This window comes from Mesorhizobium sp. M0626 (assembly GCF_040320665.1).
GTDB lineage: Bacteria > Pseudomonadota > Alphaproteobacteria > Rhizobiales > Rhizobiaceae > Mesorhizobium.
Map to the genome: position 1 here is coordinate 1 of NZ_JAMYQD010000031.1, position 55,505 is coordinate 55,505.

The following is a 55,505-nucleotide window of genomic DNA, read 5'->3' on the forward strand; positions in this document are numbered from 1 at the left end:
CTCTGTCGTCGTGGCGCTCCCATGAAGAACCTGGCCCATAGCGCATCCTTTGATTCGGACGAAAAGTATGCGCCATCAAAGTCTGGGATCAAACAGCTAGTGGATCCGGAGGCGACCTGCACCGGAAATGGAACCGAGCCGGGAGCTGATATCGATGCGTATCTCACTCGGCACGGTGCTCGGGTGTCGGTTGACCTGCTGGCGAGCGCCGGAAAATCGGCAGCCGCGGTGCTCGCGCTGCACGCAGTCGACACGTCTGCCGATATGATAGTCATGGGCGCTTGTGGCAATCGCCGGCTGCGTGAGCGGCTCTTCGGCGGTGTCGCGAGATGGATAGTTGGTAAGCCGCCATTGCCGCTCTTTTTGGCTCGCTGACTGGTTCTGAGGCAGCACCGTTGCTTTTCGTTCTACTAACCTGGCCTGATGCGAAGTCGGAAAAGGTGGCGGGAACGCGCAGGTTTCGGGAAGCTCACGAGCAACTTGCAGGAGAACATTCCCGGACGCCTCTACGCGCTCGGTGTCTGCTCGCCCAGACAAGCCGTAGCGCGCAACAAAAGGTCGGGCAGAAGCCCAGGCGTCCTCATGCGCTCAAAACACCGATACTCAAGCCGCGTCAGGTCGAGAAAGAGAGCGGTTTCAGCGCGGCAGGCCGCGTTCGTACCGTAGACTCAACGTGTTGGCGTTCACGATTTCCTTCACCACTGGCCGGGAACGGAACACGGCAACGACCGTGCAGCGGCCAACGCACCGACCTTCGAGTCCGACGGTCGGGCTCTTGCCGGCCGTCGGCGCGCGAACGGTGGCATCAATCACGTGTCATCGCCCTGGGATGGTAGCCGGGTCAGCGGCGAGGACGGCCGCATCTTCAGCGTTTTAGTCTGCCCGGCCCACCGCGTGGCGACGGAGCGGCCTTGAGGCTGGTCAAATTCCGACAACGCTCACATTCGCACCAGGCGGTCCCTGTGGGACCTGTGCACGGGGATACAGAACAACAAAAGCAGGAATCCGGGAGAGTTCACCGGCCCGGCACTTGCCCGCAGATCCCGGCTCTCTTCGGCACCATCATCATCCTCGATCTGGCGTTATTCGCGACACGCAGCCGGACATGACCGGGTTCGTCGTGAAACTCTGGCGTTGCGAGCCAGGAATTCAAGCGCAAAGCGGAAGAGGTAGGGCAGAGGCGATGCTCGGAGGGAGCGGCCCCTGCAATTGCAATGGCGTTCCGCTGAGCGACCGGAACGGCAAGAAGCTCAAGCAAGGCTTGAGGCGGACGATGATGACGTGGCTGGCGCTAGCCAACGCAGTTATGATGTCCATCTGTTCGTCCCCTATATGTCGAGACGTCCGGGCCACGCTTCTGTGCCGACGCGAAGCGGGTGATGCGTGTCCAAGACATGACAATGGCAGAAAACACTGTCGCGACTAATACACCCGGCTATCTGAGCGCCCCGGAAACTTTTTAAGTACAATCAGCATTTACTGCACGCCGAGCGCGTTGGCACGACCTTTGCGAATTAACTTTCAGCAACACTGAGTGAAGGCTGAATGCACGCAGATGCGCAAGACGAGCGATGCTCTCCCTTCGTTGAACCCTCGTGCCACGGTCTCAAAGGGAAACAAGCTTGCCCATAAGGTCACGCAACCTTTGTCAACAGCTTTGGAGGGGAAGATGATGTTGCGGATGGGGTCACCGGCTCCTTCGATCAAAGTGGAGGACTGGCTGCGTGGCGAGCCCCTTGCGGACTTCCAGCCCGGCAAAGTCTATATCGTCGAATTTTGGGCAACTTGGTGCGAACTATGTGCGGCGGAGATGCTCGAGCTGATGCGGGTACAGGAGAAATACAAGGACAGCGGACTTGAGGTCGTCGGGATCGCGGCTGATGAAGACGCTCCAACGGCCGTCGAGGCCCGGACCAAGTTGGATGCGTGGTTGGTCGAAAAGTGCCCGGATCTGAATTATCGGATTGGGTTCGACCTCACAGGCGAAATGAAGAAGCTTTGGAGGGAACCCAGCTTTTGCGTCGGGCTTCCGACCTCGTTCGTAGTCGAGCGAGACGGCTGCCTCGCCTTTATCGGTCATCCGAGCCAACTAGGTGAGGTTTTGCCGAAAGTGCTCAAGGGCAGCTGGCGTACCAGCAACAAAGCGAAAGCGGCCGATCAGGAGCGGATCGCAACAAGCGAACCCCTGGCGCGCGGACAAGCGTTGAAGAAGCCGATCGATGACAGGTTCTGGGCGGCGGTAAAGTTGGAAGATTGGAAGACAGCGCTCTGGGCTTTCGAAGAGGGCATTGCCTTGATGCCGGACGACCTCAATTTCCGCCTGGCTCATGCGCATCTGTTGCTTCACAAAATACAAGACATGTGGACCGGCTTGCCCGTGATGCGGCAATTGGTTCGCGACGCGATCGACAAAAATGCCGAGGATTGGATGGTTTCGGCGCTAGACCAACTTTTCCATCCGGCCAATGACCATTCGCGCCTTCCCCCTGCTGAGCGCTTCGCGATGGGCAAGGAGCTGTCCGAACACATCCTGGCGCTGAATCCCCCGCAAGGCGACAGTCCTAAGTTCCGGTCCTATCCCGCGGTCGCCCGGTACTATCACGAGAACGGCAACAATGATCGCGCGATCGAGTTGGTCGAACTGGCACTGACGTCGCTGGACCGTCCGGACCCTATCCCAGCCGAATTGAAAGAGCAGCATCTGCGGGATTTGCTGCAGGCCCTCGCCAAGTACAGGGGTGCGAAGGCTTGTTGCGGCGCTTTCTTTGCCGCTGAGCAAAACAGTTTCCCGAAGGTGCCAAAGCGCAGTCGGCCAAGGAAGAAAGATAAAAAAGGGTGATTGGTCGAAATGGCTTACTGGCCAATTCGTCCATTTCCCTGGCGTGACCGCAGCAAGGAGGGTCCATGCAGCACTTGGTCGATCGTTTGCAGCAGGATCGAGGCTCGAATTTTCATGGCCTCCGGCATTGCGGCGGAGGCGATGTTCGACGCGAATTCGCGTGGAAGACTTCGGAGCCGAGGACGTGTTGAAGGTCGGCCGAGGACATCAATCGTGTGGAATCAGCGGCGCCGAGCCAGGCGTCGGCTGCGCAAGTGTGCCCGTAGTAGGCGTCCCAGAAAACAGACGTCGTGCTTCGAGGAAGAGGACTGAAATGAGGAGAAGGCGAAATGTCTGATGCCACGGTCAGCCCGGCTGTCAACGAGGACGAGGCGGCCCTTGCCACGCCGTTCGTCAAATGCCTGGTGCGGCTGATCCGTGCTCAAGACTCCTACGGCTCATGGGAACGCAAATCGGACGCCGAACAGCTGGCGAACTTCATCGCCACCAGCAGCATCGCCGTGCGATGCTTTTCATGGGCGATCCCGAGCTCGACGTGCTGGGAGGCTCGACCAGTTCTACACTCCGTCGGGCTCGCGGTCGAGAAGCGCTCCGGTCTATGACATCGCCAATGACAAACATGAAAGCTAGGGGGCTGCGGACGATTGCGCTTACGGCCGGGCGGTTGGGTCGCTCTGTCGAGACATCCACCCGGTTCCGCTTCGAGACGCTCAGGCAGCTAGCAGAGGCCGGTACGAAACTGATCGACGATCCGACTGCGGCCATCGAAGCCTATCCCGAAGTGGGACGGGCGTGAAGAAAAGGATTTCGGGGAAGGATCTATGTCAAAGCTAGATCAGATGGGGACGAAAGTCCGAAAGTTTCAGCTGCGGGCGGTAATTGGCAAGATGAAATTGCACGACCTTGCAGAGGATCTCCCAGGAAAATCGACCGAGATAGGGGAAGTTGCCGAACAAGCGTCGGCCGTTTTTGCCGAGTTGGATGGTGCCAGGAGAGAGCTCGCTGCCATGAAGAAGTTACTATGAGGAGCACATTCACCACCCGCGATGGCTCCGGATGGATGCCGAAATATCTCGCCGCTATAGACGGCACGATCTGCATCGGCTGCGGCCGCTGTTTCAAAGTCTGCTCGCGCGAAGTCATGCATCTTTATGGCGTCGACGACGCGGGTGAAGTCATCCGCGCCTGCGACGGCGAAGACGACGATTTCGATGGCGAGCTCAATCGCATAATCATGGCCGTCGATCATCCTGGCCGCTGCATTGGCTGCGGAGCCTGCGCCCGCGTCTGCCCGAAGAACTGCCAGACCCATGTTGCGGCCGACAATGTCGCTGCATGATGGTGGATAATCCAGGAGAACGGCATTGCCCTTTAGAACCTTCTGTCGCGTCCTGGGGATGATCCTTTGCAGCACCGTTCTGACCGTCTACTTCGCTTCTCATTCCATCGGCACAGTAGTCCTCACGTCGCTGGCGTGTTCGCTGCTCCTTCAGCTGGCGTATTTCGCAAGCGTGCTCTTTCTGATCTGGCGGTCTGGCCGCGTTAGCCGAGCTGGCCAAAGGGCTGAGCATTTCGACAGTTGCAAGGAAGTAGGGTACGAGCCGCCAGACCTTGATGAGGTGACGCATGAATCTGCAGATTTGCTCCAGCGCGATGAAATGCTGGCCATATCGCTGCTGCTGCCTTGAGGCGACATGACAAGGTCAGTGCTCAAGTTAGCACAACTTTGGGGCAACCATAGACATTGAGCAGACAATAGAAGGAATACTATGGTTGAGCTGGTGAGCCGCAATGCGCTCATTTTAGACAATGAGGAGACACAGTTCTTGAACGCCAACCGCATTGGTCTCTCTCAAGCCGGCGTTCGGTTGCGATTCCCAATGCCGAACGAGGCTGGAATAGCGTGGGACTGACGCCGGACAACGCAGGTGATGCCAAATCAAAGACGCCTCTAGAATGATTGTGAATGGCTAATTCAGCTCCATCGCGTGTGCCGGAGAAAAATGCTGGAAAAGTTCGAGCGTTATCCTCTTACATTTGGACCGACACCCATCGAGAAGCTCGACCGCCTCTCCAAGCATCTTGCGGGCAAGGTGGAAATCTCCGCCAAACCCGAGGACTGCAACTCCGGTCTCGCGTTCGGCGGAAACAAGCTCCGCAAGCTCGAATACATCATCGCCGACGCAATAGCATCAAATGCTGATACGCTCGTCACCGTCGGCGGCGTGCAGTCCAACCACACGCGGATGTCGCGGCAGTCGCCGCCAAGATTGGCATGAAATGTCTCTTGGTTCAGGAGAGGTGAGTACCACATGGTGGCCGGTCTCATCGATAAACACGAGCTTCGCTGGATCGAGATCGAGCTGGCCCTCGAACCAGTCCCGGCGCCGCTTCAGGAAGTCGGGGCGCTGGCGTGCGCAGACTTTTGAATGTCCAGCGTGGCCGCGAAAGCCAAGCGCTCAAGGCGCTGCGGCTGATCCGCACCGACTGCTCGGCGACGAGCCGCTCCCACCTCTTTCAGCGTCAGTCCTTGCGCTCCCCGATGAAGGCTTATGCGCATCGAGGCCGGAGGCGGGGCGGCGGCCCTGCGGGCGTGGCGCCAGTTCGCCGATCTTCGCCCGCAGTCCAGCGGATCGCGCTGGACACTCCCACGCCAACCCGCGCCGCCGCTTGCCGCGCCGACATGCCCTCGTCCGAAGTCTTCAAGACCCCGACCGAAGTCCACGCTAAATGCTCTTCCCATCGTCAACCTCCATCGAGGGCGATGTTGAATCTGCCCAAAAACGCAGCCGTCACATCACAATCGATTCGTCGATCACAGGACGTCTCCAGACTAGCTGATCGTGCCTATTCGCCAACCGTCGGAAAATGCTTGATCGACCAATGGAGTGAATCGACCGCACGTTGGAGTATCTCTTCGACCTGAGTGTGCCAGGGCGAGGTGGCGATGATATGCCCGATCCAGTCCCGGTAATCGCCTTTCCTAACGATCGAGGTCTTAGGTGGAATATAGAATTTTACCTCGGCAACGCCCGGTACAGCAGTTCCTTGACTGCCGTCGGCGATCATATCAAGGATGCCATCGCGATCAGCAACTAGGAACCGCGCGGCCGCAACGTGCGAATGCCTTCTGCGCAAATCACATTCTTTGCCAGTAGCAATGTTGATATGCTCGGTGACGAGATCGATACCGTAAGCCAGCTGAAGCAGTTGGGGAGTGGGCGCGCCATGAAGTCGCGGATTAACTTCAATGACGACTGGGCCACGCTTCGTCCACCGGAATTCGATGCCGGCCGGCCCCCAGCCAAGCCCAAGAGCTCGCAAACAACTCAGCGAAGCATCGGCGATACGTTCATGCTCGTCATCAGTCAGCGGGGCCGGAATGGTGCACGAACGGCAGACGAAATGCGGGGGAGGGCCGTAGTCAGCGGTCCCAATTCCAATGATCTGATCTCCCATTGTGTCTGCCCAATAGTAAGTACCTTTTGCGAATTCCTCGACCAGCACCCTAGGCGAAGACCGCCATTTGTGCTGCCCACCCAACAAATAGGCCGCATGTTTACCCAACTCGTCGAGGTCGCGGCACAATCGAACACCCATGCTGCCGCTGCCTACCGCCGGCTTAACAATCACTGGTAATCCGATCTCTGCGGCAGAGCATTCTACGTCCGCCATGTTCGCTGCCAAGCGATAAGCCGGTACCGGAATGCCGGCATCCGAGAGAAGCTGACGTTGAATGAATTTGTCGTGACATTGTTCGACCGATTCGGGGTTCGGTCCCGGTAGATCAAAATGCCGGCAGAGCTTACCAACTGTTGCATAGACGGACTCATCCTCGCCCGAAAAGCCAGCAATGCCAGCAATCTCGTACATCTCTCCTAAATGGGAAAATTCACGGATCAGAGCGTCGAGATTGTCCGTATCGACAGCGATTGCCTCCATCGCTTCCGCCGCGAGATAGTCGTACTGAGCAGGATTGGTCGACAAGGTGATTGGATAAAGGCCAAGACGCTTAGCCGCTTCGACGTATAGCAGGCCATTGCCCCTTGAATGACCCTCAAGGAGGATGAATGCTCTTTTGGCCATTGGTTGTGCTCCCGATTTTCGGTGCTGTGCCAAGGTCATGGCACAACTGCATCGGTGCCTGATCTGACACTGGGGGTGAACGTACCCTAGTTAGCGATCTGCAGCCGCAAAGGTTCGGTAAATTCATTTGAAAGTTCTGTTGCAGCCAATGAATTTAACGCAAGGGAGAAGGTTGGCTTGGGGGCATACGAACTGCTCTGCAAGTCAGAGATTTTAACGGATTCGTACTTCGCCCTGCCGAGAGGAGATCGTCCACGTCGGTGCTTCGCTGAACCGAGACTACGCAAGCTGGGACAGCTTGGCCTTCTTGGCGTTGTCGATGCTTTCACTGACGAGGCATGCGAACAGCGACTCACCAATAGGAAGTCCTACATATTTCAAGATCGTGTCCCGCGGCGTGGTGTAGCTGGCGGCATTAGTCGCCGTGCTCTCCGGCATGGGCCGGGCTGATCAGCGCGCCACGGCTGGCAGGCTGATCATCAGGGGATCATCGCTCATTCGGGATGCGCAGCTCGACCGTGCCGGCCCGCGTCTGCCAGTCCCGGTCGCGGTAGCCATTGCGCTGGGCGATCCGCACGGGTTCTTCTCGCCATAGCTGGCGCCGGTGGCCGCGCCCACCTCCATTTCCGTCAGTCGCTCGGCGGCAAAGCCGATCATCTCCCGCAGCAGATCGGCATCCGGGGTCTTCTCCACGAGCGTGCGCAGGTTCATCATGTCTTCGGTCATCGGTGGTCCTTCCGAAATGGGTTGGCGTCAACAACCAAACCCTACCGGAAAGCGCCGATGACCACCCACACGCCGCTCGCTCGCTACAGCGCTACTAACGGCGCGCTCGTGAGCGGCTTCGCTACCGCCGAGCTACACCACCTGACGGGACACGACCTATTTCAAAATGAACCTGAACGAAACTCTATCCGGCCGCAGAAGACCAAGCTAGGCAGGCAGAGCGCTTCATCCAGACGGAGTTCGCGACTGGGCCTATGCCGTCCCTATTCGACTTCAGATCACCCCCCCGCAGAGTCGGTCTGTGCGATGCTGGACCGGGAGCGAGCTGGGGGCGAGCCAGGTCCCACAGCGCCGCCCGGTCGAAAGCTAGTGGTCAAGCTCGCAGCGGAAACGATAAGGTACGACGCCGGCCGAGAACATTGTTAGGCGCCAGTGCCATCGCCGTCGATACGGGATGGGAGGCTGTTGTGGCACCGGACGCCGGCCGACTTCCGACATTTGTGTCGGGTTTGTCGGGTCCGCCGCATCGTTTGGGCAGCCTTTTCGTGTCATGCATCGACAAAATTGCTGCTTCAGCTCGTGCCAGCTGAATTGGCACAAATGTTGAATGTTCTTCGTTGCCGAACCGCTCCTCCACCCGCCATCGATAAGGGCTCGACGACCGCAAAAGCTGCTCACGACAAATGCCGCGGGTCCTAACGGCCAGATTGCGGAAAGCTTTGCTACTGTGACTAAATATGTGAAAAGGACAGCCACTATGCCAAATAATAGAATAAAGAAAGGTTATTCTATATTGGAAGATGACGCTGAATGTTCGAGAATACTAAATAAGCAAAAAGTAAAGATCGAGAATACCGGAGTCGAACGAGGGCGAGGCGTCTTTTCTTCCCGTGATTTCCTCCCGGGAGAGATAGTGATGACTGGGCTAATTGACAGACTTGAGGAAGAGAGAACAATATATAGCATTCAGACTGACTGGAACGTCCATGCTACATTCGAGGAGCCCGCTGTACTTTCGAATCATTCTTGCAATCCAAATCTAGCGATCGTGCCTAACCGATTCGGCGCCTATGATTTCATTGCTATTCACGAAATCGCTGAAGACGTCGAAGTGACCTGGGATTACGCTACCACTGAATTCGATTCGATCGCGGTTCAAGTTTGTCTTTGTTCCTCGAAAAATTGCCGAGGTGCAGCTGGGGGGTTCTCCACGTTGCCTCCTGATCATCCGATGCTCTCGGCAGGGTTTTACGCTCCGTATCTGCAGCGGCCCTCCGGACGCTTTCCGAGGGGGATAGGAATGTTTGGAAGGTTGGTTGGCTCCTAGAGCACGACCTGTGATCAACTGGTCGGTTGTGATGTGACAGCAGCGTTTTTTACTGATTCGACTGCCGTCTGAGGGAGCAGACGCCGGTAGTCGGCGCTTGTCGGACAACTCTAGGGACGAGCTCGTGTAAACGTATTCACCGACCGGCATGCAGTGCAACGTAACTACGCTGGAGATCTCAGAGTAACCTCATCAGCATACGAGCCGGCGCAGGACCGGTCTGAAGTGCAGCTGTGCAGCAGACAAAACGCAGCGCCTAGATCCGCCACAACCAGATTTTCGCTCGGACTGCGTGGTCTTCTTGTGGAATGAAAAACGACCGACCAAAGGCATTAATCGCTCTCTATTGAACGCGGCGCTTACACACGGACCCCAAATGAACACCGACGCTTTCACGGCTCATGAGTCTAACGTTCGTCGCTACGGGCGGTCGTTTCCTGCAGTCTTTAAGAGGGCTCTCGGGGCGACAATCTGGGACGAAGGCGGTAAGCCTCATATCGATTTTCTCGTAGGCTCCGGCGCCCTCAACTACGGACACAACAACCCCAATATCGTTAAACCTGCAGTTGAATATCTCGGTGGCGAGAACATCCTCCTATCTCTTGACATGTATACGGTGGCAAAGCGCGAATTTATTGAAACGTTTGTGGATTCCATCCTGAAGCCTCGGGGGCTTTCCTACAAGATACAGTTTCCTGGGCCGACTGGGACAAATGCTAACGAAGCGGCGCTGGCGCTGGCCCGAAAATATACTGGCCGCTCGAGCGTCATGGCGTTCACAAATGCCTTTCATGGCATGTCGCTTGGGTCTCTGGCGGTTTCAGGTTCGGCATCGACTAGGGAATTGGGCGGTGTTGCTCGCCACGATGTGATCCGTGTCCCCTACGACCAATACCCGAACCAAGATTTCGATTCCGCGACCTACATAGACTTCGTATTGGGCGACCCAGGCAGCGGCATTGAAAAGCCCGCCGCAATCATCCTGGAGACCATCCAGGCAGAAGGCGGCATGAACACTGCATCCGCAGCTTGGCTCATGGAAATTCAGGGCATTTGCCGCAGGCACGGCGTTGTTTTGATCGTCGACGACATCCAAGCGGGCGCAGGACGAACGGGCGAGTTCTTCTCATTTGAGTTCGCGGGCATTGATCCCGATATCATATGCCTTTCAAAGTCTCTCAGCGGATCAGGAAGCCCGTTCTCCATTGTTCTGATTCGGCCCGCCCTGGATGTTTGGAATCCCGGAGAACATAGCGGGACCTTCAGAGGCAACAATCTCGCCTTCGTGACTGCAGGGGCTATGTGCAAAATGTGGTCAGACGGGCAGTTTACTGCTGGTGTCGAGCGAACCGCCGCCAAACTGCAAAGACACCTCGATTACCTCGTTGCGAAATTTCCCAAGTGCATCGAACAAAAGCGCGGCCGGGGTCTGATGGCCGGCCTCAAGTGTCGCTCGCAGGCCGTTGTCGGCCGTGTGCACGATGTCGCGTTCGAAAATGGCCTGCTCATCGAATCTTCAGGACCAAATCGCGACGTCATCAAAGTCCTCCCACCGATAACCATCACCGATGACGAACTCGATCAGGGCATCGCAATCCTTGAGCACGCACTAAAGGAGCAAGCTAATGGAAACTAATCAAGTATCCAAAGCCCCAGCCACCTCGCCAGTTACGATCCGAGAACGAACCGGTTCGATCAGCACTGCGGACATCATCTTAGTTCTGAAGGGTCAGATCACCGCTCTTCACATTAGGCAAGCTTTCAGCACCGAAATGGCCGAGGTGATCACCGCGAACTTCAGCTGCAGTCCCGGTCTGAAGGAGCGCAAGGATGGCGTCCCCGGACAATATGTCGGGGCATCCCACTATAGGAAGGATGCAGCCACATATTTCGCAGAGGCGGAAACTGCGCGACCCTACGTCCACGCTCTTTTTGAGAATCTGGTTAATCCGGTCCGAGCGCTGTTCGACGCGTTGAAGCGCGACCTTAGCAAACAGGGCATTGAATTGCGGTTGGCTCGCTCCGAGCACGGCCAGGCTAATATTTGTCGCGCTCTCAGTTGGTCTGGCAATGGCACGTTCTCCTTGGATCCCCACGACGACGTCGCTCAGGTGTTATGTGCTGGGAAGGATTACGAACTTTCTGCGGTGGCGCACAACACCGTCGCAGCACTCAACTTCTATCCCAGCATGCCCGAGGAAGGTGGCAATCTGCGGCTGTGGAGCCACAAGCCGACAGTCACTGACCGAAAGTCTCAAGGTGTGGAGACTACGGGCTATCCTTATTCGGCAGCCTATCTCGAGGGCGTTCCTTGCCGCGACTTCCAGCTCAGGGCGGGTGATATCGGCCTGATCGATGGCGGTTTCGTCCACGGGGTCACCGGTCAATTAGGCAACTGCAAGCGCCGCCTGGTGCTGAACAGCTTCTTTGGATTCGCACGCCCGGATCTTGTTCTCTGGTGGACCTGAAGTCGGATGTCACGGCGACGGACAGGCCTCCCCCAACAGTGGGTCGTCACATCCGGCTCTTCACAGTGCAAATTGGACACCGGAATATGTATACCAGAAAAGGAAAAGAGATGGATTCCGAAAGAAAACCCACTGAACAAATTAGCAAGAAAGTTACTCTGACAGAACTAGAGTCATACTTCAGCGAAGACTACATCCATTTTGGCGACGTGGTTAATGAACCGCAGGCAAGTGAACTGCAGGCGGATTTGATTTGGAACCTACTTCGTCTTTCGCCAGGGGGGTCAGTTCTTGAGCTTGGGTGCGGCTATGGGCGAATCGCCAACCGACTGGCCAAAAAAGGAGCCGAGGTAGCCGGAATTGATCTCTCGCCGATCTTGCTCACGAAAGCCGAAGCGGATGCGGCTGAACTTGGGGTGAATGTCGAGTATGTTCTGGGGGACATGCGCTCACTTCCCTGGCGAGATCGATTCGACGCGGCATTTCTCTGGTACACGACCTTTGGCTATTTCGATGACGCGGATAATGAGACAGTTCTTAGTGAAGCTGCTTCTTCACTTGGAAAGGGCGGACGCCTGCTAATCGATAACCCCAATCGCATCGATTCCCTCCGTCACAAGTACCCGATGTGTTTAGTTGCGCAGCGTAACGCAGATCTGCGTATCGATATATATAGCAACGATGTGGTAAGCGATCGCGAAAACCTTGAGAGGATTGTCGTCCGTGACGGGCGCGTTAGACGAACGCACCTTTCTTACCGGCAGTATGGGTTTTCTGAATATGTACGCATGTTGCGAAGCGCAGGGTTCGGAACTGTTGAAGCCTATGGGGAGGAAGGTGCAGCGTTTACATGTGATAGCTCGCGACTCATCGTCGTGGCACACAAATGATACCAACCGCGCCACAAATTCAGCGCTCCCACTGCAACCTCTTTGTCAAAACATAGAAATGAGGAGTAAACCGGCTAGGTTAACTCCGTTCCGATCACCAGTCAGCAGACAAGTCCTTAGAAATGATGACAAAGGAAACACACGCAGGGTGATCCGCTGAGTGGCAAGAATCGCCCGTATTGAGACTGTTGAGGTGGTTTGGCAAAATGTCACGTTCTTGAGGTCTGCAACGCCGGTACGTCGCGGTTTCCCAAGCGTTTTTTACGAAGATAGGAGAAAGTTGCTCATGTCCACATCTAGTCAACAAGGGCGTCTTCCTGCATTTCGTCAAGACGAATATCGCGAACGCACGGGCAAACTGCGACAGCAGATGGCAGCGTGCGGTATGGATGCGCTGCTTGTTATGAACGAAGACAATATGAACTATCTCACCGGTTATGACGGATACTCGGAGTATGTTCCCCAACTCGCGCTCGTGCGTCAAGACGATGAAGATCCCTGGCTGATCTTGCGCGAAATCGACACTTTGTGTGCAACACCAACCTCGTACCTGCCGCAATCGCGTATTCTCAGTTACCCCGAAAAATACATTGGATCAATCCAACGGACTGCATGGGAGCCGATTGGCGATCTCATCCGCGGACTGACCAAGTCAAACCGGATCGGGGTCGAACTGACGGCCAAAACGTTCGGAATAAAGGACCATGCAGCACTCTCCAATAGCATGGACCTATCGAAGGCCATCGATGCTGATGGGATGATTGGCAAACTAAAGATGGTAAAATCACAAACTGAACTTGCCTACATGGAGCAAGCGGGAAAGATCGTGGATAGGGCCATGCAGATGGGTCGGCTTGACATGGCTGTTGGCGCGCGAGAATGCGACGTAGGGGCTGCTGTCGTGCATGCTTTGTGCAAAGGCACACCGGAATACCCTGGGGGGGTTTTTATGTTACCACAAATGCCGACTGGCTCTCCGGCCAATGCACCACATCTTTTGTGGTCCGATGCAAGCTACAAAATGGGCAGTCAGACTAATTTCGAGCTTGGGGCGTTCCGACACCGTTACGCCTGCGCACTGTCACGGACAGTATTCTTGGGGGAGCCGACCGCTCGGGCGCAGCACCTGCATCGAGCCGCCTTGGACGGCTACCTTGCCCAGGTTGAGACGATCCGGCCAGGAGTTAAGTGCTCAGACGTCTGGCATGCATTCGAGCGCGCCTTTAAACCTTACGGTGTGCGCAAAGAGTCCAGGAGCGGCTACTCCATGGGCCTCGGTTGGATGGACGGTGGGGGCAGCTTCCAAGCAGACGACGACACCATAATTGAAGCTAACATGGCATTCCATGTTCTCATTGGCATTTTTGAGAAGGATGACGGCTACATCTTTAGTGAGACCGTTAAAGTGACTGAGAATGGCGTGAAGTCGTTGAGCAATATGTCTCGTGAAATATTGATTAACTACTGATCGTTATACGAGTCACTGTATGAAAGGACGCCACAAGAGGTCCGCTCGGCCGAAGCGCGTGATAGACTAGAGAATTTCCTTAGCTGACTTGATCCATCAAAGGCCTTTGGTTCTCATTTATGGCGCAGGATCAGGTGCAAATATGGCATCGAGATGGCTGGTTGAGGTATGTACGCGGCTTCGCAGCTGCTTTCGTGTCAGTTTAGCGAACCAGCGGTCGCCCTGATTGATTTCAAGATGCCGATGTGGGCGTAAAGTGGACATGGTATAACATGGCCGGCGCGCCAGCCATGACCTGACCAGCACGGGCTCGTGGGTGGCATAATTGTCCGGGATGATGTGGACATTGAGATCGGGCGGCACGTTTGCGTAGATTTGCTTGAGGGTCCAGAAACTCGGTTGTCCTGTGCCGCTTTTAGGACTGGCCATTTAAAGCCGAACGCCGCGAACAGCGGGATGGTGAAGCTGACGGTGTGCGCCAGAATGCCTGGCTGCTCATGCACGCGCCAATAGCGGCGCGGCACAGGTGTTATACCAACGGGTCTTGGCTGCTGACTCTTTTGTGATTCTGGCCGCTTTGCGCGCCGTGATTCCCTATTGCCGAAGGAGATTCGGCGATGGGATCAGCGGTGAAGTTGCGGACGGAGTTTTCGGCGGGGGAGCTTCGCCGTCTTGCCCGGAACTCAAAGAATGTGCGCCTGTCGCGACCTGTCGGCGAATATGGTCTGATCTGGTCATGGCGATCACAGCTGACCAGCTTCCCGACGATCAGGACGCGCTAAAAAGGCGATGGTCCTGGCGAGTGACGTCCAGAACGCCCGGCTGATCCAAATCATCAAGGAATTGCACACCACCGCTTCGGCCGTCGTGCTGAGACGCTCCCTGAGGATCAGTTCAGTTGCTGCTGGGGCTAGAAGAGGCCAAACAGATCGAAGCCGCGGGTGATGAAGAGCAGGTGCAATCTGCTCCCGCCGAGCGCCAAGTAAAGGCCACGAAGCGCGGGGCGAACGGCGGCACGCTACCACGCATCTGCGGCGCACTGAGATGGTCATCGACGTTGGGACCATGCATTCTCTATTCGGCGTGTTGAGGTCAGGCGCTTTTCGAGCTTTCCGCTTCGCCAGCATTGCGCGTCTTTCGCGGGGTCCTGCTTCTCTCCGGGATCGGCGCTCTGGCCCTACCCTGCGGGGGATTCAGAAGAATGAGATGGACCAATCTGCGGCGCGTCCTGATGTAGCAATCGGTAACAGCACGGACAACGAACTCACCTCATCCTAGTCCCGCGAAGGACAGCTTTCCACCGGCAGTTGGAACTGTTGCTGTCCCGTTTGTCGGGGGGCCAAAATCCTTCATTCCTGTCTCCCCTTATTCGGCCGATTGGGTGACCATCTCCCTCTTCCCGACCTGCTTTTGCGTCGCGCATTGGATCGTCAAGGGTGGACCGAAGGGCCATCGCGCAGCGACTTGGCCTTGGCAGACACGAGCAGGGCGGCATGCTGACAATGGTCGGATGCGGTCAACTGGCGGCCGGGATGATTTCCTTCCTGGTCCAGCGGAACTCTGTGCCGTGGCTCCAGACCGTGGCGGCGACCCGCCGGGGGTCTCCTATGTCTACGCGCCGGACCGAAAGGCCGAGCGTCCGACTCCTCTCTCGCAGGCTTCAGCGGAATCCTGCAGGTCGACGGCTATGGCGGCTATCGCGCGCCGGACAAGAGCGGCGTCACGCTCGCCTTCTGCTGGGCACACGTGCGCCGACGCTTCTATGAACTGGCGGCAGCCGGTCCCGCGCCGATTGCCAGCCAGGCGCTGAGAAGGATCGCGCAAATCTACAGAATAGAGGACGATATCCGCGGCCGCTCGGCCGATGAGCCGCCGTGAGATGCGTCAGGAAAATAGCCGCGCCATTGTCCCGGATCTTGAACCGTGGCTGAGCTGCGGCGACCATCTGAAAATGCGATGGCAGCGTCCGAAAGAATCTATTGGTGAATTAAAGTCCAGGTGGCGCATATTTGAAGCCACAAAGCCGGGGGCCGAAACTGTCGTCACCTCGCCCCGATTTAACTCTCAGTGGCGACATACGAACGGGACCCTAAACCGGATGTCATACCTTTCAATCGATCTGGATAAGCCCGGCGCGAGTAGCGGGCATCTTATCGTTCGAGAAGGTTCAGACTGCGGCGAGCTTTTATTACCGGTCTTCAGCCTAAATAGGGGGGAGGGACCGCGCCTGCTTATCACCGGTGGATGTCATGGCAACGAATTGGAAGGGCCAATTGTTGCACGGCGGGTCGCTAGCTGGCTGCCAGAAGCGCAAACCTGTGGAAGAGTCATCATCTTGCCAGAACTCAATCCGCTTGCCCTGCAGGCGTGGAGCCGCAACACTCCAAGCGATGGCTTGAACATGAATCGAGTTTTTCCGGGTTGCGCCGAGGGTTCGGTGACCGAACGCATTGCAGATGCTGTATCCCGGCTATTGCTGCCAATGGCCGACACCGTGTTTGATCTGCACAGCTTCGGGCCTATGTGGGATTTTCCACCGTCGATCATAACCCATCCTATAGCCGACGCCGGGTCGATGGCCAGGACGGTCAGAATGGCAGAAGCATTCAAATTGCCCATGACGTTGGTCTGGGAACACCAAGATACGCCAGGAATGTTCGACACGTGGGCTCATAGCCAAGGGAAGCTTTTCATCTGCGCTGAATTCGGCGGCGGCACGGTTGGCTCCGAAGCTCTCACTATCTATGAGACTGGAATGCGCAACGCACTCATAGCGCTCGGACTTGTCGAGGGAACAGCCGAGTCTCCAACTTTCCGTCAAAAAAAGTCCAGCCAGACACTTGAGACGCGCGCCTGTGATGAGCTGAAATCGCCTCAGCGGGGCATTTTCGAGCCTCGTTGCTCGGTGCTGGATGACGTGCAGCAGGGAGATCTGATAGGCGTTCTGCATTCAAGGGATTCGTTGCCAGACGGCTCCAGTGATATTCGCGCTCCTATCGCATCTATCGTCTGCGCAATACGATCCGGAGGGTATGTCGACTTCAATGAAGAAGTAGCACTGTTGGCGCGGCAGCACACCCTGAGTGTCGGATGAGCCCCAGCTCGTCGGACGTGAAAAAGAGGGGATATGATGGTGCCCCATTAACATCTTTTCACGGAGTGTCTTCTATGAGCATCGCCCGCCTGCAGAAGGAAACATTGACCAACCTGCCCTTTCATGAGGAGCGCGTCGACGTCGCTTGCGCCTTCCGCTGGACGGCCGCCTTAACATGCACGAGGCGGTGGTCAATCATTTCTCGCTGGCGTCAATGATGACGGCACGCAGTTCCTGATGAACCCCAACCAGGTGCATTTCTCGCGCATCAAGGCAAGCGAACTGCTGCTGATCGACGCCAACGATCCCGAGACGATTTCACGACCGAATGCGCCCGACCCTACCGCGTGGGGGCTGCATGGAGCCATCCACCGCAATGTCCGCCACGCGCGCTGCGTCATGCATGTCCATTCGATCCATGCCAATGCTGGCCCCGCTGGCCGACTCGACCCTGCCGCCGATGACCAGAATTCGGCGATATTCTTCAACCGCCATGTCGTCGATGCCGATTATGGCGGGCTGGCCTTTGAGGAAGAGGGCGAGCGCTGCTCGCACCTTCTCGTCGATCCAAGGTCAAGGTGATGATGATGGGAAATCACGGCGTGCTGGTCATCGGCGATACGGTCGCGGATGCCTTCAACCGCATGTCTACTTCGAGCGGCCGCCGAGACCTACATTAAGGCTCTGTGGACCGGCAGGCCGCTGCGCACTATTTCCGATGCGATCGCGGAAAAGACGACCCGCGAAATGGGACGAGTACCCCGGCTGGGCCGAACGGCATCTCAGCGGGCTGAAAGGCGATCCTGGAGGAGCAGGAACCGGTTTACCGGAACTGAACCGTCGCCTCGCGGAATTCGGGGTCCGGAACTGCTTCTCTTGTTAGGGTCCGAGTTCGGCTCGCAACTCCTCGGCGCTGCTGGTGACGACGGTGCCAGCTGGTCCGTCCATCGGCTTTTCCGGCCAGAAGATCGTCTTCATGCATGCCCGAGCCCGCTATAGCCTAGTTCTGTGCATCACTGTCAGGGTCCCGATGGTGCACTCTGTAGCCACCGGCACGCATTGACCGCATCCTGAGACGATGGCCGGCTATCTCGGATTTAGATGACGCCGATATACAAACTGCATTTGACCAAAGGCGCCTGGGGATTGATTTTGCTAAAATGCCGAGTTGACTAGAATATTTATGAAAAACAATCCGCTGCGGTGATGCTTCGGGGACGCGTAGGATACGCTGGGTGTGGTGGGAATGGGAGACAAATTATGAGCATCTCAATAAACCGTCGACGTTTCATTCACGGGGCATCCGCTATGGCAGTAGGTGCTATATCTTGCCAACCGAGCAGGGCTGCAGCCCAACCAGCGGGTGAAGTGGTAGCCATGCTCAACGGTGGCGATTACGCGAAGGCCTGTATGGAAGCCTATGTACGGCCGTTCGAATCAGAGACTGGAATTAAAGTAACACCAGTCACCGATGAATTCTCGATGGCTCAGTTTGAATTAATGATTTCCACGAACAGTGTTTCCGTTGACGTGGTGCCCGTCGATGCAATAAGTGCTATTCAAGCTTCCCAAAAGGGGCACCTCGAACCGATTGATTATTCGATATACAGACAAGAAGAGTTGGGCGCGATGCTAGATTTCGCCAAGACTCGGTATAGCGTCGGGTCGATCGTTTACGCGTTATGTATGGTCTACAACACTGAGAAGTTCCCAGCTGACAAACCGCGGCCTGCTACTTGGGCGGAGTTCTGGGATGTCGCGAAGTATCCCGGAGTTCGCACGTTCCCGACCGGCGAGTACGGAGCATCCGGCCCTTGGGAAGAAGCTTTGCTGGCAGACGGCGTGTCTGCCGGCGCCCTATATCCTTTGGACATCGACAGGGCTTTCGCCAGCCTAGACAAGATCAAACCGCATATCCGCAAATGGTTTGTTACGGGTTCCGAGAACCAGCAGATGCTGCACGATAAGGTTGTTGACCTGGCGGAGACCTACGATGGCCGGGCGGTTGCATTGATTGACCAAGGCGGGAAGCTTGAACTCAATCGAAACCAGCAAAAGATGACTTGGGAAAGCTGGGCCATCCCCAAAGGAAGCCCGAACGCTCAGAACGCACAGAGGTTCATTGAATTTATCACTCGCGCTGACAGGCAGGCAGCGTTCGTGCAGCTTATGCCTTATGGACCAACGAACCGAAATGCGTTCAAACTCTTACCAGAAGCTATCGGCCATAAATTCGCCAGTCACCCGGATTACTCGGCATCCAGCATAATAATGGATGCCCAATGGTACAGTGAGGTGGGACCGAATGGAAAATCAAACAACGACCTGATTATCGAGCGGTGGAATGAGTGGATTCTTCAGTGATTTCGAATCGGGTATGTAATTAGAGCGGCGAGGAACCAGTCCGTCGATTTGTCGGCCTCTGAGACCTCGATGGTCGTTGCGCCAGACGCGATCGAGAAACTGTTCGCTTGAAACTAAATCACAGCGATATCAAAGGATCATTAGTGACCTTGCATCAAAACCTTACCGGGTCAATTGTGGAAAATGAAGCGTTAGAGAAACACACGGTTCAGGCACAAATAGAATTTCGCAGTGTTACCAAAATGTACGGAGCTGTTGCCGCGGTAAAGGATTTGTCAATGGCCGTACGCCGCGGCGAGTTCTTGACAATTCTCGGTCCAAGCGGCTCGGGCAAGACTACCGTGCTGATGCTTCTGGCGGGGTTCGCAGCGCCTACAAACGGAGACATCCTGATTGCCGGGAAGTCAGTAGCCGCGGTCCCGTCTTACAGGCGCGATCAGGGCATCGTCTTCCAGAGCTATGCGCTATTTCCGCACCTAACTGTGCGCCGAAACCTTGAATTTCCTTTGGAAATGCGGGGTATGAGGGCCCGGGAGCGAGCATTGTTGGTCGATCGAATGCTTGAACGTGTCCACCTCAAAGATCTCGGCGGCCGAATGCCGTCTCAGCTGAGCGGCGGGCAACAACAGCGCGTGGCGCTTTCTCGAGCCCTCATCGCCGACCCGCCACTTCTCCTACTAGACGAGCCGCTGGGTGCCCTTGACCGAAACCTTCGCGAGCAGATGCAAGGTGAAATCAAGAGCCTGCACCGAGAGTTTGGCAAAACAACCATCTGCGTCACCCACGACCAGGAAGAAGCGCTCACGCTATCGGATCGAATCATCGTTATGCGCGCGGGCGAAATAGAGCAGACCGATACGCCGGAGGCATTATATGACCGGCCAGCGACACGTTTTGTCGCAAATTTTGTAGGGGAAGCCAACATCCTGGAGACCCCCGGGTTCGAGGTCGAGTCCAATTTGGCACCGCCTTTGGGCACCGTCGCAATGCTCCGGCCCGAGCGGATCGGCGCAGCCCATAAGGGTGCTCCTAAGCGAGTCAACGCGGACCAAAGACAATTTCTCCTAGGTATTGTCCAAGAGACGATCTATGCAGGCCCATTGCGGAAATACCAAGTGCGCGCCGGGAACAGTTTGCTTATCGTTCGTGAGCACGTCTCAGCGGACCAACAGATCTTCCGGCCTGGCGACGAGGTGCGTCTCGACTGGCTGCGGTCAGACATTCGCTTTGTAAGGGCGTGAAATTCTGATGAAGACGCTTCGGGAACTTTGCCGAATGCCCATCGCTCTAAATGGGCCGGCTCTCGCCATGCTTCTCGTTGTATTCGGGATACCGATCGTTCAGCTTTTCCTGACTAGCTTAAATGCGCCTGCCTTTTCAACTTCCAACTATAGCGCCTTTTTCAGCCAGCCTGCAAATATTCGCGTTCTATTCCAGACGCTCAAGATTAGTTTGATAGCCACGGCAATCTGCCTCTTTATTGGCTATCCATCTGCCTATCTGATCGTGGCCGCTTCCAAACGAGTACGCATCGCGCTGATTGTGCTCGTCCTTGTACCCTATCTGACTAGTTCTCTGGTGCGAACCTACGCCTGGATTGTGATCCTTGGCGATGGCGGCTTGGTAAACAATTTGTTGCTGGAGTGCGGACTGATTTCCAGCCCGTTGCCACTCATCTATAATCGATTTGCCGTCTATATCGGGATGGTGCACATCATGCTGCCCATGATGGTCTTGCCTCTAGTCAGTGTGATGATGGGCGTCGACAGATCGCTGATGACAGCGGCATGTAGTATGGGCGCTCGACCGTCCACCGCGTTCTGGCGCGTTTTCTTCCCGCTCAGCATGCCAGGCGTGCGCAGCGGCTGCTTGCTAGTTTTTGTTATCTGCCTCGGATTCTATATCACGCCGGCGGCGCTCGGCGGGTTGGGAGACGCCATGCTGTCGACGTTCATCGCGGCTCAGGTCCGCAGCTCTTTTGATATCGGTCGCGTCGCTACCTCGGCCTTTGTCCTTCTGGCAGTTACAATAGTCATGCTCTCCGTGGTCGGGCTTGATCTCTCGGGTTCATCGCGCCGCAAGGTGCAACCATTGCTTAAGTCATGGTCCCCTCTGGTTCCTTCACTCGGCATCATAAAGCGCTATGTGGGTGAACTTTTTATCGCCTATCGGGCCAAGCGCTGGATGGCACTGCTCTATCGAGCTGGTGGCGAAAGCCGGTGGCCACAGTTGGTAAGCAAGATTTTTCTTACGCTCGTTCTGTTTTATTTGCTCTTTCCGGAACTTCTCGTCGCTGTCATGTCCTTCAGTGCCGGGAAGTATTTGGAATTCCCTCCTTCGGGTTTTTCGCTGCAGTGGTATTGGTCATTTTTTGGTGATCCGTCATGGTACGCCGCTGCCTGGACCAGCATTCGGATCGGCTTTATCGTTGTCATCTTATCGACGATCATCGGTACGCTTGCCGCCTTCGGCCTTAACCGCAGCCTTCCTCGCCCGCGAAGTTTCATGACTATGGCGATGCTGACGCCGATTACCATTCCGGTGATCGTCGTCGGCATAGCCACCTATCTCGGGCTGGCTAACCTCGGGCTGCTCGGTTCGACTACTGGGATTGTCCTTGCGCATAGCATCGGCGCCATCGGTTATGTCGTCGTGATCGTCTCGGCGTCGTTAGCGAATTTCGACCCGCTGCTGGAACAGGCAGCAATGAGCATGCGCGCTGGGCCGCTGCAGACCTTCAACAGGGTGACACTGCCGCTGATCCGGCCGGGCGTAATCGGCGGTGCTTTGTTCGCGTTCCTCCACTCGTTCGATGAGGTCGTGATCACATCATTAGTAGCAGGGATGTCGATGCGCACCCTGCCTTTGAAGATGTGGGAAGACATCCGCCACCAGATTGATCCGACAATCGCCGCAGTAGCAACGCTATTGATTCTCTTACCCGTTTTCACTTTGGTGATCCTCGTGGTTTCGGGGTGGAGATCGACGCTGAGCTTCGTCGCGGGCCCAGCACCCGCGGATTGAGACGGCGCGTTCATTGTCGGTTGTTGACTAGGTCGTGAACTCGTAAAACGGGAGACGGCCGGCCCCGGAAGGCTCTGGTTCAATGCACCGCGAAAAGGTGACTATCCTCGAGATCGGCCCAGCGGCCTATCGGATCAGCTGTGCGCAAATCAAAGATGGCTGAGAATACGCCGTCAACGAACAGCCCGACTGCGGCCACAGATGAGCTCCACCGGATCGAAACGGGCGTGTCAGCAGGCAAGTCGGTCACAGCTTTGGCATTGAAAGCGGAGACGATCCATTTGCCCTCCTGCTTTCTCATGTCGAGCAAATAGAAGTATGCTGTTTGGTCATCTCTTTCGAATACGGCGCCGAACCGCCCTAGGTCGTCAGTCGCGCTTTCGTAGACATCGATCATAGCTGCTCCTCCTCGCAAACTTGGCCAACGCGACGAATGTTCGCAAGCTGGATGTTCACCGATAGGCCGCTTTCAAAGCGAGCCAGATTGTGATTCAGCGTTCGCATGAGCCGATGTCATCTGACCGACGTCGAGTGGCGTGTGATCGAGCCGCTGCTGCCCAACAAATCCAGAGGCGTACCGCTCGTCGGTGACCGGCGCGTGCTGAACGGCATCTTCTGGGTGCTGCGATCGGGCGCACCATGGCGGGACCTAGCCGAGCGCTATGGCGCGCGCACCACCTGCTACAACCGCTTCGTGCGATGGCGGAAGGCAGGCGTGTGGGACCGGCTGATGGACGCCATCACTGCCGCCTACGACGGCGCCATCCAGATGATCGACAGTACCTCCGTTCGCGCCCACCAGCAGGCAGCGACGGCAAAAAGGGGGGTCCAGATCACTGTCTCGGTCGATCACGCGGTGGGCTCACGACCAAGATTCACGTCGTCGTCGATGTGCAGGGCCTCCCGATCCGGCTCGGCCTGACCGCCGGGCAGACGCACGATGGGCAGGTCGTTGACCGGCTGCTCGATCATCTTGGCCCGCGCACCATCGTGCTGGCCGACAAAGCCTATGACGCCGATCGCATCCGCGAACTGATTCAGGAGCAGGGCGCGACGCCCAACATCCCGCCGAAAAGCAACCGGCGCTGGAAGCCCTGCTTCAGCAAGCGGCTCTACCGCGAGCGCAACCTCATTGAGCGCTTCTTCTCCAAGCTGAAGCACTTCCGCCGCGTCGCGACCCGCTACGACAAACTCCCTGCCAACTTCCTCGCCATGATCCAGCTCGCCTCAATGCGCCTGTGGCTCCGCGCTTATGAGTCTACGGCCTAGCCATGTTGCGAGTCTCCGCCAAGGCGTTCTGCTCCTTAGAGCTACGCCATGTGTCATCTAATAATGCGATGGCACCGTTCGCGACTCTATGTTGGCGCCTCCAATGCGAAGTGGTGCACAATTCGGGATCAGTGTTTCCACCAGCATCAGCTTCAACGCTGTGGGGCCTGCAGCGACAGGTCCTGTGTACAATACAGGAAGACCTCGTCCCTTCCGGCGGACTGATAACCGATTATTGGGGCGATACGGAATGCCAAATCTCGTCGACGCTGAAACCCGCGGTCGGGCCGTAACGCCAACTTGCAGCGCGACAGAGCGTTCTGGAGTCGGTGACAAATCCATCATGCTGCAGCCCTCAATAGCAAGCTTCCCTGATTGCGATCCATAGCTCTCTCCGGTCCTAGAACTGCTTCTTCCCCCGGCTCCCGCCCGGTACCATCGAGCTGGGAACCTTCTGCAGCATTTGCTCTTCTGCTTCAAATAAGGAACCGCATGCGCGGCTATTCGGGTCTTTCCATCCTACGCAATGGCCTCAGTGGCGACAGGGGCTGGCCGCGCGCCTGGCGAGCTCCTGATCCGAAGTCTACCTATGATGTTGTCATTATAGGTGGAGGCGGCCATGGGCTGGCGACCGCATTCTACCTCGCCGAAATCCACGGGATCCGCAATGTCGCCGTGTTGGAAAAGGGCTATGTTGGTGGTGGCAGTGTTGGCCGCAACACGACTGTTATTCGTTCTAACTATCTCGTTGACGGCAACACTCAGTTCTACGAGTTTGCGATGAAGCTTTGGGAAAGCATGTCGCAGACGCTGAATTTCAACGTCATGTTCTCGCAGCGCGGCATGCTCATCACGGCCCACTCGGCAGACCAACTCGATGGCTTTGGTCACCGCGCCAACATCATGCGCCTGAACGGCATTGACGCCGATATTCTGAACCGCGATGAACTGAGGCGGCTTGTCCCCTACCTCGATTTTTCAGAAACTGCGCGTGCCCCGGTCCATGGCGCGATCTTGCAGGGTCGTGCCGGCACGGCACGTCATGATGCTGTGGCATGGGGTTACGCACGTGCCGCCGACTTCCATGGCGTCGACATCATACAGGGCTGCGAGGTAACAGGTTTCGTTCGTGAGCGCGAACGCATTGTAGGCGTCGATACAACCAGGGGCCGGATTGGAGCCGGGAGAGTAGGCCTTGCGGTGGCGGGATACACCTCGGTCCTCGGCCGGAAGGCAGGCCTCGAACTGCCGATCGAGAGCCATGTCTACCAGGCTTTGGTGACAGAACCGATCAAGCCCTTGGTTCATCAAATCGTGGCCCACGGCACGGAGCCATTCTATGTTAGCCAGTCCGACAAGGGTGGGCTAGTCTTAGGCTGCGGCCTCGACGGCTATAATTCCTATGCTCAGAGAGGCAATCTCGGCACGGTACGCGAAGTTGCAGAGGCGGGGATTGCACTGATGCCATGCATTTCCCGCCTGCGCATTCTGCGCCAATGGGGTGGGGTGATGGACATGACACCCGACGGCAGCCCTATCATTTGCCCCACACCAGTTGATGGGCTCTACCTGAACGGTGGCTGGTGCTATGGCGGGTTCAAGGCAACGCCAGCCTCAGGGTGGTGTTTTGCACACACTGTCGCCACCGGCGAACCTCATCCGCTCACTGCCGCTTATAGCCTCGATCGTTTCCGGACCGGCCACACGATCGACGAGGCCGGCGTCGGGCCGTTCGCCTGGCTGCAATAACTTGAGAGACCAACGACCATGCTACGCATCGAATGTCCCTACTGCGGCCCGCGCGATCACGATGAGTTCCGCTACGGCGGGGACGCGACTGTGGTCCGTCCTGCCGACGAGGACGGGAATTTTGAGGCTTGGTATCGATACGTCTTCGTCCGCGAGAACCCGGCCGGGCCCCATCGCGAGTACTGGCAGCACGTGATGGGCTGCCGTAGTTGGTTGATAGTGGGACGCGATACACTTAGCCACCGGATCGCCTCGGTCCGCTCAGCATGGCAGGCGTGAGCATGACAAGGCTTAAGGAAGGCGGACGAATTGACCGTTCGCGCCAGGTTTCATTCGCCTTCGACGGAAAGGTGATGGCCGGATTCAGCGGTGACACGCTTGCCTCGGCGCTGCTTGCGAATGGCGTGCGCCTGGTTGGCCGGAGTTTCAAATATCACCGCCCACGCGGGATTTTTTCGGCTGGCCCCGAGGAGCCTAATGCGCTCATGACTTTGGGAATCGGCAACCGGCGTGAACCGAACCTGCCCGCGACCATGGTGGAAATCACCGAGGGCCTTGTTGCCAAAAGTCAAAATCGCTGGCCGTCTCTCAACTTCGATGTTCAAAGTATGAACGGCTTGTTCTCGCCGTTCCTGTCGGCAGGCTTCTACTACAAGACCTTTATGGGTCCAACCCAGCGCTCCTGGATGTTTTACGAACACTTCATTCGGAAGGCCGCCGGGCTCGGCCGAGCGGGCGAGGAGCCGGACCCGGATCGCTACGAGGTACGCCATCTCTTCGCGGACGTGGCGGTGATTGGGGCAGGACCGGCGGGTCTTTCGGCGGCCCTGGCGGCTGGCAAGGCGGGGGCCCGGGTGGCACTCGTCGAACAGGACTTTGTGGCCGGCGGTTGTCTCTTGTCGGAACCTGTTGACAGCCAACCGAGTGCTTGGTTGTCGGCAATTTTGGCACAACTCGCAGATATGCCCAACGTGTGCCTGATGACGCGGAGCACCGCATTCGGACACTACGACGGCAATGTGGTTGGTCTCCTGGAGAGGCAAGCGCTTCAACAAGCCCATCCGACAAAATGTGCGGCGCGTCAGACGCTGGCACTCCTACGCTCGAAATCGGTTGTGTACAGTACCGGATCGATTGAACGGCCGCTGACCTTCGCCAACAACGACAGGCCTGGCATAATGCTGGCCTCCGCGGCGCGAATATATCTTAATCGTTTCGGCGTACTGACGGGCAAGCAGGTAGTGGTTGCGACCGACAACGACAGCGCCTACCAGGCGGCCTATAATCTTGCGGTTGCCGGGGCGCGAGTCACCATAGCTGATACGCGCGCGGAACCTTCACATGGTCTTTTGGAAGAGGCGCGCCTGCGAGGCATCGCCGTCCGTACGAGGTCTACCGTCTGCAATGCACTCGGAAGTAAATCTGTCCGCGCAGTTGTCCTTTCAGAACCGAGCAGCTCGACTAGGCTCGAATGCGATTTGATTGCGGTCTCCGGCGGATGGTCGCCGACAGTGCATCTGACCTCACATCTCGGGATTAAGCCTGTCTATTGCAAGAACATTCGCGCTTTCGTTCCTGGAAGGCTCGGAGCGGGGCTTTTCGTGGCTGGTGCTGTGACAGGACGCTTAACTACCAACGGCGCCATCGAGGAGGGGCAGCGGGCAGGTAGCGAGGCGGCCGCGTTCTCCGGCTCGATGAAATCAGCGCAGCTGCACGTTAGCATCAATAACTCACTCTCGACCTCACACGCCTCGGCAACTGTCCCCAACCCTGTGAGCGGACAAGTTGGCACTCCTACTCCAAAGCGATCAGAAGCGTCTCTCCATCCTGGGACTGAGCGTATGTTAGGGAAGCAAGCCGGCGAAGAGCCGCAATTTGCCGGAGGCAAGGCCTTCGTCGACCTGCAGATGGACGTAACCACTAGTGACATCGCGCTAGCGCGTAGAGAGGGTTATGAGTCAGTCGAGCATCTGAAGCGATATACGACGCTCGGTATGGGGACCGACCAAGGAAAGACAAGTAACTTCAACGCAATTTGCGAATTGGCCGCTCTACGCCGGATGACGGTCCAGGAAGTTGGCACAACAACTTTCCGGCCCCCCTATACATCGGTAGCCCTTGGAGCGCTGGCCGGGCGTAGTCTCGGCCACCACTACAGGCCATTCCGTTGCACGCCACTGCATGACTGGCATTCCGCAAACGGGGCTCACATGCTGGAGACCAGTCTGTGGATGCGGCCCTGGTTTTATCGTGCTTCTGGCCTCGACGTGAATGAGGCCTATGTTGCCGAAATGCGGCTTGTGCGAGAGGCTGCCGGTGTGATGGACATCTCCACGCTGGGCAAGATCGACATCCAGGGACCAGACGCCGGTACCTTCATCGACCGAGTTTATGCGAACGGGTTCGCGAAGCTTCCGGTCGGCCGTGCCCGCTACGGCGTGATGCTGCGCGACGACGGCATGGTCTTCGACGACGGCACGACGACGCGGCTCGGCGAGCGGCACTTCTTCATGACAACATCGACGGCGAAGGCAGCCGAGGTGATCTCCTGGCTCGAATTCCTACTCGATATCGCCTGGCCGGACCTTCGCGTCTCTGTGACTCCCGTCACTGAGGAATGGGCGGCGATGTCGGTGGCCGGACCAAAGAGCCGCGATGTTCTCTCCGCCGCTTTTCCCGACATCGATGTTTCCAACGAGGCGCTGCCGCATATGGGGCTGCTCAAGGCTAAATATGACGACAAACCGCTCCGTATCATCCGCCTCAGTTTCTCCGGCGAGCGGGCTTATGAGATTTATGTCGGCGCGAGCAGCGGCAAGGCGGTCTGGTGCCAGCTTATCCAAGCCGGCAAGCCGTTCAGCCTGAAGCCTTACGGGATGGAGGCGCTCGGTGCGCTACGCATTGAAAAGGGGCATGTCGCCGGACCAGAGATCGACGGCAGCACGACGCTCGATGACCTGGGCTTAGGTCGGATGGCCGGGAGGCGGACCGGCTTCGTCGGTGAAGTTTTGGCTCGGCGCGAGGCCTTTTCTGACCCGCTGCGGCCCCGGCTCGTCGGGCTAAAATGCGTTGAACCGGGCAAGCGCCTAAGTGGTGGGGCCATCCTGTTTAGGCCTGGCGAACCGATGCAAGGCCATGGTCTCGGTCGCATCACCTCGGTGACTTACAGTCCCACGCTCGAGGCCTGGGTTGGCCTCGGGCTTCTTGCCCGGAACGCGGCCGACGAAGGCTCGGAAATCGTCGCCACACATCCGGTCAAGGGAGAGACGGTACGCGCCTGCATCATGTCGCCGGTATTCCTCGATCCGAAGGGAGAGCGGCTTCATGGCTAATATTTCGATCACATCGTGCTTCGAGATGGCGGTGTCTGACTGCGCGATTCTCCAATTTGAGGGCTGGGTTAGCAGGTTGGCGCAATTCGAGGCCGAATTGAGCAAGATGTTAGGGGGGGCGCTGCCGAACAAGGTCGGCGACACTGTTAGTCACGATGCCTTGCTCGTCATTCGCGTGGGCCCACGCCGGTTATGGTTGCTTTGCGACCGCCCGCTCCCTGCTTTCGAAGTCGATGCGGATCTCGGCTGCGCCCTCGCGCTCAGCGAGGGCAGGGTGCGGCTGCGGCTTTCCGGCGGGCGCCTTAGACATATTCTGGAGCGATGTGTCGCGGTGGATTGGGAGATACTAGGCGACGGCAAGGCGGTCCAGACTGGCCTGCATCGCGTGTCGGTTCTGCTGCTGCGCAGAAGCGCATTCGAATGCGACGTTCTCGTCCCGCGCAGCTTCGGCAAAAGCTTGGCGGAGTGGATTGCCGACGCCTCCGAAACCTGCACCTGACTAACTGCTGGAACCGAGTCCCGAGGGCGCCAATTTACTCCGTTCGAGGAACGCAGGCCAAGTTCACATTCCGTCGACAACAGCAAGATAGGAGAAAGTTGCTCATGTCCACATCTAGTCAACAAGGGCGTCTTCCTGCATTTCGTCAAGACGAATATCGCGAACGCACGGGCAAACTGCGACAGCAGATGGCAGCGTGCGGTATGGATGCGCTGCTTGTTATGAACGAAGACAATATGAACTATCTCACCGGTTATGACGGATACTCGGAGTATGTTCCCCAACTCGCGCTCGTGCGTCAAGACGATGAAGATCCCTGGCTGATCTTGCGCGAAATCGACACTTTGTGTGCAACACCAACCTCGTACCTGCCGCAATCGCGTATTCTCAGTTACCCCGAAAAATACATTGGATCAATCCAACGGACTGCATGGGAGCCGATTGGCGATCTCATCCGCGGACTGACCAAGTCAAACCGGATCGGGGTCGAACTGACGGCCAAAACGTTCGGAATAAAGGACCATGCAGCACTCTCCAATAGCATGGACCTATCGAAGGCCATCGATGCTGATGGGATGATTGGCAAACTAAAGATGGTAAAATCACAAACTGAACTTGCCTACATGGAGCAAGCGGGAAAGATCGTGGATAGGGCCATGCAGATGGGTCGGCTTGACATGGCTGTTGGCGCGCGAGAATGCGACGTAGGGGCTGCTGTCGTGCATGCTTTGTGCAAAGGCACACCGGAATACCCTGGGGGGGTTTTTATGTTACCACAAATGCCGACTGGCTCTCCGGCCAATGCACCACATCTTTTGTGGTCCGATGCAAGCTACAAAATGGGCAGTCAGACTAATTTCGAGCTTGGGGCGTTCCGACACCGTTACGCCTGCGCACTGTCACGGACAGTATTCTTGGGGGAGCCGACCGCTCGGGCGCAGCACCTGCATCGAGCCGCCTTGGACGGCTACCTTGCCCAGGTTGAGACGATCCGGCCAGGAGTTAAGTGCTCAGACGTCTGGCATGCATTCGAGCGCGCCTTTAAACCTTACGGTGTGCGCAAAGAGTCCAGGAGCGGCTACTCCATGGGCCTCGGTTGGATGGACGGTGGGGGCAGCTTCCAAGCAGACGACGACACCATAATTGAAGCTAACATGGCATTCCATGTTCTCATTGGCATTTTTGAGAAGGATGACGGCTACATCTTTAGTGAGACCGTTAAAGTGACTGAGAATGGCGTGAAGTCGTTGAGCAATATGTCTCGTGAAATGCAAGTAAATTGTTGAATTGTTCGACTGGGATGCCGGCACAGTGCAAGAAGCTTTGCGCCGGCCTCCCGTGTCGGGCATGTTGTGCTGTTCAGTATTGTGCTCACGAAGAGGTTCGAATGTCATCGGCTTCAATAAGGACGAGCAAAGCCGATCCTACAGGATGCGCTACGGCAGACGCGGACCATGTGGGGGCTCTACACCACGCTGCCCCAAACGGCGTTAGGGCCACGCAACTCTCTCGGTGGACAACATCAAGTGGCAAACGAGGGTGGCGGTCCGGCAGCGCGGGTGAAGGGCCGCGTGCCCGCTGGTAACGGTGCCAAATCTTTGAACCTCGCCCCGTTCTTTGCAGCGGCGGTAGGACGTTGCATGATTGAAGACGCCCAAGCACCTTCCACGAGACAACCGCCACGCGGCTTGTTCGTCAACTGCTTTGGCGAGCAGAACTCCGCTATCCAAGCGAGACGGCCGTGCTGATCTATGTGTCAGTCACCTGCGCGACCCGTAATGGGCAAACTATGTATGCACAAACCGCCCAGCGCCCGACTGCAAGCCGCCCAACGCGCTTATCCAATCAAGCTCGGCATCTCGCTTTTAGATGGACACGATATAGAAGCTGAAGTTGACTTGGGCTGCCCGTCTGTTGATTGTCAACGAAGGATAGGAATGGCGTTCGCCGGGCCGCCACAAGCCCCCGCCAATAATCGAAAAAAAGACGGGAGGGTTGGCTATTGATTCAGTCCCCTGTTCTGCTGAAGTACAGCTTGAGACGAGACGGGCTGAGCTGTCCGGGGTTCAGGTGAAGAGTGTTCGGTGAACCGACAGGGGTAGCTTTGGTGAAGCCGACATCGAACAGAGGAAACGACGCGCCCGTCTTGCAGGTATCGGACCTACGGATTGTTTTCAGGACCCGCGGCGCCGTGACCCACGCTGTTAACGGCATAAGCTTTGAACTCCAGCCCGGCGAGCTGCTGGGCGTCGTCGGTGAGAGCGGCTCTGGCAAGAGCGTTACGATGATGTCGCTTATGAAACTTCTGCCGTCGCCCCCTGCCGAAATCTTGTCCGGGAGAGTGCGTCTCGGGTCCTGCGATCTTTTATCGCTCGACCAGAGCGAAATGGGCAAAGTCCGAGGCGGCGAGGTTGGGTTCATCTTCCAGGACCCGATGACGTCCCTTAACCCGGTCTTAACAGTCGGCTACCAAGTGATGGAGCCGTTGCGCAAGCATTTCGGTTTCAGTCGTGGCGAGGCGCGCAACCGTGCCATCGAGCTTCTCTGTCTAGTCGGCATCCCCTCGCCACAGGACAGGATGAAAGACTACCCCCACCAGTTCTCGGGCGGGATGCGCCAACGGGTAGTGATCGCTATTGCACTTGCTTGCATGCCAAAGGTACTCATCGCCGATGAACCGACGACTGCGCTTGATGTGACGATCCAGGCCCAGATCCTTGAACTCGTCAAGAAGCTTCGCCAGGAACTCGGCATGAGCATCATCTGGATCACACATGATCTCGGTGTGGTGGCCGGGATCGCTGATCGAGTGATGGTCATGTATGGCGGACTGATTGTCGAGTGCGCCCCTGTCGACGATCTCTACGCAAACCCCCGTCATCCCTATACTCGCGCACTTCTAGAGACATTGCCGAGGCCCGACAATGCCGGACAGGAGCGTCTGAAAAGTGTCGCAGGCCAGCCGCCACACTTGACCGCTTTTCCGACGAATTGCCCCTTCGCACCACGATGTCCGCATGTATTCGATCGCTGCCGCGTCGAGACGCCGCCGCTGATGCCGGTACGAGATGCTCACGGAGCTGCTTGCTGGTGGGATGTGACTGAGCAGAGGCCGCGCGACGATGTCTAAGCCAAGTATCCTCGCTAAAGAAGCACAGCACGGCCGCGACGACGTTCTGGTTCGTGTCGATGACTTAGCGGTGTATTACCCGACATACAAGGGTGTGTTCGGGCGCCAAGCTGGTGCCATCAGAGCGCTGGACGGTGTGAATCTGGAAGTCAGGCGCGGCCAGACGCTCGGGCTCGTGGGCGAGAGCGGCTGCGGCAAATCGACTACAGGCCGTGCCATCTTGCGCCTTTGTCACACTACTGGAGGCCGCATAGTGTTTGATGGCGAAGACATCACGCACCTAACGGGCTACAAATTGCGCCGGATGCGCCCGCGCATGCAGATGATTTTTCAGGATCCGCAGGCGTGTCTCAATCCGCGCATGACTATGGGCTCCATTGTTGCCGAACCGCTGAATGAGCACGACGTAAAAGGCAAGGAAAAGGAAAGCCGGGTTCACGAGTTGCTCGATTCCGTCGGTCTCAATCCGAGGTTCGTGAACCGCTATCCGCACGAGTTCTCTGGCGGCCAGCGCCAGCGCATTGGAATCGCAAGGGCGCTCGCGCTCAACCCGGAGTTCATTGTCTGTGATGAGCCGATAGCCGCCTTGGATGTGTCCATTCAGGCCCAGGTCGTAAATCTGCTCAAGGACCTACAGAAGCAGTTTTCGCTGACTTACCTCTTTATTAGCCACGATCTTTCAATGGTTCGTCATCTTTGTGACGACGTCGCGGTGATGTATTTGGGCAGGGTGATAGAACTCGGCCCACGCGACCTCATCTACAAAGATCCCCTACATCCCTATACTAAGGCGTTGCTATCTGCGGTGCCATTGCCGGATCCGAGGGCCGAACGTGTGCGCCACCGCATCATCCTTACGGGCGATGTCCCGAGCCCGGCCAATCCGCCTTCAGGGTGTCGATTTCGCACCCGCTGCCCTATCGCGTTCGACCGGTGCGCGTCAGAGCAACCAGCTTGGCGAAATGTGACCAGGGACCGGTGGGTCGCTTGCCATAGGGCCGAGTGAGCAGTGGTAGCGAGATCCCCCGAAGGGGTGTGTCCTAGCGCGTTCGCGATCGCAAGATGACGGCTTTGGCGTGGACAGCAAGGTCGAATAGACCAGGTCGAGGTTTAAAAATGAGGAGAGCAACGGAATGTTTAGCGTGAAGCCACTTCTAACAGCGGGGCTCATAGTGCCCCTACTCGTTACGTCTGCCTTAGCGGAACGCGGCGCAGACGGCATCGTCAACATCCTGAATTGGCAGGCGTCCTCGATGATGAATCCTTACCTCTCTGGGAGCGATATTGACGCAGTCCCTGCCTCGCTGGTGCTCGAGCCGTTAGCCAGCTACGACGACAAGGGCGAGCTTTTCCCGCGTCTTGCGGTAGATATTCCGACCATCGAGAACGGCGGAGTCTCGGAGGATCTGAAGACGATCACCTGGAAGCTGAAACCCAGTCTCAACTGGTCGGACGGCACACCCGTTACCGTCAAAGACGTGGTTTTCACCGCCAACTACTGCATGGATCCAAAGGGCGGCTGCGCAGCACTTACTAGGTTCCAGGGTGTAGATAAGATCGAGGCGCTGGACGGCCTGACTGTGAAAGTAACCTTCAAGGAGCGGACCGCAGTTCCATATACGCTTTTCGTTAGCATGTGGTCTCCGATCATTCAGGCCAAACAGTTCGCTGACTGCTTGGGGGCTAAGGCCCCTACCTGCACGCAAGCCAACTTCTATCCGGTCGGCACTGGGCCGTTTGTCGTCACCAGCTTCAAGCCGAGTGACGCGATCCGGCTCAAGGCCAACCCGAACTACCGCGATTCGAACAAGCCCGTTGTCGCGGAGGTCAACTACAAGGGCGGGGGCGATGCACTCAGCGCGGCCCGTGCAGTGCTGCAGACTGGCGAATACGACTATACCCTGAACGTGCAGCTCGCTCCGGACGTGCTTACCAAGATGGAGAACGCAGGCAAGGGCAAGGTGCTCTCGTCCTACGGGACATGGGTCGAAACCCTCTTCATGAACCTGACAGATCCCTCAGCGAGCCTTCCGCCGGACGAGCGTTCGACCTTCAAGCATCCAAATCCGATCCTCCGCGATGTTCGCGTGCGCAAGGCTCTCTCGATGGCACTAGACCGCGCGAGGTTGAGCGAGATGGGCTACGGCTCGATGGGCAAGCCCACCTGTGACTGGGTCCCGGCACCAGCAAAGTTCGCCGCTGGCAATAACGCATGCCTAAAGCCCGATGTGCCGGGTGCCCGGAAACTTCTTGATGAGGCGGGCTGGAAGCCGGGTTCAGATGGATACCGGGAGAAGGACGGTAAGAAGCTGAAGCTCACCTTCGTGACGACGACCGGTTCGATACGCAACCAGTTCCAAGCGATCATCAAGCAGTGGTGGCAGGAGATCGGCATTGACGTCGAATTGAAGAGCCTCGACACCTCTGTGATGTTCGGCAGTGATCCGAGTAGTCCGGACACAGCCCAGAAGTTCTATGCCGACGTCCAGATGTGGACTAACTACGGGAGTGATACCGATCCTGGCTCGTATGTTGAAACCTACAATTGTGGCGAGGCTCCGCGTCCGGACAGCCAGTGGCAAGGCTGGAACATCCCTCGCTACTGCGATGCAAACTACGATGCGCTGCTGACAGAACTCGGCAGTACCGCTGCCGTCGAGAAGCGCGGCGAGATAGTAAAAAAGCTCGATACCATTTTAAAGGACAGTTACGCCATCGTGCCGCTGGTCTGGCGCGCCAATGTCTCGGCCGTCTCTAACTCGCTGGGCGGCGCTACGACCAACGCTTGGGATTCCCCGTTGTGGAACGCCCAGGACTGGTTCCGCAAGAAGTAGGTCGTCGCGCGCTCTTATAAGAGCGCCTATCTTTCCATGTTCCACGCCGGCCGGGCCTTTGTTGCCCCGGCCGGCAGCAATAGGTCCGGCGCATGCTCAATTACGCCCTTCGACGACTGCTAGTCGCAGTACCGACGCTGCTGTTGATCAGTCTAGTGATCTTCTCGCTGCTTAAATTTGCGCCAGGCGACCCGCTATCGCAGTTGCCGCCTACCATCGCACCCGAAGTGCGCGCGAGCATGCGTGCCGCTCTTGGAATCGACGAGCCGCTATTCGTCCAGTATCTTCTTTGGCTGAAGCTATTCTTCGTAATCGAGCCGTTGCATGGCTTCGACACCCTGTTCGGAACGCATTTTTCGGACGGTATGCAGCGCATTATCTCTTGGCAATCTCGTGGCCCGGTCTTCAGCGTCATCGCCGAGCGCCTTCCGCAGACGCTGCTCGTCGTTGGTCTTGCCTACATAGTCGGGGTTCTGGTTGCTCTGCCGATCGGCGTCGTATCGGCCTACAAACAATATTCTGCGTTCGATCAGATCGGCACTTTCCTTTCAATGCTCGGCCTTGCCGTGCCGCCATTCTTCTCAGGTGTTCTGGCAATTCTGGTTTTTGCCGTCTACTTCGACTGGTTTCCGACCATCTACAACACCAATCTCATCATTGACAGCTGGAGCAGTTTCATTGAGCAGCTTCGGCAGATGGCCATGCCAGTGATGGTGATGGCGGTCCAGACCACTGCCTCCATCAGTCGTTATCTACGCTCGTCAATGCTCGATAATCTCAATCAAAACTATGTCCGCACGGCTCGCGCCAAGGGCATGGGCGAAGGTGCGGTCGTGTTGATCCACGTATTGCGTAACTCGATGATCCCCGTCGTGACCGTAGTCGCGCTTGGCCTACCGAGCATTTTCGGCGGCGCGATCGTGACCGAACAGATTTTTAAAGTTAACGGAATCGGCCAGCTTCTCATCACCGCCATATACGCCAATGACGTGCCGATGGTGCAGACTTTGGCCTTCATCTTCGCAGCGGCAATCGTCGTCTTCAACTTGATCGCCGATCTGCTCTACGGTTTGCTCGATCCCAGGATTCGCTATGACTGAACTGCGTCGCCACGATGAAGCGAAAGAAGCCGTCGAGGCGCTTGCTTCGCAAAGACGAATTATGGATCGCGTCGCGGACGTGGACCCTGTGTTGTTCGCGACCTCGTCGCGCAACCAGTGGTGGGACGTGTGGGACCAGTTTAACGCCCACAGCGGTGCGCTGGTCGGAGCTGCCGTCTTTCTCATGGTTATTGTCGGCGTGGTCTTTGGTCCCCTGGTTTGGCGCGTGAGCCCCATCTACATCGACTTCACCACCTTGAACGCGGGACCAAGCTGGCCCCATCCGTTGGGCACCGACCAGCTTGGGCGCGATCTGCTCGCGCGTGTGATGACAGGCGGTCGAATATCCATTGCGGTCGGCCTGACAGCGATGGTCATCTCGATTTTTTTCGGCACTTTTATCGGTGTCGTTGCCGGATATTTTACATTACTCGATGGTCCGCTGATGCGGCTCACCGATCTCTTCCTGTCATTGCCGGTGCTCCCACTGTTGTTGATCACGGTGATGCTGTTCCGCGACGCGGTGGCGAACATTCTTGGGGCCGAGATGGGGAATTTCGTCCTCATCGTGTTGGCTATCGGATTGACGAGTTGGATGCAAACTGCGCGCATCGTTCGCGGCGAAGTTCTGGCCGTTAAGCGGCGCGAATTCGTATTGGCATCACGCAGCATCGGCGTACCGCCGCGCCGGATCATCCGTCGTCATGTTCTGCCCAACATTCTGTCGCCGATTATTGTCTCAAGCAGCCTCCAAATAGCAGACGCCGTGATTTCGGAAAGCTTGCTATCGTTTCTTGGCGTCGGTTTTCCACCGGATTCCCCGACTTGGGGGCGGCTGCTCTTTGAGGGTATCGAATACATTCAGGATTACCCGCAACTAGTGCTGTGGCCGGGCATTGCGATTTCGCTCACAGTCCTCAGCGTTGCCTATATTGGTGACGGCCTCAGAGACGCGCTCGATCCGGAATTGCGGCTATGAGCCCGGCCGTCGTTAAAGTGCCAGCCATCTCAAAACACGATAGCAAGGCGCGGAACATTATATTGGCGGACGAATGCCTTAATGGCACATACTTAGAGGGGTAGCGGATAGCACTTGCATCCGTGCGTTAACTACATCCGACAGAAATCGAGCCAATTGAAGTGCAGATCACAGATGTCCTGCTCGCGCCCGGCAACGGCGCATTTTTTTATGACGACCAAGAAGCCATTAGGTCTGGCGCACACCAGGACGGCTTCATCTATGTCGGCGCACCGACAACTCCTGGGTTCAAGTCCATCCGTGTTCCAGCGTCTTCGCTCAGCGTCGGACTCGTCCTTACCGACGACACTATTGTTTGGGGCGACATGATGAACGTCCAGTACTCTAGTGCTGGTGGGCGCGATCCTCTGTTCTGCACCAATCACATTTCAAATCTAACGTCATGCCTAGTCGCGCCGCGGCTTCTGGATGTTGACGCATCTCGTTACCTTGAGGCCTGTGCGAAGGTTCTCGAGCCTCACGAACACAAACGGCTACCTCTCGCGATTGAGTACGGCGTTAGTCAAGCGCTTCTTCGCGCCGCCGCTCATCTTAAACGCAAGACGATGGCGGAGATAATATGCGCGGAATTTGAACTGTCGCTCCCGACGTGCCGCATTCCGATTTACTGCCAGAGTGGTGACGCTCGCGAAATTAATGTGGATAAAATGATCATGAAGGGCGTGGATGTGATGCCCCATGGCCTGATCAACTCGCTGCAGAAATTCGGCGTCGGCGGCCAGACTTTCGCGGAGTTCGTAACGTGGGTTGCAAGGCGTACGCGCGAAATCGGCCGCCATGGCTATCATCCGGTGCTGCATTTCGACGTGTATGGCTGGATCGGCCAGGAAATCGGCCTGGAGCCGCAATGCATCGCCGACTTTATATGCAAGGTGGCCGATACCGTCCCGGATTTTGCACTCAACGTCGAGTCGCCGGCGGATTTTGGTTCGACGCAAGCTCAAATTGAGAACTACGCCAAGATCGTATCGATTTTGGACAACCGGGGTTCCGGCGCGCGCATTGTCGTGGATGAGAGATGCAATACGCTTGAGGATATTCGGCTCTTTGCCGAAGCCAACGCCGCGCATCTCGTCCAGATCAAAACCCCCGACGTCGGCTCAATTGCCGACACAGCACGTGCCGTTCTCATCTGCAAGGCGAACAAGGTGGGAGCTTATGTCGGTGGAAGTTGCACGGAGACGGATCTCTCTGCCCGAGCGTCGGTCCACGTGTCGGTGGCAACCCAGGCCGACATGATGCTTGCGAAGCCCGGAATGGGTGTCGACGAGGCAGTTTCCATCGTTGGGAACGAACAGAGCCGGTTGTTCGCGACCCTAAACCGTCATCGAGCTCAAGCCGAAAACGTTGGATGAAAAGAACCGTGACGCATGCAGAACTCTCTTGAGGGGATTACCGTCGTCGCTGTGGAGCAGGCCGTGGCCGCGCCTTATGCGTCGTCTCGCCTCGCGGATGCCGGCGCCCGGGTAATCAAGATCGAACGGCCGGAAGGGGACTTTGCCCGAAACTACGACAAGTTGGTCCGCGGGCAGAGCGCTTACTTCGTCTGGCTCAACCGGGGCAAGGAGTCGGTGTGTCTGGACCTGAGGCTGGAGGCGGACCGCGAGGTCCTCGACATCCTCATTGCCGCTGCTGACGTTTTTATCCAGAACCTGAAGCCCGGCAGTATCGAAAAACTGGGTTTCGGATCTGCGGATTTGCGCCGACGCTTTCCGCGGCTGATCACCTGCGACATTTCGGGTTTCGGGGAGAAAGGTCCGTATTCCCATTTGAAGGCTTATGATCTCATAGTCCAGGCTGAAACAGGTCTATGCGCGATCACCGGCAACCAACAGGGGTCCGCGCGCGTAGGGGTCTCGGTTTGCGACATCTCGGCGGGCATGACAGCGCATAGCGCCATTCTTCAGGCCCTTTATCACCGCGAGGTCACCGGCGAAGGGGCAGCCATCCAGGTGTCACTGTTTGATGCCGTCGCCGACTGGATGAATGTTCCTGTTCTGCAACACGAATACAGCGGCTATGACACTGTACGCGCGGGCGTGAAACACCCGTCGCTGGCGCCGTATGGGGCCTATCGCTGTGCCGACGGCAAAGAGGTCATCTTTTCGGTTCAGAATGACCGTGAATGGGTGAATTTTTGCGAGAAGTTCCTGAAACAGCCGGAGCTTACACGCGCACCTGGATTTGCTGAAAATATGGAGCGCCTCGGTCAACGTGCGCAACTTGATGAGATCATTGAACGACGGTTTTCTGAACTATCCTGTCACGAAGCGATGCACGAGCTTGAGGCGGCCGGTTTGGCATATGGTCGACTTAACGAAGTGGTGGATGTTTCGAGGCACCCACACATTCGCAGGGTAAAGGTCGGCACACCCGAAGGATGGGTCGATACAATAGCGCCGGCGACTATTTTCAACTCCGAGCACCCCTCGCTGCGCCCGGTTCCGGCTCTTGGCGCTCATACCGATAGTGTCCGCGAGGAGGTGGTGGGCCGTTTGCGCGAAAGAGCCGCGTCAGCGTGAGCGCTCATCTCGGTAAGGTGTGTACGCACGCAATTTCCATAAAGCCAGTTTCCCTCGCATCCTTTCAACACGCCGCCTGCACGGCAAGGTCACTGGCACGCCCGTCGCTAAAATCGAAGGCAGAGGCGACTCCATGGTAAAGGACAGCCTTGCGGTCATCCAAAGCGCGATATCTGTACCCCGCTGGAGATCCCCGCTCTTCGTTCCCGCTCAGATTACGCGGTTTGTGGAGACGGCTCATGAGCGCGGTGCAGATGGTGTCATTCTCGACCTGGAGGATTCCGTTCCCCAGGATCAAAAGGGCGAGGCACGGCGGGAGCTTTCCGATTCCGTAACAAAGGTGGGCCGGAAGGGCGCATCTGTTTTGGTGCGCGTAAATCGTGGTTTGCGCGCCTTGGCGGCCGATCTCGATGCAGCCGTGGTGGCCGGTGTTGATGCATTGGTTCTTCCGAAGACGGATTCGCCAGAGTGGGTTTTAGAAATTGCGAATACGGTTTCAGACCTTGAACGAGAAAGAAATCTTCCGCTGGGACGCATCCGGTTCCTTGCCCAGATCGAGACTCCGGGCGCATTGCAAAGGCTAGCGGCCATTGCATCGGCGCATCCAAGGATGGTCGCATTGGCGCTTGGGCCTGAGGACTTCAGTGCCGCTGTTGGCGGCGCGCCGGAATTCGACCTTCTCTTGGCGCCGAACCTTTCCGTTCTGTTTGCCGCCCGCGCGGCCGGGTTGCTCCCGCTGGGCTTCATAGGAAGCATCGGCGAGTTCTCGGACACTGACAAACTGCGTGAGGCCGCGATGTATGCGCGACGGCTTGGCTTTGCCGGAGCTTTGGCGATCCATCCGACACAGGTAGCCATATTCAATCAGGCTTTCTCGCCAAGCGCACAGGAACTCGAGTGGGCCCGTCGCGTCGTCGCTGCGGATAACAATGCCGCCACGCGTGGACTGTCTGCATTCTCGTTTAATGGTAAGATGATTGATCCGCCAGTAGTTCGTCGCGCGCACGAGATCTTAGCTCTGGCCAGCAATAACTGACCTGCATTTAATCAGCGGTCGAATAGGCCCGGTTTTCACGCCGCGGCCCCAGTTTTGCTGCTTGCCTGCCATCTCGTTTCGAGATAGATATGAAAGGGTCAGGGTTGTTCTCGGTTGGATTTGTTCATCGTGGATGTGAGGCAGTTAAAATACTTTGTCGGCGTGGTGGAGGCCGGCAGTTTTACCAAGGCCGCTTCGCTCCTTCATGTCGCTCAGAGCGCGCTTAGCCTCCATGTGCGTCAACTAGAGGAAAGCTTCGGCACTCAGTTGCTGGTACGCGACAGGAGCGGCATCAGTGTGACGGCCTCTGGATCCAAACTGCTTGAGCGGGCGCGGACGATTCTCAGGGAAATTCGCCTCACCGAGATGGAACTGACCAACACGGTGGCTTGTCCTTCCGGAGAAGTGACCATTGGGATTCCGTCCGGGGCCGCGCGTGTCCTTAGCGGTCCGCTGCTTGAATCCGTAAGAAGCGAATTGCCGAGGATCTCGCTTAAGATGATCGAGGGCATGACGGGACCGCTGGAGGAGTGGATGGCTGCCGGCCGCTTCAATCTGGCTGTTCTTTACCGCACTGCCGAGAGTGTGGGGCAAATGACGGTGCTGGCCCGCGAAGAGTTTTGCCTGGTGGTGCCGCCGGGTGAACCGCCTTTCGAAGACGAGATACCGCTCGCCGACCTGCATGCGTTCCCGCTGGCGGTTCCGATGCGCAATAACAATGTGAGGCGTTCGGTGGCTGATGTCGTTGTGCAACACGGTTGTGTGCTGGACGTCAGATTCGAAGTCGACTCCCTTTCTACGATCATCAATATGGTCATGGAAGGAAAGGCCTATTCCATCCTTACCCCGTCGGCCATTCAGAGGGAGGCATCTCAAGGCCAACTCCGAACGGTTAAGATCGTTGATCCCGTGATTACCCGTTCGGTTGTCCTTGCCGTCAACCCGAAAGACGACCGCTCCCCAACCGTCTCTGCGATCCGCAAGCTGATCCCCAAGGTCGTCAGGACATTGATAGAGAGCAAGCATTGGTCAGCCACGGCTCCGGACCGGGCTTAAGCGCATCCTTCAAACCAAGTTCCAGGTGGCTACCGCTCCTCCGCGACTACCCGAGCCGAATCAATCTGTTTTCGAGATGGCCTGGTCGATATTCCATATTTGACCGGGGTTGACCATCGCGATGAACTGCAGAGAAGCGAGCCCATGGTCCGGATATCGGCTGGTCTCGTACTGCAGTCAGTCAAGCGGAGCATGCGATGCCCAACGCCACGAGCTATCAGCTTTTCATCAATGGCAGGTGGCGAGCCGGTGGCAGCGGAGCCACTCTGCCGGTAATCAATCCGGCGACGGAGATGGTATTTGCCTCGGTGGCCTCGGCGACGATACCGGATCTGGATGAGGCCCTCGCTTCGGCAGAGCGCAGCCGCAAGGCCTGGTTCTCGCGGCCTGCAAAACATCGTGGCGAGATTCTCCTAGCAGCCGCCAAAATTCTGGCAGCGAAGGTTGAAGCGGCGGCTAGGGACCTGTCAGCCGAACAGGGAAAGACGATTGCCGAAGCGACAGGTGAATACGCGCGCGCTGTCGAAACGCTGGAGTGGAACGGAACGCACGCGGAAGAGTTGTCGGCCCCTACTCCGATGGGCCCGAACCGGATGATCGTCCCCGAGCCAATTGGCGTCGTTGCTGCCTTTACGCCTTGGAACTATCCCGCCGTTCTCATCGCCCGCAAGCTCGCCCCTGCTTTGGCGGCAGGCTGCCCCGTGATCCTCAAGGGGGCTGAAGAGACACCAAGCGCGGCTGTCCATTTCGTCGAAGCCTTGCAACAAGCGGGTATTCCGGACGGCGTGGTCAATCTCGTCTTCGGCGTTCCGGTGCAAATATCCCGGCATCTCCTCAACTCGCCGATCATCAAAGTCCTAACGTTCACCGGCTCTACTGAGGTTGGAAAACAACTCGCCAAGCTCGCCGCCAATAACTTGCAGCGGTGCATCCTTGAACTCGGTGGGCACTCCCCGGTCGTTGTATGCGATGATGCGGATCTCGCAAAGCTCGTTCCGGCAATTGCGGAATACAAGTTCGAGTGCGCCGGCCAAAGCTGCAATGCGCCGAGCAGGATCCTCGTCGCGCGGCCTCTCTATGAGGAATTCCTGTCCCGGATGAAGGAAGTGGCCCGAAAGATCAACATCGGCCCACCGGACGACCCTGCGACGGAGATGGGCCCAATGGCAAACGCTCGGCGAATCGAGGCCATGCAGCGTCTGGTTGAGGATGCGGTCGATCGCGGTGCCACCATCGAGACCGGTGGCAACCGCCTCGACCAACGGGGTTTTTACTGGCCGCCAACCATCCTGACTTCCGTGCCAAATGATGCCAGAGTGCTTCATGATGAGCCGTTCGGGCCAATCCTCACCGTGGCGCCGTTCGATACTATCGAGGAGGCCATCGAAGAAGCGAACGCCACTGACTATGGCTTGGCCGCATACTTCTTCACCGGCTGTGACGATACAAAACGGGCGCTGATCGGCGGGCTTTCGGCCGGCGCTCTTAGTGTAAATTATCTTAAAGGGGTTTCAGCAGATGCGCCGTATGGAGGCGTTAAACAGAGCGGCTATGGATATGAAGGCGGCGAGCAGGGATTCCGGAGCTTCCAAAGCCTGAAACTGGTCAACGGGCTTGGGTCGTTGGGATGACATTCGGTGAATAAAACAACACGGAACATTGCCGGTAAGGATATCACAAGGAGCGTCGCCGACGCCCTGCAGTACATCTCGTATTACCATCCGCCCGACTATATCCTGAACCTTTCGCAGGCCTACTCGCGCGAACAGAGTCCGGCGGCTAAGAATGCCATAGGGCAAATCTTGCTGAACTCCCGCATGGCGGCCTTTGGACGGCGGCCGATCTGCCAAGATACCGGTCTCGTGGTTGTCTTTGCGAAGGTCGGCATGGGCGTCCGGATCAAATCAACGGCTAGTTTCGCGGACCTCGTCAACGAGGGCGTCCGCCAGGCATATCTCGACCCTGACAATCCCCTTCGACCATCGATCGCTTCGGATCCGCTTGCCGGGCGCATGAACACGCGGGACAACACACCGGCAGTCGTCCACGTCGACCTTGTGCAAGGCAATCAGATTCAGATCACCATCGCAGCAAAAGGGGGCGGATCGGAAAACAAGGCGCGTTTCACCACCCTGAACCCCAGCGCATCCGTTGCCGACTGGGTTGTCGATACTGTTTGGACTCTTGGCAGTGGATGGTGCCCGCCCGGCCTGATCTCGGTCGGCATCGGTGGTAGCGCTGAAAAGGCGATGCTGCTGGCGAAGGAGGCTATGAACGAGCCCATAGATATGTCGGAACTGATTGACAGGGGGCCGTCAAGTGCGGAGGAGGCACTGCGGGTTGAGCTTTATGAACGAATAAATGCGCTAGGCATCGGAGCTCAGGGACTAGGCGGCCTGACGACAGTCGTTGACGTCAAAGTTGCTACTTATCCAACCCATGTTGCGTCCAAGCCTGTGGCGCTCATTCCGCAATGCGCCGCCAACCGGCACTTGAAGTTTATCTTGGACGGCACAGGACCGGTGCAGCTCCAACCGCCCGACCTTTCCGAATGGCCCCACATCGGTCATGAGGGCTTGCACACGACCAGCGTCCGCCGGGTCAATCTCAATGCGCTCTCGAAGCAAGAGACGGCATCGTGGCGCTGCGGGGAAACCCTTCTTTTGTCCGGAAAGATGTTGACGGGCCGTGACGCCGCCCACCAGCGAATGGCCGACCTGATCGATGCAGGCAAGCCGCTCCCGGTCGATTTGCGGGGACGCGTGATCTACTACGTCGGACCAGTCCGCGCGGTGAGGGATGAGGTCGTCGGGCCTGCTGGCCCAACAACCGGCAGCCGGATGGACGCTTTTGCTGAAAAGATCCTCGCCGAGACCGGACTCTTCGCGATGCTGGGTAAGGCGGAGAGGGGACCCGCGGCCATCGAGTCGATTGTCAGACACAGAACACCCTATCTCATCGCGGTGGGTGGCGCTGCATACCTGATTTCAAAATCGATCAAGGCGGCACGGATCGTTGCCTTTGAAGACCTGGGCATGGAAGCCATCTATGAATTCGACGTGCAGGACATGCCGGTTATCATGGCTGTCGATGTTGAGGGAAACTCCATTCATAGTTCCGGGCCCCTTGAGTGGCGTAAGCGCATGGCGGCCGACAGCATCGCCCGCAGCATCGGCGTTTGAGTCTTCAGCTGGGCGATCCGGCCAGGCTTAATGTCGTGAATCGGCCGGGCGGGACTCTGGGCCGTAGCGGCAACACGGGCGGAATTTGCGGCGCCTAGGCTCCTCGGCGAGCCAAAGAAGAAAGGCCTTCAATTCATCTCCAAGCCAAATGCGCTGATGTAACCACTGCATCGACCACGCCGTCCACGCGATCGATGGTCGGGAACTGCCGAGAGTGCCAACCAGGTAAAGTAGCGCCGATACTGACCATCCATTTACGCCCAGATCGATGCCGACACGCGATCACCACTCTGTGCGTCATCGCATAGGAAGGGCAATGCCCAACTGTTCTGCACCCATTCTGATTGGGTCGCCCTCAGTCAGATGACATTCCTAGCCTCACACTGACCCGTTTCGGGCCGAAGACAGATATGTCCACTAAACTCCCTCGCGTAGATCGATGATAGAATTTCTCGCACCACTGCCCTTCGACCAGTTTGAGAGCAACAAATCATGAAGTCGAAACCAAATCCTGTGCAACTAGACGATTGGGATGTCCGGATTCTCTCAGAGATCCAATCAGATGGTCGGATTTCAAAAAGCGAGCTCGCAAAGCGTGTTCACCTTTCAGCGTCGGCCTGTTCAGAACGGCTCCGGGTGCTGCAAGCCGCAGGCATCATTGAGGGTTTCTACGCGCGACTCAGTCCAGCCCTCATCGGGGGCATAATCTCTATAATGGTGGAAGTCGTTTTGGACCGCCATCGTCTCGAGGATCAAAGACACTTCGAGGCTGCCATCCAAAACGTCCCGGAAATCCTCGACTGCTGGGCAATTGGGGGACGTATCGATTATCTGATGCGCGTTTCGTCTCCCTCCATGGCTGCGTATCAAGATTTCATGGAGGGACTCCTGCAGGCAGGATTGGGGATCAACCAATACTACAGCCTTGTCGTGACGAAGCCAGTGAAAGCCAATTCACCGATTCCGTTGAAGCGGAGATGAACTCTGAAGCGTTTCCGTCGGCAACTAGTCCCGATTCCGCGAATTCATCGGTCAGACACGCGCATTTCCGCGAAATCCGAGAGGCCGTTGCGGATATAACGAGCCCTCAACCGAGTGTTGTGCTTCAATTTTTCGGGCGAAGAGCAGCGAAGCGTTTAAGAGTTCGAAAAGTCATTCGGCCAGGATCTAAGCTCAGAGCACATATTGCCAAAGACCTTTGAGTGCCTGCTTTGCCACAAGCTCACAACTATGTAGATATGGAGGGAATTATGGCTGGAAGACCCGACAACCCTGGAAAGGGACCACCAGATAATCCGGGAAAAGGACCGCCTCACGGAGTGCCTTCCGGGCCGCCTAACGGTGTTCCGCCGGGGCCGCCCGTTCCGCCCGTGCCCCCGCCGCGGAAGGTGGGATGAGAGTATGGTTGATCCCGATTCATCCATAACGGCCCCGGCGCAGCCAGTTCCCCGCTGGGAGAAGCGATATCCGGGGCGGCTTAAATACGAACTCGACGCGCTGTACGCAGCCGGAATAACGCATGAGATTGACGAGCAGGCCCTCTCTTCCGGGCGATTGTCCCTAACTCTCGACTGGCCGCTCGATAGGGCGACGACTCTTCGGTTGCAGGCTGTCTTTCCCGACGCTTACCCCCACTTTCGGCCTCAGGTCTTTCTGCTCGCCGGCCTTGACCCACCGCCGACGCGCCACCGCAGTCCTATCGAGGGCAATCTCTGCCTGCTCGGCCGCGACACCCGGCAGTGGACACCGGGCTGGACGCTTTGCACGTTGCTCGAAAAACAGCTCGCCGACTCCGTGCGTGGTACCGGTGAGGAAGACCAGCAGGGCGAGCCTGCCGAATACTGGTGGAACAACCTTGGCCGTAATTCCGGATCTTATTGTCTGATCGACAGCGGCTGGGATGTCGGCGACACCTCGCAGGGAACATTGCAGCTGCGTTACATCCAAGATCAAACGGTCAAAATGGAGGCCGAGAACGGTCCAATCCATATTCCGGCGGTCAGGGCCTATGTCGAAGAGATTCGCGCTGAGGATGGCCAAGTGCTTCACCAATGGGCGGGTCCGCTCCCAACCGACCTGGCCGAAGCGAAGAATCAGCTGGAGGTTCCGTGGGTAAGATCAAAAGACACGATGCTGCCAGAACCTCAGCTCGACGCACAGCTAAAAAGGCTCCGCCAAGATTACTCATGGCTCCAGCGTACCCGGCCACGAAAGTACGGTTCAGGTCTGAAGTTTGACCTCCGCGCACTCGTCTATCCGAGCGAGCTCGGCTTTGGTGAGACGGGCCTCGGCTGGTGCTTCGTCATGGTCTTCGGTCACGCGCACGGCTTTGAGCCGAAGAAGAACAAAGCCCCCAAATCATTGCGTATCACAGCGCTGCCCGTTTCTCGCGCCGGGCCGATCGACATTGGCTGGCGTGTTCCGGCCGTTGCATTCCTCAAAGAAAAGCGGATCCTTGTCGTCGGTGTTGGCGCCGTCGGCGCACCGGTAGCGATCGAACTTGCTCGCAACGGATGCGGCACCCTCGATCTCGTTGAACATGACATTCTTGAGCCTGGAAACACGATCCGCTGGCCGCTGGGTGCAGCCGCCTGGGGTCAGCGCAAACCGGAAGCCTTGCAGGGTTTTTTGGCTCGCCAGTATCCGGCAACCAAAGTCCGTAGCCATTCGCATTTTATAGGTATTGCGGCGCAGGCTCTGAAAGATCCGGGTGACGACGATATACTCGACTCGCTCATCAAGGACGCCGATCTCGTTATCGACGGCAGCGCTTCGCACGGCGTTACAACGCTGCTCGATGACCGCTGCCGAAGCGCAGCCGTTCCCCTCATAAGCATGTCCGCGACGCCGACGCTGGAGGGCGGCACCGTTGTCCGGCACGTCCGCGAAAGCGGCTGCCCGAATTGCCTTTTGCACGCATGGCACAAGAACGAGATCGAACCCCCACCAGGACAGGATGCCAGTGACGAGGCCCTGACCCAGCCGGCGGGGTGCAGCGAGCGCACATTCACCGGCGCCGCGTATGATCTGCAGGAACTCTCGCTGCAGGCGGTGAGGCTGGCCATCGATACCCTCTCGGGCAAGGCGGACGAGGGTTCGGTCGTACAGACACTCAGCTTTGTTGATGATGAACGAGCGCGCTGTCCGCCGAGCTGGCGTGTCGACCCGCTGCCAATACATCGGGACTGCTGGGGCGGGCATTGATGTTGCCGGATGTCGATGCCTGGCTGCCTAACACCCTGATTCAGGAATGTGCGGACGAAGCCGATACCAAATTCCCATTAGAGACCGGCGGCACGTTGATGGGCTGGTGGTTGAGTCCTGATACCGCCGTCGTATCCGCCATGATTGGTCCCGGACCCGGCGCCCTTCACGAGCGCTTTCGGTTCCAGCCGGATCAGCAATGGCAGGTTGAGCAGATTGCCGCCCACTATGAGAGTTCGGGTCGCCGCGAGACTTACCTTGGTGACTGGCATAGCCACCCCGGCGCTCCGAGCGGCGCGCTGAGTTGGACCGACCGCGGCGTCCTTCGCCGCGTTATCGCCACGCGAGAAGCGCGCTGCGCACTGCCGCTGATGATGATTCTATGGGGTTCTTCCGGGACATGGCAGCTGACAGCGTGGCGAGCACAAACGATGCCGCGCGTGGTACTATGGGAGAAGCTGCATCTCGATCCGGTGCAAATAAGGGCCTTTTGAAATCTCTGCACCCGCAGATGCCGGCGGCTTGATGAAAGAGGCATGACCTGACATCCGCTTCGGTCCGGCGATGGTCCGGCAAACCTGCGCGAGGACGGCCTGCCAGACGGCGTGGGCTGCAGCGGGTGAAGTCGCAAACGGCCGAGCCCGCCGGCGCGGACCCGCTGCATTGGCTGCTCCTACCACCCATGCGGCAACCTGCTCCGCCGCGAACTGGCCGATGTCGCTTGTACACGCAGCGCTGGCACATCGAGCAGTTCTTCCGTGATGAAGACCACGGCTTGAAGATGGAGACAGCCAGTTGCAATCGGGACAGATGGAAGCGTCTACTGCTGTGTGGACACGGTGTCGAGCATTGGCGTGCCCGTCCAATCTGTGCGAGAGAAGAAACTATTAGAGTAGGCCCTGGGATCGTAAGTCGATCGTGATGAAGAGGGGACCTTTGCTGCTCGATGAGCAGACTGCAGAGGGGCTTCTCGAGCATGCTTCCCCTGCCGCGCGACTCAGCGATCCCAACGCCTTCACAACGCTGCGAATCTGCTTGATGAGGGTGGCAGTCCTGAATAGCCAAGGCCTCCCGCCACGAGCGTGCGCATCGCCATTGCCCGAACATATCCCGGCGACACGAAGAACACATCGCGGAGGTTCTGTTGGGCTCCTGGATGGGGACTTCGGACAGCGCATCTCCCAATACCAATCCCAGGGGTTTATGCGGTACCTTTCGCAAACAGCCGCCGACGAACAGAATACGGCGGCGGCCGCACAGATCCCCTTATGCGCCTCAAGGAGAAGGTAACTCCAGAAACCTTGGTTTTCACTGCGTTCGAGCCGATTTTCGCGAATTCGTCGGCTAAAGACGTGAAGTCCCGCGAAACTCGAGAGGTGTTTGCGGTATGCTTGTTTTTAATAGGTGGCTGGGTGAGTGTCTTCTGCCTACTGCTCGCGAGGAGAGGAACTATGAGCTTGAGTAATCTGGGAACCGAGCAACTGCGGGAGAAGGATCGAAGCTTCGTCTTCCATCCGTCCACGCACTTGGCCAAGCACAGCCGCGGCGAGACGCCAAACCGGATCATGGCCGGTGCGGAAGGCGTGTACATCTGGGATACCGACGGCCGAAAGAGCCTTGACGGTTTCGGAGGGCTCTACTGTGTCAACATGGGATATGGATGCACGGAGATCGCCGAAGCCATCGCCCGGCAAGCGCATGAGCTGCCGTTCGCGCATGTCTATGCCAGTCAAGGCACGGCGCCGGTTGCCCTCTTGGCAGAGGCCGTGGTCGAATATTTCGGTCAGAACATGCGAAGGGTCTATTTTGGCCTTTCCGGCTCGGACGCCAACGAAACCAATATCAAGCTGGTCTGGTATTACAATAACATCCTTGGTCGCCCTGAAAAGAAGAAGATCATCTCGCGCAATCGCGGATATCACGGGTCCGGGCTGGTCACCGGAAGCCTGACAGGGCTTCCGTTTTTCCACGATTTCTTCGACCTGCCTCTGAATTTGGTGCGCCATACGACGGCGCCCCACCATTACCGCCAAGCGCATGATGGCGAAAATCAGGAAGCGTTCGCCAGGCGCTGTGCCAGCGAACTTGAAGCTCTTATTCTTGCAGAGGGTCCAGAGACGGTTGCCGCCTTCATCGGAGAGCCGGTACTTGGGACCGGCGGCATCGTTCCGCCCCCTAAGGGATACTGGGCCGCGATCCAAGGAGTGCTTGACAAGTACGATATCCTTCTTATCGCCGATGAGGTGGTCTGCGGCTTTGCGCGAACCGGTGAGAAATTCGGTTCCCATCTCTATGGCATGCGTCCGGATTTCGTGACAATCGCCAAGGGCTTGAGTTCAGCCTACCTCCCTATCTCCGGGTCAATCATCGGCGATCGCGTCTGGTCGGTGTTGGAACAAGGAACGGAAAAGCACGGCCCACTCGGCCATGGCTGGACATATTCCGGTCACACGCTTTGTGCTGCCGCAGCGCTTGCCAACATCAAATTGCTAAAGGAAAGAAACATCCTGGAACATGTTCGGGACGTCGGACCCTATTGGCAAGCCCGTATGAAAGCCGAACTGGAAGGACATCCCATTGTCGGCGAGGTTCGCGGCATCGGTATTTTAGCCGCCGTGGAGCTGATGGGGGATCCGAAGGGCCGGGTGCCATTTGAACCCGGACTTCAGGTCGGCGTGCGGGTCGCCGCTGCTTTGTTTGAAAATGGCGTAATAGGCCGCGCCATGCCGCATGGGGATATTCTCGGCTTTGCCCCACCTTTGATCATTACCCGAAAAGAGATCGACATCATCGTCGATGCGACTGCGAAATCAGTCGATACGACCTATCATGCGCTGCAGGCGGAAGGCGCGATATGATCTGGCGTGAGATGACGCCTTCAACTCGGATCGCCGGAATATTCACGTGCGGCAGCCGTGTAGCGTCATGAGCAGGGGCGCAACAATCCGCTCCGTTTTTAAGGCAACTTGCATGGAGGGTGTGCCAGCCGATGCCGAAATACGAGCCAGTCGCGAACGACACAGTACCGCCTTCGCGTGCGAAGACGCTCACGTGAGCTGCTGCAAGAATGTAGAGGTGACGCTCTCACACCCCAATGTACCGTGAGGCTGAGCTCCTCCATGGAGCAGTCCCAAGCCGGACGCAAAAAGACAGCCCGACCGCAATGAAGTGCAAACCCAAGAGGACAATTGTCACCCTGCTAACAGATGGCGCTGGAATGAGGTCTCGACGTCGATAACAGCGCCGTCGAAGCACGTATCGCCCTCCCAAGGCGCACGGCCCGGCACGGAGCTCAGTCTCCGTCCGGGTCTTCAACCCAGAATGGCGGCGCATTGGCCCGCCCGTCTTGGCCCCTGGAGGGCCAGAACTCACTGCAGTTTAGCTATGCAAGACGCTTTTCATAGATTTGTAGGGCAGATCGCAGACAGCGCTGACGCGACTGACCTGCGCAACGCTCTGGGCGAGATTGCCTCTTCGCTCGATTTGCCGTCTTTCGCCTATTTTTTCCCTTCTTCTGGCAAGGGCCGCAACGTGCGCCTGATTTCCACCTACCCTCAATCCTGGACATCTCACTACCTTCACAGTCGGTATGAAAAGATTGACCCTGTAATTCATCAAGCGCGTGGTGGCCAGGAACCATTCAACTGGGATGCGCACGGTGCTGATCTCGAACTATCGACGCAGCAGCGACAACTGATGGATGAGGCGACGCAATTTGGCATTCACTGCGGCTTCACGATCCCGATCCATGACAGCACCGGTAATTTTGCAGCACTGACCTTCGCCTCCGATGAAAGGCGACCACCGTTCTTTCGCCTGATTAATCGATATGACCGCGCGCTCGAACTCATCGCGATCTTCTTCCATCTTCATGTCTGTCGCAAGCTGGCCGACGGCAGGACCGTGGATGGCGTTACCCTATCTCGAAGGGAAATGGAGTGTCTGAAGTGGGCGGCTCGGGGCAAGACGGCGTGGGAAATCGGCCGCATCTTGGGAATCAGTCGGAGCACCGCAGCCTATCATCGGGATAACGCCAGGAAGAAGCTTGGCGTGAAGACGGCTATTCAGGCAGCTGTTCGGCTTGCACTGTCGCGGCCATCTCTCTTCACCTGACCTCCCGGAACCTGGGCACATACACAGGTTGTTTCAACTCCGGCCTTTGCCTTCAATCGCAGGTGCTATCCATGCGAGGAGAAGGCCATCATGTTGCAGTTGATCACGCCGGGTTGCTACGCTGAGTTCAGCGACGAGCTCGAGCAGATGCATCGCTTGCGGTATCGCGTTTTCAGGGATCGACTTGATTGGGACGTTTCGTTCAGCGGCGGCTTTGAGGTCGATCCGTTCGATGCGCTTCGTCCCCATTACATATTGCTGCGTGCGCCCGCCGGACGCATCGACGGCTGCGTGCGCCTGTTGCCTACTACAGGACCGACGATGCTGCGTGATAGCTTCTTCGCTCTTCTTGCCGACCGTCCAGCGCCGGAAGATCCACGTGTTTGGGAAAGCAGCCGTTTTGCGCTTGATCTGCCGCCTTCCGCGCCCAAACAGGCGGGCATCGCAATTGGCACCTACGAGCTGTTTGCCGGAATGGTCGAGTTTGGTTTGTCACGCGGTCTGCGCAGCATCGTCACCGTAACCGATCTGCGCATAGAGCGGATTTTGCGTCGCGCCGGCTGGCCACTCGAACGGTTGTCCCATCCGCAAACAATTGGCAACACACGCGCCGTTGCCGGATATCTTGACGTCTCGAGAGAGAGCTTGGATTCCCTCCGTCGCAATGGCGGGCTCAAAGGCCCGGTCCTGTGGACCCCGGTCATTAAGATCGCCTGAGCCTGCCATCCGACCTTTTCTGGAAATGATGCAATGGACGAAACAAGACCTGGCCCTGCTTGGCCGGACAGGCAAGATGATCGTGCCTATGTCGACCAGCTCACCAGCCGAGGCTGGGCCTGGGAATTCCTCAGGCGCAATCCGGACTTCCAAAAGGATCTGGCGAACGCGCTACGCGGTGCCGAACGCAAGAACGCCCGGTCCATGGACATTATCAGCCTGGCTTCGAATACTGTTGATCTCTCGCGCTGGGGCCTTCTGTTTTGCAAGCTCAAAAGGAACTGATGCGAGCGTCTTTTGGTGCCCCTGCCAATGTCCGCATGTTTTGCCCGTTGTGGCCGAAACGGCGGCGCCGCCGCGCGGGGTCGACTTGCTTGATCTCGCCCGCCACTCCTGCCGCATCTCCATGCTCGTCACGCGGGACGGGCATCAGCACCTCCTGGTCGAGGACAGTGGCAGGAGCTTGCAGCTGGCTGCTTCCGGCGTCAGCATCCTCGAACCTGTGCGATTGACATCCTCGGTCCTCTGGTCGCCAGAGGAACTGAAGCAGCGCCTAAACGCGTTGGAATGTCTGAACAGCCTCTGTTGGACCGGCAGGCTGCAATCCGGATTCTTTCCGACCGAGCCCCGTAGCTCGCGGTTGCGCCGAGTCTTGCATGCCCTCGACGGCTTCACCGCTGGCGTATCACACCGCGAAATCGGCCTTGCTCTCTTCGGCAGAGCCCGTGTCGAGCAGGACTGGGCCGACCCCGGTGACCATCTTCGAGACAGCGTCCGCCGTGCAGTGAGACGCGGGCGCTCGCTAATGAATGGTGGTTATAAGCGTCTTCTTCTATAAGGCCACCATCAGGCCTTTTGGCGGCCAGAGAACAGCTCCTTGTACCCCGCCACCACCAGCCAGTGGGCGCGCGAGAGATGGCTGCGAACCGCCCTTTGGGCGCGCGCTGGCTCTTGCACCGGATCGATTCCCAATATCGCCTGGGCCATCTCTCCTTCGCTGGCATTGCCGGCGCATGCATCTAAGAGCTTCAAATATGTCGTGAAGTGCTCATCGTCGTAAGCGGTCAGGCTCTCCGCCCATGGGACCTCGTCGGCAACAGCAGGTTTGAGCAATCTGTCTACCATTTCATCTCTCGCCGTAAGACCTATCCCGCGCCGCGCAGATCTTTGACCGCACAATATCCTAAAATGGGATAATCCGAAACTGGGATTAGTCCATGAGCCGGTTCCTTCTTGGCCCGGTTCGTCTGATGGCGAAATCACTTCGATCAGCTCGCCAGCGCCGATTGCTACAACGGCTGATTGCGGCGCGTAAAACCAAAGGGGCCACCCAGACCCAGGTTGCTGATATGTTGGGCCGCCCACAATCCTTCGTGGCCAAGTACGAGGGTGGTGAACGTCGGCTGGACGTCATTGAGTTTCTCGACGTCGCCGAGGCTCTCGGTATCGATCCTTGCGAGCTTCTGGCACAATTGCGTCGCGCTCGTGACCTGTAGATGGCGTGCGCTTTGTTTGGCTGCCAAACTTCACGATTCCCGTCCTTGAGCTCACGGCTCAGGGGATTTGCCCTCGCGAGATGATGCCGTGCAGCCGCTCGCCCTTTGTTGTCTCTGATCTTTGTAGAGAATACTCCGTGGTGAAATCCTCGACAAGAGGGTGGCTTCTCGTGCATGGAAATCCGAGAGGTCTTTGCCCGCAATCTGCGTAGGCATCGTCAAAAAAAGAAATTGTCCCAGGAAGCGCTGGCGCATGAGGCTGGCGTTGACCGAACATATGTTAGCGCACTTGAGCGCTCGGTCTATGCCGCCAGCATTGATACGGTGGCGAAACTCGCCAGAGTGCTCGGAATCGATCCGGCCGATCTACTCAACCCTCATTCTGAATAACTCTGGAAGCGGGGACGAAAACGCGGTTGATGAGACTCGGCCAGAAGGCTTTGAGGCATTCATGCTGCTGACAGGAACGCCCGCGCGCTTCGCAGCCGGCGCTCGTGAACCGAGCCCGCTTTCTTCGGTAAGCTCAGGCGGTCTCGGCCATTCGGCTTCGCCCCTTGGCGTGGGCAGCCCTTCGGGCTGTGACGGCCGCCGCCCTTGCGGGCGGCGCGGTTTGTCTGTTGGCCTTTCCCGGTGGCGCGGGGCGGGCGGCACTCCCTTCTAGACCCGCCGCGGCAGCCCGCAACCCTTCGCGTGCCGCTCAGGGTCCTCCTCTTCGTTCCGGTCCTTCGGATGCGGTCCGCCTACCACGGCGGGCCTTTCCGGTCGCGACTCGCCGCCCACCCCGCTTCCGGGGAAAGGCGCGGCGATTGGTGGGGTTTGGGTGGTCATCGGCGCTTTCCGGTAGGCTTTGGTTGTTGACGCCAACCCATTTCGGAAGGACCACCGATGACCGACGACATGATGAACCTGCGCACGCTCGTGGAGAAGACCCCGGATGCCGA

General features: G+C 57.5%; 49 protein-coding genes and 6 pseudogenes. 48 read left to right on the forward strand and 7 right to left on the reverse strand.

Annotation, left to right across the window (positions count from 1 at the left end; genetic code table 11):
* The 8 genes and pseudogenes from NKI37_RS29350 to NKI37_RS29385 all read left to right on the forward strand — a co-directional run.
* On the forward strand, window positions 1-375 hold a 375-nt coding region (locus tag NKI37_RS29350), incomplete at its 5' end, for a universal stress protein (protein ID WP_352791765.1).
* Window positions 376-1,669: 1,294 nt separating this feature from the next.
* On the forward strand, window positions 1,670-2,839 hold the full coding sequence (locus tag NKI37_RS29355; RefSeq protein ID WP_502896412.1) for a TlpA disulfide reductase family protein: 1,170 nt from the start codon (window positions 1,670-1,672) through the stop codon (window positions 2,837-2,839).
* A gap of 329 nt (window positions 2,840-3,168) precedes the next feature.
* The gene (locus NKI37_RS29360) at window positions 3,169-3,441 is read left to right on the forward strand and encodes a hypothetical protein (RefSeq protein ID WP_352791761.1); all 273 of its coding nucleotides are present in this window, start codon (window positions 3,169-3,171) and stop codon (window positions 3,439-3,441) included.
* 8 nt (window positions 3,442-3,449) lie between these two features.
* Window positions 3,450-3,635 carry a DUF269 domain-containing protein gene (locus tag NKI37_RS29365; protein WP_352791759.1) on the forward strand — a complete coding sequence of 62 codons (186 nt, stop codon included), beginning with the start codon at window positions 3,450-3,452 and terminating at the stop codon, window positions 3,633-3,635.
* A 25-nt stretch (window positions 3,636-3,660) separates the two neighbouring features.
* Window positions 3,661-3,864 (forward strand): CCE_0567 family metalloprotein, encoded by a 204-nt coding sequence (locus tag NKI37_RS29370; RefSeq protein ID WP_352791757.1) that lies wholly within the window; start codon window positions 3,661-3,663, stop codon window positions 3,862-3,864.
* Window positions 3,861-4,178: a ferredoxin III, nif-specific gene (gene fdxB, locus NKI37_RS29375; RefSeq protein WP_352791755.1), complete on the forward strand. Its 318-nt coding sequence runs from the start codon at window positions 3,861-3,863 to the stop codon at window positions 4,176-4,178. The genes NKI37_RS29370 and fdxB overlap by 4 nt, the downstream gene beginning before the upstream one ends.
* 25 nt (window positions 4,179-4,203) lie before the next feature.
* Window positions 4,204-4,527, forward strand: coding sequence for an exopolysaccharide production repressor protein (locus tag NKI37_RS29380; protein ID WP_352791753.1), 324 nt, complete (start codon window positions 4,204-4,206; stop codon window positions 4,525-4,527).
* A 315-nt stretch (window positions 4,528-4,842) separates the two neighbouring features.
* Window positions 4,843-5,138 (forward strand): annotated as a pseudogene (locus NKI37_RS29385) (pyridoxal-phosphate dependent enzyme); the annotation flags it as partial.
* A gap of 19 nt (window positions 5,139-5,157) precedes the next feature.
* On the opposite strand, the pseudogene NKI37_RS29390 reads toward NKI37_RS29385, so the two are convergent.
* The 4 genes and pseudogenes from NKI37_RS29390 to NKI37_RS29405 all read right to left on the reverse strand — a co-directional run.
* Window positions 5,158-5,582: pseudogene (locus tag NKI37_RS29390) on the reverse strand (transposase); the annotation flags it as partial.
* A gap of 104 nt (window positions 5,583-5,686) precedes the next feature.
* Window positions 5,687-6,925 carry an ATP-grasp domain-containing protein gene (locus NKI37_RS29395; RefSeq protein ID WP_352791751.1) on the reverse strand — a complete coding sequence of 413 codons (1,239 nt, stop codon included), beginning with the start codon at window positions 6,923-6,925 and terminating at the stop codon, window positions 5,687-5,689.
* Window positions 6,926-7,204: 279 nt separating this feature from the next.
* Window positions 7,205-7,363: a hypothetical protein gene (locus NKI37_RS29400; RefSeq protein WP_352791749.1), complete on the reverse strand. Its 159-nt coding sequence runs from the start codon at window positions 7,361-7,363 to the stop codon at window positions 7,205-7,207.
* Window positions 7,364-7,415: 52 nt separating this feature from the next.
* A pseudogene (locus tag NKI37_RS29405) lies at window positions 7,416-7,651 on the reverse strand (transposase); the annotation flags it as partial.
* Window positions 7,652-8,408: 757 nt separating this feature from the next.
* Here NKI37_RS29405 and NKI37_RS29410 point away from each other — a divergent pair.
* The 5 genes from NKI37_RS29410 (at window position 8,409) to NKI37_RS29430 (ending at window position 13,804) form a co-directional block, all read left to right on the forward strand.
* Entirely contained in the window at window positions 8,409-8,978 is a 570-nt protein-coding gene (locus NKI37_RS29410; RefSeq protein WP_352794634.1) for an SET domain-containing protein-lysine N-methyltransferase, read from the forward strand.
* Between the two features lie 376 nt (window positions 8,979-9,354).
* A complete protein-coding gene (gene ectB / locus NKI37_RS29415; RefSeq protein ID WP_352562678.1) occupies window positions 9,355-10,614 on the forward strand; it encodes a diaminobutyrate--2-oxoglutarate transaminase in 1,260 nt (419 codons plus the stop codon).
* The gene (locus NKI37_RS29420; RefSeq protein ID WP_352791745.1) at window positions 10,604-11,446 is read left to right on the forward strand and encodes a 2OG-Fe(II)-dependent halogenase WelO5 family protein; all 843 of its coding nucleotides are present in this window, start codon (window positions 10,604-10,606) and stop codon (window positions 11,444-11,446) included. Before ectB ends, NKI37_RS29420 begins: the two co-directional genes overlap by 11 nt.
* A gap of 110 nt (window positions 11,447-11,556) precedes the next feature.
* Entirely contained in the window at window positions 11,557-12,336 is a 780-nt protein-coding gene (locus tag NKI37_RS29425) for a class I SAM-dependent methyltransferase (RefSeq protein WP_352791743.1), read from the forward strand.
* Between the two features lie 160 nt (window positions 12,337-12,496).
* Window positions 12,497-13,804 carry a M24 family metallopeptidase gene (locus NKI37_RS29430; protein WP_352794628.1) on the forward strand — a complete coding sequence of 436 codons (1,308 nt, stop codon included), beginning with the start codon at window positions 12,497-12,499 and terminating at the stop codon, window positions 13,802-13,804.
* Window positions 13,805-13,948: 144 nt separating this feature from the next.
* On the opposite strand, the pseudogene NKI37_RS32005 reads toward NKI37_RS29430, so the two are convergent.
* Window positions 13,949-14,219, reverse strand: a pseudogene (locus NKI37_RS32005) (transposase); the annotation flags it as partial.
* A gap of 321 nt (window positions 14,220-14,540) precedes the next feature.
* On the opposite strand from NKI37_RS32005, the pseudogene NKI37_RS32010 reads away from it, so the two are divergent.
* From NKI37_RS32010 to NKI37_RS29470, 8 genes and pseudogenes are all read left to right on the forward strand, one after another.
* Window positions 14,541-14,727 (forward strand): annotated as a pseudogene (locus tag NKI37_RS32010) (IS66 family transposase); the annotation flags it as partial.
* 650 nt (window positions 14,728-15,377) lie between these two features.
* Window positions 15,378-15,806, forward strand: a pseudogene (locus NKI37_RS29435) (IS66 family transposase); the annotation flags it as partial.
* 96 nt (window positions 15,807-15,902) lie between these two features.
* Window positions 15,903-16,898, forward strand: coding sequence for a succinylglutamate desuccinylase/aspartoacylase family protein (locus NKI37_RS29440; protein ID WP_352794636.1), 996 nt, complete (start codon window positions 15,903-15,905; stop codon window positions 16,896-16,898).
* 237 nt (window positions 16,899-17,135) lie between these two features.
* The gene (locus NKI37_RS29445) at window positions 17,136-17,480 is read left to right on the forward strand and encodes a class II aldolase/adducin family protein (RefSeq protein ID WP_352791697.1); all 345 of its coding nucleotides are present in this window, start codon (window positions 17,136-17,138) and stop codon (window positions 17,478-17,480) included.
* A gap of 5 nt (window positions 17,481-17,485) precedes the next feature.
* Window positions 17,486-17,578, forward strand: coding sequence for a hypothetical protein (locus NKI37_RS29450; RefSeq protein ID WP_352794638.1), 93 nt, complete (start codon window positions 17,486-17,488; stop codon window positions 17,576-17,578).
* Between the two features lie 697 nt (window positions 17,579-18,275).
* On the forward strand, window positions 18,276-19,262 hold the full coding sequence (locus NKI37_RS29460; RefSeq protein WP_352794630.1) for an ABC transporter substrate-binding protein: 987 nt from the start codon (window positions 18,276-18,278) through the stop codon (window positions 19,260-19,262).
* A gap of 242 nt (window positions 19,263-19,504) precedes the next feature.
* Window positions 19,505-20,503, forward strand: coding sequence for an ABC transporter ATP-binding protein (locus tag NKI37_RS29465; RefSeq protein ID WP_352791699.1), 999 nt, complete (start codon window positions 19,505-19,507; stop codon window positions 20,501-20,503).
* A 7-nt stretch (window positions 20,504-20,510) separates the two neighbouring features.
* Entirely contained in the window at window positions 20,511-22,286 is a 1,776-nt protein-coding gene (locus NKI37_RS29470; RefSeq protein ID WP_352791691.1) for an ABC transporter permease subunit, read from the forward strand.
* Window positions 22,287-22,365: 79 nt separating this feature from the next.
* On the opposite strand, the gene NKI37_RS29475 is transcribed toward NKI37_RS29470, so the two are convergent.
* On the reverse strand, window positions 22,366-22,683 hold the full coding sequence (locus NKI37_RS29475; protein WP_352791689.1) for a DUF2251 domain-containing protein: 318 nt from the start codon (window positions 22,681-22,683) through the stop codon (window positions 22,366-22,368).
* A 105-nt stretch (window positions 22,684-22,788) separates the two neighbouring features.
* Between NKI37_RS29475 and NKI37_RS29480 the strand changes: the two genes are divergently transcribed.
* From NKI37_RS29480 to NKI37_RS29600, 25 genes are all read left to right on the forward strand, one after another.
* A protein-coding gene (locus tag NKI37_RS29480) for an IS5 family transposase (RefSeq protein ID WP_352791687.1) occupies window positions 22,789-23,555 on the forward strand; the annotation gives its coding sequence in 2 pieces (ribosomal slippage) (window positions 22,789-23,113 and window positions 23,113-23,555; 768 coding nt in all).
* Window positions 23,556-24,047: 492 nt separating this feature from the next.
* Entirely contained in the window at window positions 24,048-25,304 is a 1,257-nt protein-coding gene (locus NKI37_RS29485) for a sarcosine oxidase subunit beta family protein (RefSeq protein ID WP_352791686.1), read from the forward strand.
* Between the two features lie 18 nt (window positions 25,305-25,322).
* On the forward strand, window positions 25,323-25,583 hold the full coding sequence (locus NKI37_RS29490) for a sarcosine oxidase subunit delta (protein ID WP_352791684.1): 261 nt from the start codon (window positions 25,323-25,325) through the stop codon (window positions 25,581-25,583).
* Window positions 25,584-25,585: 2 nt separating this feature from the next.
* Window positions 25,586-28,636: a sarcosine oxidase subunit alpha family protein gene (locus NKI37_RS29495; protein WP_352791682.1), complete on the forward strand. Its 3,051-nt coding sequence runs from the start codon at window positions 25,586-25,588 to the stop codon at window positions 28,634-28,636.
* Window positions 28,629-29,135 (forward strand): sarcosine oxidase subunit gamma, encoded by a 507-nt coding sequence (locus NKI37_RS29500; protein WP_352791680.1) that lies wholly within the window; start codon window positions 28,629-28,631, stop codon window positions 29,133-29,135. The genes NKI37_RS29495 and NKI37_RS29500 overlap by 8 nt, the downstream gene beginning before the upstream one ends.
* A gap of 104 nt (window positions 29,136-29,239) precedes the next feature.
* A complete protein-coding gene (locus NKI37_RS29505) occupies window positions 29,240-30,421 on the forward strand; it encodes a M24 family metallopeptidase (protein ID WP_352794632.1) in 1,182 nt (393 codons plus the stop codon).
* A gap of 905 nt (window positions 30,422-31,326) precedes the next feature.
* A complete protein-coding gene (locus NKI37_RS29510) occupies window positions 31,327-32,265 on the forward strand; it encodes an ABC transporter ATP-binding protein (RefSeq protein WP_352791505.1) in 939 nt (312 codons plus the stop codon).
* Window positions 32,258-33,271 (forward strand): ABC transporter ATP-binding protein, encoded by a 1,014-nt coding sequence (locus NKI37_RS29515; protein ID WP_352791503.1) that lies wholly within the window; start codon window positions 32,258-32,260, stop codon window positions 33,269-33,271. Before NKI37_RS29510 ends, NKI37_RS29515 begins: the two co-directional genes overlap by 8 nt.
* 127 nt (window positions 33,272-33,398) lie before the next feature.
* Window positions 33,399-35,099, forward strand: a complete 1,701-nt coding sequence (locus NKI37_RS29520; RefSeq protein WP_352791501.1) for a peptide ABC transporter substrate-binding protein — start codon at window positions 33,399-33,401, stop codon at window positions 35,097-35,099.
* A gap of 92 nt (window positions 35,100-35,191) precedes the next feature.
* Window positions 35,192-36,199 carry an ABC transporter permease gene (locus NKI37_RS29525; protein WP_352791499.1) on the forward strand — a complete coding sequence of 336 codons (1,008 nt, stop codon included), beginning with the start codon at window positions 35,192-35,194 and terminating at the stop codon, window positions 36,197-36,199.
* Between the two features lie 61 nt (window positions 36,200-36,260).
* Window positions 36,261-37,178: an ABC transporter permease gene (locus NKI37_RS29530; RefSeq protein WP_502896406.1), complete on the forward strand. Its 918-nt coding sequence runs from the start codon at window positions 36,261-36,263 to the stop codon at window positions 37,176-37,178.
* Between the two features lie 161 nt (window positions 37,179-37,339).
* Window positions 37,340-38,593 carry a methylaspartate ammonia-lyase gene (locus NKI37_RS29535; RefSeq protein WP_352791495.1) on the forward strand — a complete coding sequence of 418 codons (1,254 nt, stop codon included), beginning with the start codon at window positions 37,340-37,342 and terminating at the stop codon, window positions 38,591-38,593.
* Window positions 38,594-38,608: 15 nt separating this feature from the next.
* A complete protein-coding gene (locus NKI37_RS29540) occupies window positions 38,609-39,760 on the forward strand; it encodes a CaiB/BaiF CoA transferase family protein (RefSeq protein ID WP_352791493.1) in 1,152 nt (383 codons plus the stop codon).
* A gap of 133 nt (window positions 39,761-39,893) precedes the next feature.
* Window positions 39,894-40,796 (forward strand): HpcH/HpaI aldolase/citrate lyase family protein, encoded by a 903-nt coding sequence (locus NKI37_RS29545; RefSeq protein WP_352791491.1) that lies wholly within the window; start codon window positions 39,894-39,896, stop codon window positions 40,794-40,796.
* 129 nt (window positions 40,797-40,925) lie between these two features.
* Entirely contained in the window at window positions 40,926-41,852 is a 927-nt protein-coding gene (locus tag NKI37_RS29550) for a LysR family transcriptional regulator (protein WP_352791506.1), read from the forward strand.
* A gap of 197 nt (window positions 41,853-42,049) precedes the next feature.
* Window positions 42,050-43,483: an aldehyde dehydrogenase family protein gene (locus NKI37_RS29555; RefSeq protein WP_352791489.1), complete on the forward strand. Its 1,434-nt coding sequence runs from the start codon at window positions 42,050-42,052 to the stop codon at window positions 43,481-43,483.
* A gap of 6 nt (window positions 43,484-43,489) precedes the next feature.
* Entirely contained in the window at window positions 43,490-45,034 is a 1,545-nt protein-coding gene (locus NKI37_RS29560) for a fumarate hydratase (RefSeq protein WP_352791487.1), read from the forward strand.
* Window positions 45,035-45,526: 492 nt separating this feature from the next.
* Window positions 45,527-46,015, forward strand: coding sequence for an Lrp/AsnC family transcriptional regulator (locus NKI37_RS29565; RefSeq protein WP_352791486.1), 489 nt, complete (start codon window positions 45,527-45,529; stop codon window positions 46,013-46,015).
* 420 nt (window positions 46,016-46,435) lie between these two features.
* Entirely contained in the window at window positions 46,436-48,238 is a 1,803-nt protein-coding gene (locus NKI37_RS29570; protein WP_352791484.1) for a ThiF family adenylyltransferase, read from the forward strand.
* Window positions 48,238-48,732, forward strand: a complete 495-nt coding sequence (locus tag NKI37_RS29575; RefSeq protein ID WP_352791482.1) for a Mov34/MPN/PAD-1 family protein — start codon at window positions 48,238-48,240, stop codon at window positions 48,730-48,732. Before NKI37_RS29570 ends, NKI37_RS29575 begins: the two co-directional genes overlap by 1 nt.
* A 957-nt stretch (window positions 48,733-49,689) precedes the next feature.
* Window positions 49,690-51,096: an aminotransferase gene (locus NKI37_RS29580; protein WP_352791480.1), complete on the forward strand. Its 1,407-nt coding sequence runs from the start codon at window positions 49,690-49,692 to the stop codon at window positions 51,094-51,096.
* A 526-nt stretch (window positions 51,097-51,622) separates the two neighbouring features.
* Entirely contained in the window at window positions 51,623-52,351 is a 729-nt protein-coding gene (locus NKI37_RS29585) for a LuxR family transcriptional regulator (RefSeq protein ID WP_352791478.1), read from the forward strand.
* A 90-nt stretch (window positions 52,352-52,441) separates the two neighbouring features.
* Window positions 52,442-53,068, forward strand: coding sequence for an acyl-homoserine-lactone synthase (locus NKI37_RS29590; protein WP_352791476.1), 627 nt, complete (start codon window positions 52,442-52,444; stop codon window positions 53,066-53,068).
* 33 nt (window positions 53,069-53,101) lie between these two features.
* On the forward strand, window positions 53,102-53,353 hold the full coding sequence (locus NKI37_RS29595) for a transcriptional regulator domain-containing protein (protein ID WP_352791474.1): 252 nt from the start codon (window positions 53,102-53,104) through the stop codon (window positions 53,351-53,353).
* 121 nt (window positions 53,354-53,474) lie between these two features.
* Window positions 53,475-53,906, forward strand: a complete 432-nt coding sequence (locus NKI37_RS29600; RefSeq protein WP_352562799.1) for a DUF2285 domain-containing protein — start codon at window positions 53,475-53,477, stop codon at window positions 53,904-53,906.
* 8 nt (window positions 53,907-53,914) lie between these two features.
* Here the strand turns inward: NKI37_RS29600 and NKI37_RS29605 are convergent, their stop codons facing one another.
* Window positions 53,915-54,193 carry a DNA -binding domain-containing protein gene (locus NKI37_RS29605; protein WP_352562796.1) on the reverse strand — a complete coding sequence of 93 codons (279 nt, stop codon included), beginning with the start codon at window positions 54,191-54,193 and terminating at the stop codon, window positions 53,915-53,917.
* Between the two features lie 92 nt (window positions 54,194-54,285).
* Between NKI37_RS29605 and NKI37_RS29610 the strand changes: the two genes are divergently transcribed.
* Both NKI37_RS29610 and NKI37_RS29615 read left to right on the forward strand, forming a co-directional pair.
* Window positions 54,286-54,564, forward strand: a complete 279-nt coding sequence (locus tag NKI37_RS29610; protein ID WP_352791471.1) for a helix-turn-helix domain-containing protein — start codon at window positions 54,286-54,288, stop codon at window positions 54,562-54,564.
* Between the two features lie 174 nt (window positions 54,565-54,738).
* Window positions 54,739-54,954: a helix-turn-helix domain-containing protein gene (locus NKI37_RS29615; protein WP_023682784.1), complete on the forward strand. Its 216-nt coding sequence runs from the start codon at window positions 54,739-54,741 to the stop codon at window positions 54,952-54,954.
* Window positions 54,955-55,505 lie beyond the last annotated feature (551 nt).

Excerpts from the sequence above, each read along its gene's own strand:
- NKI37_RS29450 (WP_352794638.1), top strand. The coding sequence starts at position 17,486 with ATGGGAAATCACGGCGTGCTGGTCATCGGCGATACGGTCGCGGATGCC.
- NKI37_RS29410 (WP_352794634.1), top strand. The coding sequence starts at position 8,409 with ATGCCAAATAATAGAATAAAGAAAGGTTATTCTATATTGGAAGATGAC.
- NKI37_RS29555 (WP_352791489.1), top strand. The coding sequence starts at position 42,050 with ATGCCCAACGCCACGAGCTATCAGCTTTTCATCAATGGCAGGTGGCGA.
- NKI37_RS29460 (WP_352794630.1), top strand. The coding sequence starts at position 18,276 with ATGCTCAACGGTGGCGATTACGCGAAGGCCTGTATGGAAGCCTATGTA.
- NKI37_RS29495 (WP_352791682.1), top strand. The coding sequence starts at position 25,586 with ATGACAAGGCTTAAGGAAGGCGGACGAATTGACCGTTCGCGCCAGGTT.
- NKI37_RS29570 (WP_352791484.1), top strand. The coding sequence starts at position 46,436 with ATGGTTGATCCCGATTCATCCATAACGGCCCCGGCGCAGCCAGTTCCC.
- NKI37_RS29540 (WP_352791493.1), top strand. The coding sequence starts at position 38,609 with ATGCAGAACTCTCTTGAGGGGATTACCGTCGTCGCTGTGGAGCAGGCC.
- NKI37_RS29470 (WP_352791691.1), top strand. The coding sequence starts at position 20,511 with ATGAAGACGCTTCGGGAACTTTGCCGAATGCCCATCGCTCTAAATGGG.
- ectB (WP_352562678.1), top strand. The coding sequence starts at position 9,355 with ATGAACACCGACGCTTTCACGGCTCATGAGTCTAACGTTCGTCGCTAC.
- NKI37_RS29445 (WP_352791697.1), top strand. The coding sequence starts at position 17,136 with ATGAACCCCAACCAGGTGCATTTCTCGCGCATCAAGGCAAGCGAACTG.
- NKI37_RS29530 (WP_502896406.1), top strand. The coding sequence starts at position 36,261 with ATGGATCGCGTCGCGGACGTGGACCCTGTGTTGTTCGCGACCTCGTCG.
- NKI37_RS29400 (WP_352791749.1), bottom strand. The coding sequence starts at position 7,363 with ATGCCGGAGAGCACGGCGACTAATGCCGCCAGCTACACCACGCCGCGG.
- NKI37_RS29425 (WP_352791743.1), top strand. The coding sequence starts at position 11,557 with ATGGATTCCGAAAGAAAACCCACTGAACAAATTAGCAAGAAAGTTACT.
- NKI37_RS29605 (WP_352562796.1), bottom strand. The coding sequence starts at position 54,193 with ATGGTAGACAGATTGCTCAAACCTGCTGTTGCCGACGAGGTCCCATGG.
- NKI37_RS29440 (WP_352794636.1), top strand. The coding sequence starts at position 15,903 with ATGTCATACCTTTCAATCGATCTGGATAAGCCCGGCGCGAGTAGCGGG.
- NKI37_RS29520 (WP_352791501.1), top strand. The coding sequence starts at position 33,399 with ATGTTTAGCGTGAAGCCACTTCTAACAGCGGGGCTCATAGTGCCCCTA.
- NKI37_RS29545 (WP_352791491.1), top strand. The coding sequence starts at position 39,894 with ATGGTAAAGGACAGCCTTGCGGTCATCCAAAGCGCGATATCTGTACCC.
- NKI37_RS29610 (WP_352791471.1), top strand. The coding sequence starts at position 54,286 with ATGAGCCGGTTCCTTCTTGGCCCGGTTCGTCTGATGGCGAAATCACTT.
- NKI37_RS29355 (WP_502896412.1), top strand. The coding sequence starts at position 1,670 with ATGATGTTGCGGATGGGGTCACCGGCTCCTTCGATCAAAGTGGAGGAC.
- NKI37_RS29420 (WP_352791745.1), top strand. The coding sequence starts at position 10,604 with ATGGAAACTAATCAAGTATCCAAAGCCCCAGCCACCTCGCCAGTTACG.
- NKI37_RS29485 (WP_352791686.1), top strand. The coding sequence starts at position 24,048 with ATGCGCGGCTATTCGGGTCTTTCCATCCTACGCAATGGCCTCAGTGGC.
- NKI37_RS29565 (WP_352791486.1), top strand. The coding sequence starts at position 45,527 with ATGAAGTCGAAACCAAATCCTGTGCAACTAGACGATTGGGATGTCCGG.
- NKI37_RS29365 (WP_352791759.1), top strand. The coding sequence starts at position 3,450 with ATGACAAACATGAAAGCTAGGGGGCTGCGGACGATTGCGCTTACGGCC.
- NKI37_RS29615 (WP_023682784.1), top strand. The coding sequence starts at position 54,739 with ATGGAAATCCGAGAGGTCTTTGCCCGCAATCTGCGTAGGCATCGTCAA.
- NKI37_RS29370 (WP_352791757.1), top strand. The coding sequence starts at position 3,661 with ATGTCAAAGCTAGATCAGATGGGGACGAAAGTCCGAAAGTTTCAGCTG.
- NKI37_RS29595 (WP_352791474.1), top strand. The coding sequence starts at position 53,102 with ATGGACGAAACAAGACCTGGCCCTGCTTGGCCGGACAGGCAAGATGAT.
- NKI37_RS29360 (WP_352791761.1), top strand. The coding sequence starts at position 3,169 with ATGTCTGATGCCACGGTCAGCCCGGCTGTCAACGAGGACGAGGCGGCC.
- NKI37_RS29490 (WP_352791684.1), top strand. The coding sequence starts at position 25,323 with ATGCTACGCATCGAATGTCCCTACTGCGGCCCGCGCGATCACGATGAG.
- NKI37_RS29600 (WP_352562799.1), top strand. The coding sequence starts at position 53,475 with ATGCTCGTCACGCGGGACGGGCATCAGCACCTCCTGGTCGAGGACAGT.
- NKI37_RS29395 (WP_352791751.1), bottom strand. The coding sequence starts at position 6,925 with ATGGCCAAAAGAGCATTCATCCTCCTTGAGGGTCATTCAAGGGGCAAT.
- NKI37_RS29505 (WP_352794632.1), top strand. The coding sequence starts at position 29,240 with ATGTCCACATCTAGTCAACAAGGGCGTCTTCCTGCATTTCGTCAAGAC.
- fdxB (WP_352791755.1), top strand. The coding sequence starts at position 3,861 with ATGAGGAGCACATTCACCACCCGCGATGGCTCCGGATGGATGCCGAAA.
- NKI37_RS29475 (WP_352791689.1), bottom strand. The coding sequence starts at position 22,683 with ATGATCGATGTCTACGAAAGCGCGACTGACGACCTAGGGCGGTTCGGC.
- NKI37_RS29585 (WP_352791478.1), top strand. The coding sequence starts at position 51,623 with ATGCAAGACGCTTTTCATAGATTTGTAGGGCAGATCGCAGACAGCGCT.
- NKI37_RS29465 (WP_352791699.1), top strand. The coding sequence starts at position 19,505 with ATGTACGGAGCTGTTGCCGCGGTAAAGGATTTGTCAATGGCCGTACGC.
- NKI37_RS29580 (WP_352791480.1), top strand. The coding sequence starts at position 49,690 with ATGAGCTTGAGTAATCTGGGAACCGAGCAACTGCGGGAGAAGGATCGA.
- NKI37_RS29500 (WP_352791680.1), top strand. The coding sequence starts at position 28,629 with ATGGCTAATATTTCGATCACATCGTGCTTCGAGATGGCGGTGTCTGAC.
- NKI37_RS29525 (WP_352791499.1), top strand. The coding sequence starts at position 35,192 with ATGCTCAATTACGCCCTTCGACGACTGCTAGTCGCAGTACCGACGCTG.
- NKI37_RS29515 (WP_352791503.1), top strand. The coding sequence starts at position 32,258 with ATGTCTAAGCCAAGTATCCTCGCTAAAGAAGCACAGCACGGCCGCGAC.
- NKI37_RS29575 (WP_352791482.1), top strand. The coding sequence starts at position 48,238 with ATGTTGCCGGATGTCGATGCCTGGCTGCCTAACACCCTGATTCAGGAA.
- NKI37_RS29590 (WP_352791476.1), top strand. The coding sequence starts at position 52,442 with ATGTTGCAGTTGATCACGCCGGGTTGCTACGCTGAGTTCAGCGACGAG.